This is a genomic window from Mycolicibacterium palauense (assembly GCF_002592005.1).
GTDB classification, from domain to species: domain Bacteria; phylum Actinomycetota; class Actinomycetes; order Mycobacteriales; family Mycobacteriaceae; genus Mycobacterium; species Mycobacterium palauense.
In genome coordinates this window covers 57,465-101,176 of sequence record NZ_NVQF01000011.1, presented here as the reverse complement: position 1 = coordinate 101,176, position 43,712 = coordinate 57,465, and the positions used below count along the sequence as shown (strand labels likewise).

Sequence of the window (43,712 nt, the reverse complement as noted above, 5' to 3'; positions counted from 1 at the left end):
CCAGCGCAGATGCCGTTCGGCCACCGACTGCCAAGCACCGAACTGCTCGGGCAGATCACGCCACGGAGATCCGGTGCGATAACGCCAGATAATGCCTTCCAACGTGCGCCGATGATCATTCCAGGGACGACCACGCCGCCGCCCCGAGGGCATCAACGGCTCGATCAACGACCACAAATCATCAGAAATCACATCAGCCCGGACCACCTGAACAGCATCAAGCACAACACCATTCACATTAAGCAGACACGCCCTAGTCCGTGCGACCGGCGTCGAGGAGGTGTACCACCGGCGTGCCCTGCTCGTCGGAGGCCGCCAGGTCCACTTCCACGTCGAAGCCCCAGTCGTGGTCGCCGGCCGGGTCGTCGAGGATCTGTCGTACCCGCCACACGGCGGGCTGGCGGTCGAAGATCAGCAGCCCGGGCCCCCGCGCGTCGGCGCCGGTGCCCACCTCGTCGTGCTCGGCGAAGTAGGCGTCCACCACGTCCGCCCAGCGCTGCGACGTCCATCCGGAGTCGGCGTCCAGCTCGCCGAGCTCGTCGCAGCGGCGCCGGGCGAACAGCTCCACCCGTCGGAACAGCGCGTTGCGGACCATCGCGGTGAAGGCCCGCTCGTTGGCGCTCACCGGCCGGGGCCCCACCGGCACCGCGACGGGTGCCTGCGGCGCCTGGTCGGCGCTGGTGAGCTCCTCCCACTCGTCGAGCAGACTGGAGTCGACCTGGCGGACCAGCTCGCCGAGCCATTCGACGATGTCGGTGACTTCCTCGGTGCGCGCCGCGGCCGGCACCCCGGACCGCAGCGCCTTGAACGCGTCGGAGAGGTAGCGCAGCACCGCCCCCTCGGAGCGGGTCAGCCCGTAGACGCTGACGAACTCCCGGAAGGTCATGGCCCGCTCCCAGATCTCGCGCACCACCGACTTGGGAGACAGCCGCCCGTCGGCGGCCCAGGGATTGGTCTGCAGGTACACCGCGAACGCGTGGTCGAGGAGATCCTCGAGGGGTTTGGGGTAGGTCACCTCGTCGAGCAGTTCGATGCGTTCGTCGTACTCGATGCCTTCGGCCTTCATCGCCGCCACGGCCTCGCCGCGCACCTTGTTCAGCTGCGCTGCCAGGATCTGGCGCGGGTCCTCCAGCGTCGCCTCGATCACCGACACCACGTCGAGGGCGTAGGTCGGCGAAGTCGGATCGAGCATGTCGACGGCGGCCAGGGCGAACGTCGACAGTGGTTGGTAGAGAGCGAAATTGGCCGGAAGATCGACGGTCAGCCGGTAGCGCCGGCCGTCGGGCCCGGGGTGGTCGAGGCGTTCCAGCACCCCGGCCTGCAGCAGCGAGCGGGCGATGCCGACGGCCTCCCGGATCAGGCGCAGCTGCCGTTTGCGCGGCTCGTGGTTGTCGGTGAGCAGGTGCCGCATGGCCAGGAACGGATCACCGGGGCGGTCGACGACGTCGAGGATCATCGCCGTCGACACCCGCATGTGGCTGGTCAGCGCCTCGGGGGCGGCCTGCACCAGCCGGTTCATCGTCGACTCGCTCCAGGGCACCATGCCCTCGGGTGCCTTGCGGCGCACCAGTTTGCGTCGCTTCTTCGGATCGTCGGCGACCTTGGCGAACTGTTTGAGGTTGGCGACCTCGTGCTCGGGAGCCTGCACGACGACCGTGCCCGCGGTGTCGTAGCCCGCGCGGCCCGCCCGTCCCGCGATCTGGTGGAATTCGCGCGCGCTGAGCAACCGGGTCCGGGTGCCGTCGTACTTGGACAGCGCCGAGAAGACCACGGTGCGGATCGGCACGTTGATGCCGACGCCGAGGGTGTCGGTGCCGCAGATGACCTTGAGCAGCCCGGCCTGGGCCAGCTGCTCGACGAGTCGCCGGTATTTGGGCAGCATCCCGGCGTGGTGTACGCCGATGCCGTGGCGGACCAGCCGCGACAGGGTGGTGCCGAACGCCGAGGAGAACCGGAACGCCCCGATGTGATCGGCGATGGCCTTCTTCTCGTCCTTGCTGCACACGTTGACGCTCATCAGCGCCTGCGCGCGCTCCAGCGCCGAGGCCTGGGTGAAGTGGACGACGTAGATGGGGGCCTGCCTGGTGTCGAGCAGGTCGCCGATCGTCTCGTGGATCGGTGTGGTCGCGTAGCTGTAGTACAGCGGGACGGGACGCTGGGCGCTGGCGACCAGCGCCGTCGCCCGGCCGGTGCGCCGGGTGAGGTCCGCGCGCAGGAACGAGACGTCGCCGAGGGTGGCCGACATCAGCAGGAACTGTGCCCTGGGCAGCTCCAGCAGCGGCACCTGCCAGGCCCAGCCGCGGTCGGGGTCGCCGTAGAAGTGGAATTCGTCCATGACGACCATGTCCGTGGCGGTGTGGGCCTCGCCGCCCTCGCGCAGCGCGATGTTGGCCAGGACCTCCGCGGTGCAGGTGATGATCGGCGCGTCGGCGTTGACGGCGGCGTCGCCGGTGAGCATGCCGACGTTGGCCGCGCCGAACACCTGGCACAGCGCGAAGAACTTCTCGCTGACCAGGGCCTTGATCGGGGCGGTGTAGTAGCTGCGCCGCCCGCCGGCCAGGGCCGCATACAGCGCGCCGGTGGCCACCAGCGACTTGCCGGAGCCGGTCGGGGTCGCCAGGATCACGTTGGCGCCGCTGACCAGTTCGATCAGCGCCTCCTCCTGCGCGGGGTACAGCGTGGTGCCGTTGCCCTCCGCCCACTCGGCGAAGGAGGCGAACAGCTCGTCGGGGTCCGCGCCCTTGGCGCGCAGGGGCGACAGGTCGCCCGGATCGGCCAGCAGGGGCGTCGGGCTACCGGTCGCGGGGGTGACGGTCATCGCCTCCAGCCTGCCTGATATCGGGCGTCGCCACCCCGGCAGGCCCACAGCGGGTGCTTCGGTGACGGAGAACCGCGGGTGCAGGCCCTCCCTCAGACCTGGTGCGGACATTCACGACTGTTCCTGCAGGGCGATCCGCAATTCGCGTCGCGACGTGACGCCGAGCTTGGCGAAGACCTTGCCAAGGTGCCACTCGACCGTTCGGTGACTCAGGAACAGGTGTTCGGCGATCTCTGTGTTGGTGAGGCCGTCGCGGGCGAGGCGGGCGATCCGGCTCTCCTGGGTCGTCAACGCGGCGACGGTCTCGGGGGGACGCGCGTAGATCGTCTCGCCGGTCGCCGCGAGTTCGCGGCGTGCCCTCAGCGCGAAACCCTCGGCACCCATCTCGGCGAACATGTCGTGGGCAATCCGGAGCTGGCGACGCGCCTCGGCACGGCGCTTCACGCGACGCAACCACTCGCCGTAGACGAGGTGAGTGCGTGCCAGGTACACCACGGCGGGACTGTTCTGCAGGTGTGTGATGGCTTCGCGGTACGCCGCGTCGGCGGCGGGTCCGTCGGCAACCAACGCCGATGAGCGCGCGGCGACGCCGAGTGCGGTGTCGGTGCCGCTGACGGTCGCGCGTTCGAGCAGGCGCTGCAGCGCCTCGGCGGCGACCGGGGCTTCCCTGCAACGGACGGCCGCTTCGACAAGCTCGACGAGAAGATACCCGCACATTCCCGGATCGTCGTATCGCGCACCGGATGCCGCGGCTTCCAATGCCTCCTGATACTGGCCGAGCCCGTTGTGCAGGACGGCCGCGGCGAACCGTGCCACCGAGATGTCATATCCCTCGCCGCGGCTGACCGCGCCCTCGATGGTCTCCTGCACGCCGCTACGGCACAGCTGTTCTTGTCCTCGGTAGGCGGCGAGGTAGGTCTTGATCGCCGCACGCAAGGGAGCCCCGGTCGCCGTGATGATGGCCGCGGACTCGTCGAGCAGTGCGTCCGCCTGCTCGAACTTGCCCGCCGAGACACAGATTCCGGCACTGGTCACCAGCGCGACGGGCAACATGGTCAGGGCACCCGCGGCGCGCAACTCCTCGACCTCGCGTGCGGTCAGGAAGTTGTAGGCGTCCTGGTCGAACAGGTCCAGGCAGATCCGCACGGTGAGATCGTGCCAGCGTGCATCCGCCACCCCGGACCGCAGCTCATTGAGGTAGGCGCCGATCGCGTCCCGCAGCAGCCGCGCCGCTGGAGCATACCCGCGGGTCAATCGGACGATCAGCCCATCGAGCAGAAGGTCGACCGCACGCGGCGGGTCGGGTGCGGGCGGGGCGCCACGGGCGGCCTCGGCAACCGACGGCGCGGAGTTGTGCTGCTCGTCGGACATCCGGCCCACCAGAATCGAGGCCAGCACGGCTCCGAGGTAGGTCTTTCGTGACTCCAACGGGTCCAGCGTTTCCAGCCGCTTCGCCGCCGCGAGCAGAAGTGGCGGTGCGTCAACACCGCGGCTGACGGCGAAAGCCATCTTCGCGCGGATGAGTTCGCAACGCGCCATGGACAACTCATCGTCAGTGCCGTCGTAGGCAGAGGAGACCAGACGAGCGGCGGCGTCCGTCATGCCGGCGTCCAGACTGGCCATGGCGGCGTCCAGCGCACGCCGGACGCGCTCGGTCGGATCCGGGGTCAGACTCGCTGCGTATTCCAGGAACGCCGCGGCGGCGGAGACACCGCCGCGGGCCCGGGCGCGCGCAGCCGAGCGTTCCAGCTCGTCGGCGATCTGCGCATCGGGAGCCTCGGCGGCATGGGCGCGGTGCCAGGATCGGTAGTCCTCGACCACCGACCCGGCAATGCTCGATGCGAGCGCAGCGTGCGCGCGGCGCCGATCACTCGGAGACGAGCTGCGATAGATGGCGGCGCGGATCAGCGGGTGGCGGAAACGGGGACCGGCCTCGGAGACGATCAGGCCGGCGGCCTCGGCGGGTTGTGCGGCCGCCCTGCCGATCCCGAGACGCTCAATGGCCGACCATATCCACTCCGGTCGACCGGCAGGGTCGGCGGCCACGACAAGCAGGAGCATCCGTGTCTCGGCGGGAAGTCCGAGCAGCTGTTGGACGAAGGTGCGCTCGATCTGAGTCTCCGTCGATGCGGCGGCGGCCAGTCCGTAGCCGCCCGCCAGCCCTTCCGGAGTCAGTGCCTTGTGCAACTCCAGCAGGGCGAGAGGGTTCCCGTTCGCCTCGGCGAGGACCGTTTCACGAACCCGCTCGTTGAGCCGTCCCGGCACCATCGTGGCCAGCAGAAGCCGGGCATCGTGATCGGCCAGCCCTTCGAGCGCCAGCTCGCGTTGACCCGCCAGCGCGTCGTCGGATTCGCGGTTCCGCGTGGCGAAGACCATCACCACGGGATCGGCCTGGAGCCGACGAGCAACCAGCGCCATCGCCTGCACCGAGGACGAGTCCACCCACTGGGCGTCGTCGATCACACACAGCACCGGCGACCCACCACCGGCTTCGGCCAACAACGTCAGCACAGCAAGCCCCACCAGCAGCCGGTCCGGCGCCGCACCGGAGCGGTGCCCCAACGCGACTCCGAGGGCGTGGGCCTGCGGATGCGGCAGCCGGCCGAGCAGATCCAGAAGCGGGGCACACAGCTGCTGCACGCCGGAGTAGACGAGTTCCATCTCCAGCTCGGCACCACTGACGTGCAGCACCCGGAAGTCCGACGCGCCATCGACCAGAGTCGCCAGCAGCGCCGTTTTGCCGATACCGGCCTCACCCCGCACGACGAGGACGCCGCTGCGGCCCCGCCGGGCGCCGTCGAGTAGCTCCGCGAGCACCTGCTGCTCGCCGTCCCGCCCGATCAGTGCCACGATTGGCATCGTCGCACGCGGCGACCGTTCGGGCTGCAAAAGCCGTGGCAGCGTGCTCAGTCCGGCATCGCCGCCACAATCTGTTCCTGGGTCAACGGCAGGGTCCGCACCCGAACGCCCAGGGCGTCGTAGAGGGCGTTGGCGATCGCGGCCACGGTCGGCCCCTGTGATGCTTCGCCCACGCCAAGGCTGGGATTGCCGTTGTGCGGCATCAGCTCCACGTTCACGTGCGGTACCTCGGAGAATCGCAGTATGGGGTAGCTCTCCCACGTGTCGCTGGTCACCGTCAGCCCGTCGAAGCGGACACGCTCCTTGCACGCCCAGCTGGTCGCCTGGATCGCGCCGCCCTCGATCTGGTTGGCCGCGCCGTCGGGATTGATCACCAGTCCGGCGTCCACGGCGATGTGAAGGCGTCGCACCCGGACCTCGGCAATCGCCTCCACCTCGGCCACCACCGCGCAGTAGGCGCTGCTGTTCTTGTAGCGCGCGTAGCCGATACCGCGTCCCACGGAGTCCGACGGCGCCCAGCGCGCCCAGCCGAAACTCTCTGCCGCCGACTCGATCACCGCCCGGGCGCGCGGGTCTCGGAGCTGGCCCAGCCGATACTCCAGCGGGTCCCGTCCCGCCGCCTCGGCCAGCTCGTCCATGAACGATTCGATCGCGAAGACATTGACGTAGGCACCCAGCGCCCGCATCGCCGAGGTGCGCAGGGGCATCCTCGCCAACTGGTGGCTGACCACCCGGTGCGCCGGGAAGGCGTAGCCGGGAACGGAGTTTCGCCCGCCGGTCCCCCCGGCTTCCAGGGGTGCCTCGGGGCCGGCGACGATCTCCTGGCCACCGTCGCGAAGGCTGTCCGCGAGCAGCGCGGTCCCGTCGGTGAATCCCGGCCGGGTGTTGTGGCTGCTGCCCCAGATTTCGTGGCGCCACGCAAGCACGTCCCCATCGGAGTCGATGTCGGCGGAGACGCGTACCACGGCCGCCGGACCGAGCGGCGCCCAGCTCAGTTCGTCGGCACGCGACCACACCACCTGGACCGGCCGGCCCGGCACCGCCCTGGCCATCATCACTGCATCCATAGCGGCGTCATCGGCGCCGTTGTGGCCGTAGCAGCCGGCCCCCTTCACGTGGCTGACGGCGATCCGGTCCTCGTCCATGGCGAGCACCCGTGCCAACTCCCGGCGTAACACGTAGACACCCTGGCTGTGGCTCCAGACCTGCAGGCTCGGTTCCCGGCCGTCGGTGTAGCGGGCGACCGCACACGAGGGACCCATCGCGGCGTGCGCGATGTAGGGGCGGTGGAAGACGGCCTCGTGAGATGCCGTAGCTGTCGCCGCGGCGCCCGGCACGTCCGGGGGGCCGGGCGCCCCGCCGTCGGCGAGCACAAAGGACTCGGTCGCGGCGGTAGTGAGGAAGGCCGCGAGTTTCTCCTCGTCCGGCAGCGTGGGATGCTCGTCCCACGTGCTGTGCGAGCGCAGCAGCTCGGCGGCGCGCACGGCGTTCTCCTCCCGCTCGGCGATCACGCCGAGGAAGTTCCCATCCCGCACCACGGCGACGACCCCGCTGATGTCTCCGAGCGAATCGGCGCCGGTCTCGGCAAGGACCGCACCGCGCGACGGTGGATGCACAACCCGGCCGTAGAGCATCCCGTCCGGGGCCATGTCGTGGACGAACCGCGTTGTGCCCTCGATGAGGTCCGGCAGATCGAGGCGCGGCACACTGATGCCCACCACCCGATAGCAGCCGGGGTCTTTGGGCGCCGCGGCCCCGGTGGCGTCACGCGCCAACAGCCCGTCGTCGGCGAGCTCCCAGTAACTGGTCGACCCCCCGCCGGGTGCGATGATCACGCCGTCGTCGACGCGGAGCTCACCGATGTCGACGTGAAGCCGGTCGGCGGCCAGACCCAGGTAGATCGTCTTGACCTCGGCGCCGGCCACCCGCAGCGCGGCACCGGATTCCTGCACCGACATGCTGGCCGCGGTCAATCCCTCGTCTGGGCTCACGCCGGTCTCGGCGCCGCACATGCGGATCCGGGCGACGGCCACGTCGAGCTCCTCGGCAACAACCTGGGCCAGCGCGGTCAACACTCCCTGCCCGAGTTCGACCTTGCCCGAACGCACCTCGACGACACCGGAGGGCAGGATGCGCAGCCACTGGCCCAGCCTCGGATTGGCCTGTAGCGAGCGGGGCAGCGCGCCGGGGCCGGTGGGCGTCATGAGGACGCCTGCTGCTCAGCGGCGCGGAGCTCCTCGGCGGCGGTCAATACGGCCCGCACGATCCGGTTGTGCGCGCCGCACCGACACAGATTGCGGTCCAGACCGGCGCGGACCTCGTCCTCGGTCGGCGCGTGGTTCTCGACCAGGAATCCGACCGCGCCGACGATCATCCCGGAGATGCAGTAGCCGCACTGGGCCGCCTGGGCGGCCACGAAGGCCTTCGCGACCGGGTGGGGTTGCCCGCCGGTGCCCAGCCCTTCGACCGTGGTGACCGCCCGACCCTCGAGCGCCCACAGCGGCACGCTGCACGAGTAGTCAGGACGCCCGTCGATGAGCACCAGGCACGCCCCGCACAGGCCCTGACCGCATCCGAAACGGGTGCCCTTGAGGCCGAGATCATTTCGCAGAACATAGAGTAGCGGTGTGTCGTCGTCGGCCTGCACCTCCCGGACAACACCGTTCACCGTGATTGTGGGCATGTGCTCCTCGTGCAGCTCTCGGGGGTGATCGGCGGGCTCACGGCCGTGCCGGCGCCGCGGCCACATCGGGCAGGCGGGCCCGCAACGTCGGAAACAGCGCCAACGCGGTGAGCGGCAGGGCCGCGAACTCCTGCTCGCTCAGGGCGGTCGAGCTCCCCAGATCCCTAAGGTACGCCTCGGTGATCTCCATCTGGGCCAGCGGATAGTCGGTGCCGAACAGGATGTGGTCGGCGGTGGTGAGTTCCAGCAACGGTGCCACCGAGTGCGCGGCGTTGGCGGTGTCGTAGTACAGCCCAGCGAGCTGGGAGACGATGTCCTCGGCGGTGACGGCCTGGGGATTCGGTACCCATGGACGTGGTCCCAGCGCCGCTACCCGCGGCCAGACCGCCGGTAGCGCACCGCCGCCGTGAGCGAGAACCATCCGCAGGTTGGGGTAGCGCTGGAATACCCGAGCAAACACAGCGTCCACCACGGTGCGGGGTGTGTCGAACACGAACTCCAGAACGGGTCCGGGCCGTCCGCATGCGGTCAGATCGAGCCCGGCGGGTGCGCTGGGGTGAACGAACACGGTGGCGCGACGACGGTCCAGTTCGGCGAACACCGGATCATAGAGCGGATCACCGAAATAGGTGCCCCGGCAGTTGGTGGTCATCACGAAGCCGTCGGCACCGAGCTCGTCGGCAACACGCGCGATCTCGTCGACCGCGCCGCCTGGGTCGCCCACGGGCACCGTAGCCAGGAACCCGAAGCGATCCGGGTGGGCGGAGGCCGCCGCCGCCCCGCGGTCGTTGATCTCACGCACCCGCTCGACGGGGGCGTCCACCGGCATGGACAGCAGCTGCAGGCGGATGCCGTGGGTGTCCATGAACGACAGCGCCGCTTCGGCGGCCCATGCGGGTGCCGGCGGCCCGGCGAAGTGGTTGGCCACCAACCAGGCGTTCTGGGTCTCGCGCTCAGCGGCGTCGAGGACGGGGAAATTGTGTGAGTGCACATCCACGAACCCGGTCATGAGGTGTCGACTCATCGCACTGCCCCTCCTTTCGTGGCACAGCTATGGGTTCGGCCTTGCGTGTGCACCGGTGGTGTCGTGTTGGACTCTGCCGAAACCGGCGGCCCCACGGACCCGTGGTACCCCCGTGACCCCGGGATCCCATCATGTGGGCAGCGCCGATCGTGCGGTCTCGACGACGCCCGCCGTGGTCCCTCGGTCACGGGGATCTCACGGGTCCGCAGACGCACCCGCGGTGCTGGACTGGTCTCATGCCCGACGACGATGCCCCAGACGCTGCGCTGGCGTTCGAGAGGCGATGGTCGATCCGCGTCCGCGTCAACGGTGCCGTTCATAGCGCCGAGGTGCAGGTACGGACCACCCTGCTGGACTGGTTGCGCGAGTCGATCGGGCTGACTGGCGCCAAGAAGGGCTGCAACGAGGGTGCCTGTGGGACGTGCACGGTTCTCGTCGACGGCCGGCACATGAACGGGTGCCTGACCCTGGCGGTGCAGTGCGATGGGCGCGAGGTGGTGACGGTGGAAGGGCTGGAGGGCGCCGACGGCACCCTGCACCCCGTCCAGCGGGCATTCGCGGAGTACGACGCCTTCCAGTGCGGCTACTGCACCCCTGGCCAGATCCTCTCGGCGGTCGCCTGCATCGCCGAGGGTCATGCCACCGACGAGGCCACCGTGCGCGAATGGATGAGCGGCAATATTTGCCGGTGCTCGTCGTATCCGCAGATCACCGCGGCCGTGCTGGCCGCCGCTCACGGGCAGCCACGGTGAGGGATTTCGGGTATGCCCGCGCCGGGGACATCGCGTCGGCGGCGACCGCGCTGGGCCGTGGCGACGCCGTCGCCATCGCCGGCGGAACGGAGTTGTTGAACTGGTTTCGGCTGGGCATCGCCGATGAGGGCCGCGTCGTCGACATCAACGACATCGACGAGTTGCGCGGGATCACCCGGCGTGACGACGAACTGCTCATCGGTGCGTTGGCGACGCTCAACGAGGTTGCCGAGCATCCCGCCTTGGGTGACGGTGCGGAGGCGCTGGCCTCGGCGTGCCGTCAGGCCGCATCCGCGCAGTTGCGCAACCGCGCCACCATGGGCGGCAACGTGCTGCAGCGCACCCGCTGCCCCTATTTCCGTGCGGAGGCGCCCCTACCCTGGGGCTGCAACAAACGCCTTCCGGGAAGCGGTTGCTCGTCGCTGACCGGCCAACATGAGCGCCAGGCGATCCTCGGCTGGACCAATGACTGTGTGGCGGTGCAGCCCTCGGACCCTGCGGTGGCGTTGGCCGCACTGGACGCGTGGATCGACGTCATCGGCACGGACGGGCCGCGCAGCATCCCGATGACCGAGTTTCACCTGACCCAGCAAGAGGCGGCGGCCACAGGTGAGCCACAACGCGAGAACCGCATGAACCCCGGCGAGCTGATCACCGGCTACCGCCTGCGGCTGCGTCCCGCCGAGGGGCAGGCGTATGTCAAGGTGCGTGAGCGGGCGTCCTACGAGTACGCGATCGTCGCGGCTGCCGCCACGGTGCGCAGCGACGCCGGCGTCATCGCCGAGGCCCGGGTAGCGCTGGGGTCGGTCGCTCAGAAACCGTGGCGCCTCGACGAGGCCGAGGCCGACCTCGTGGGTCTCCCCCTCGACCGGGACGCCCTGCTGCCGGTGTTCGACCGGGCCCTGGCCGTTGCCCGTCCCCTGCCGGGCAACGGCTTCAAAACGGTCCTGGCGGCACGGGCGGCGGCACGGGCCCTGCTGACCGCGGCGGGTGCACCGTGATGTTCACCCGCTACGAGGCCACCGCCAAGGTCACCGGTGCGGCTCGCTTCACCGGCGATCACCACCCCAAGGGCCTGCTGCACGCGGTGCTGGTGGGGGCGCCCGTGGCAGCCGGGCGGGTGACAGCGGTGGACGGTGTGGCCGCGCGCCTGCTGCCGGGCGTGGTCACCGTCCTGACCGCCGAGGACATGCCGGCTTTTCCCGAACTTTCCCCGCCGGCCGGTGTGACGCTGATGCCCTTCACCGACAACATGATCCGCTACGAGGGACAGCCTGTCGCGATCGTCATCGCCGATTCGGTGGAGGCGGCGGAGGCCGGCCGCGAGTTGGTGGCCGTCGACTGCGAGCGCACTGATCCGGTGCTGCTCGGTGCCGGTGCTCGCGAGCCGGCACCGGGTGAGTTCGGCGGCACCTTCGAGCAAGGCGACCTGGCCGAGGCATGGTCGCGGGCCGCGTTCCGCATCGAGCAAACCTACTGGCAGGCACCCCGCCACCACCACGCGATGGAGACGTCGGGCACCGTCGCGCAGTGGGATGGTGAGCTGCTGACGTTGTGGGACTCGGTGCAGGCCGGTGCCACGGTGCCGCCGGTGATCGCCCACGCACTGGGGATCGACGCCGGGCACATCCGCGTCATCGCCCGCCACATCGGCGGCGGATTCGGCTCCAAGAGCTACATCTGGCCACATGAGATCCTCGCCGCGGTCGCCGCCGGAGCCACCGACAGACCCGTCAAACTGCACCTACGCCGCGCCGACCAGTTCAGCAATGTCGGCTACCAGCCCTGGATGGAGCAGACCATCCGGCTGGCCGCCGACACCTCCGGCCGGCTCCTGGGCATCGAGCACACCGTGGTCAACAGCACCGGAATGGTCGACACCCATGTCGAGCCGGCCACCATCGCCGGCAGAAACCTCTACGCCGCGGGCGCCATCCGCACCCGGCAAGTCATCGAGCGGGTCAACCTCAACGCGCCGTCCCCCATGCGGGCACCGTTGGAGGGCCCCGGCATGTGGGCGTTGGAATGCGCGATGAACGAGCTTGCCGAAACCACCGGGATGGATCCACTGGACCTGCGGCTGGCCAACTTCGCCGAAGTCTGCCCCGAGGACGGCCGACCCTGGTCGAGCAACAAGCTCAGAGAAGCCTACGTGGAAGGAGCCCGCCGCTACCGGTGGCGCGAGCGCCACGAGCTGCCACGCACCGACGGGCCGTGGGTAATCGGGCACGGTATGGCGACCTGCACCATGGGCAGCTTCCGGTTTCCCAGCGCGGCGCGGGTCCGGCTCCGCGCCGACGCGACGGTGGTGGTGGAGACCAACGTGCACGACATCGGCACCGGCGTGCAGACGATCCTGTGCCAGATCGCCGCCGACGAGCTCGGCGTTCCGCAGGACAACGTCGACATCTACTGGGGCGACACCGATCTTCCGGTAGCCGGGCCGGCCTACGGGTCGTCGACCACGATGAGCGCCGGCAGCGCGGTGGCCGCCGCAGCCCGCGATGTCGCCAAGCAGCTCGCCGACCGCGCCATCCAGGGCGTGGCGGCCGATGCGCTGCGCAACGCTGGGATCGACGAGATCGTCGGCCGCGGCTGGTTCGAAACCCCGGCGGGTGTGATGAATCTGGACGGCGCGGACACGGGGGCTGCGATGCGCTCCTGGGGTGCCATCTTCGTCGAGGTCGGGGTGGACCCGGATTTCGGACTGTTGCGCCTGCGACGCGCGGTCGGGGCGTACTCGGCGGGGCGCATCCTGAATCCGGTAACGGCGCGCGCTCAGATGACCGGCGGAATCATCTGGGGTTGGGGCAAGGCCACGTTGGAGGAAAGCGACCAGGAGCGGGTGCACGGCCGCTGGCTGGCCAAGAACCTGTCGAACGTCGCGGTGCCGGTCAACGCCGACATCCCGGCAGCCCTGGACGTGTCGTTCATCGACGAGTTCGACGACGCGGCCAGCTTGATCGGCGCGCGCGGGATCGGCGAGCTCGGCGCGATCGGTGTCGATGCCGCGGTGGCCGCCGCCGTGTATGACGCGGTGGGTGTACGGGTGCGCGACCTACCCATTTTGCCGTGGAAGGTGCTGACATGACACCAAGGACGAGGACGTGGTTCGTCACCGGGGCGTCCCGGGGTATGGGGCGCGAACTGGTGGTGCAGCTTCTCGAGCGCGGCGACACCGTCGCGGGCACCCTGCGCCGGCCCGAGCAGCTCGACGACCTGGCGACGAGGTTCGGGGATCGGCTGTGGCTGCGGGCCCTCGACGTCACCGACACCGGCGCGGTCCGCCGGGTCGTCGGTGAAGCGTTCGCCGACCTGGAAAGCATCGACGTCATCGTGTCCAATGCCGGATACGGCGTGTCCGGTATCACCGAAGACCTCAGTGACGAGGACGTACTCGGGATGATCGCGACCAACCTGACCGGATCCATCCAACTGGCCCGCGCGGTGGTGCCGCATCTTCGCACCCAGGGCGGTGGCCGGTCGACCGGCCACCGCCGATCCCCGAGGAGATGCTCGGCAGTCCCGAACGCGTGGCCGCGGCGATCATTCGCGCCGCCGGTGCCGAGGAGCCACCGCGGCGCCTGGTGCTGGGTTCGGACGCGTGGACGATGATCACCGACGGGCTCTCGCGGCGCCTCATCGACGTCGCGGCGCAGCGCGAGAACGCCGCCTCCACCGATATTCCCGCCTACACACTTCGGATAGAGTCTTGGAGTGAGTCCGCCACGCCATCGTGATAGGCCAAGCATTCGTGACGTGGCCCGCGCGGCGGGAGTATCGACGACCACCGCCTCCGACGCCCTCAACGGGCGCGGGCGGTGCAGCCCCGAGACTCGCGAACGGGTGGTCCGCCTCGCCGAGAAGCTCGGGTACCGCGCGAATCCGTCGGCCCGCAGCATGCGATCCCAGTCGACCGGGATCGTGGCGGTGATGGCCCGTATCGAGCGCGAGGCGACGTGGTCGGCCGGCGATCTCGAGTTCCTCACCCGCATAACCCAGGAGATCAGCACTGTTGCTTGGGATTTGGGGTATTTTCCCACCCTGGTGCCCAGCACCGCCACACTCGAGTCGCTGGCCCGGCTGCCGCTGGAGGGAATGGTCGTCATCGACCCGATCGGTATCGATCCGGTGTGCGTGCTGCTCGATGACCGGGAGATCCCCTACGTCTGTGTCAGCCCGGACGACGACATGCGTGAGGTCGGACGCTGCAGCTGGGTGGACAACGACGCGCAGGCGTTGACCCGATCGCTACTGGATGCGCTGACCCGACGCGACGGGCGCACCGCTTTGATGGTCGCCACCGAGAGCCACCAGCGATATCTGACCGATCCGGTTGCCGCCTTCCGGCGGTGGGTGGACGAAACCGGCAACGAGGGGCGGGTCCTGCTGCTGCCGTCGGACAGTGACACCACCACGTGCTATGACCAGGTCCTGTCCGCCTGCACCGGCGGCACTGTGGATCTGCTCTACATCGCGGCCGAGATCTTGGCCGCGCCCACGCTGCACGCGGTACGGCAGGCCGGCCTGTCGGTCCCCGGCGACCTGCAGATCGTCGCGGCCTCGGACGGCCTGTACGCCCGCTCGGCCATGCCGGCGCTGACGTGTATCGACCTGATGCCCGAAGAGCTGGGCCGCGCGGCCACCGAGATGCTCGACGGCCTGCTCGCCGGCGCCGATCCAACCTCTCTGATCGTCGACGGTCAGATCCGTTGGCGCTCTTCGACCTCGGCGTCGATGAGCTCGACGATCCGGTAATTCCGCGAATCGATCAGCCCACGGTTTCCGATCCTTAGTTCCGGGATCGCGCTGACGGCCAGCAGTGCCAGCGCGGTCGGCGGGTTCTCCAACGTGCACCCCAACCCGCGTAGCGCGGACACGACCTCCTCGAGTTCGACGGCGGCCTCCTCGACCGTCTTCTCGGTGACCAGACCCGCGATGGGAAGCGGGATGGCGGCCAGCACCCGCCCCTGGTCGACGACGGCGATGCCGCCTCCCATGCCCTCCACTTCGTTCAGTGCGGCCAGGAGGTCGGCGTCGTTCGTCCCGACACCGAGCAGGTGATGGGTGTCGCGCGCGGTGGATTGCGCGAGGGCGCCGCGCCGGATACCCAGTCCTTCGACGAACCCCAGCGTGATGTCGCGGGGGCCCTCGTGGCGGGTGACCAGGACCAACTTGAGCAGGTCGGCGGCCACGTCGGGGCGTAGTTCGCCGTCGGCGGCTGCCACGTGACGAACCCGGTGTTCGGTGGGAACCACCCGGTCGACGAGCCCGATGACGTTGACCGGTAACGGCTCGTCGGCATCCGGGGCGGGGATGCGCAGATCCTCCACCGACAGCGCGGGCGTGAGCGTCACCGATTGGCGCGACCGGGTCGGGTAGACCGACGGCGCACCGCTGCTGGTGGGCCGGTGGTCCAGACCGTCGACAATGACGTGGCGGGGCCGGAACTCGTGGAGGTCGTCGACGACGACGATGTCCGCGCAGCGCCCCGGGGCGATCGACCCCAGGTCCTGGCGGCGGCCCAGATACTCCGCGGGTGTGACGGTGACGCACTGGATGGCGACGACCGGGTCCACACCGTGCTCGATCGCGACCCGCACGGAGTTGTCGAGGTGGCCGTGGGTACGCAGGAACGCCGGGTCCACGTCGTCGGTGACGAACATGATGTGCCGGCGGTCCACCGAACCGTCCTTGAGCAGCGGCGCCAATGCCGCCATGTCGTGCCAGGCGGACCCCTCTCGGAATTGCACCCACATGCCGGCCCGCAGTTTGGCCCGGGCGTCCTCGACGTTGACGCTCTCGTGGCAGGAGTCGATCCCGGTGGCGGCGTAGGCGGCCAGCCGGTGATCGTTCCAGCCGGACAGGCTCCAGTGTCCGGTGGCGATCAGCCCGCGCTCCAGCGCGGCGGCGATCATGGCAAGCATCCGCTCGTCGCCGTCGAGCACCCCGGCCATGTTCATCATCTCCCCCAGCGCGCCCACCGCGGGGTCGTCGAGCAGCGCCGCGACGTCGGCCGGGTCCAGGCGAGCAGCCGAGTCTTCCAGGCTGGGCATCGGGGGGACGCACGCCGGGACGGCCAGGATGGTCTTCAGCCGCTGCAGGCGTGCCTCCTCCAGCATCCAGCAGATACCCTCGGCGCCGAAGACATTGGCCATGTCGTGATTTTCGATCAACACCGTCGTCGTTCCCGCGGTCAGCGCGGCGTCGGCGAACGGCCCGATGGTGACCATCGCGGACTCGACGTGGACGTGGGTGTCGATCAGCCCGGGTACCAGATAGCTACCGGAGAAGTCGGTCACCTCGGTGTCCGGACCGATCGCGGGCGCCGCGTCACCGAGGTAGGCGATCCGCCCGGACGCGATCACGACATCGGCCGGATACACCTCGGCGGTGTGCACATTGACCACCTGCGCGCCCAGCAGCACCCGGTCGGCGAAAGCGCGGCCCATGCACACCGAGGTCAGCGTTGCCGCGCATTCCCACAGCGGCACCGCCTGCCCCAGGGGCCGGGCGCTCGGGGGCACGGGCTGTCTCACTGCAGTCATCGGTCTCCTTCGAGGCGGGGTTTCCAGCGGTCATGGAACTCGAACAGCGGAAGACGGCCGAGTGTCCTTATTTCGGTGGTGAATTCGGCGAGCGCATCGCCGGCGCCGCACCCTTCGAGCATCAGCGCGGCGGCTCCGACGATCTGCGCGCCGGCGGTACGCAGGATCTGCAGCGCGGCGCGCGCCGAGGCACCGGTGGAGATGACGTCATCGACGAACACCACCCGTTTCCCGGCCACGGCGGGCAGCCGTGCCCGATCCAGTCTCAGTTGCTGGCGTCCGTCGGTGGTGATGGACGTCAGCGTTTCGGTGATCGCATCCACCAGGTGCAGCTTCGGCGACTTGTGCAGCACGACGAAGTCGTCGAGGCCGAGCACCCGGCTGACCTCGATGGCGACCGGGATGCCGAGGGTGGCGGCGGTGACGATGCACTCCGGGCGCAGGTCGGCGATGGCCTCGGCGAGCTCGGCGCCCGCGGTCTGCAGGAATGCCACCCCGTGGTCGAAGGTGATCAGCAGCGCGATCGCGGTGCCCTCGTCGAGCGGGACGATCGGCAGCGCGACGCTTTGGGAGCCGACCTGGGCCTGGTAGGTGTTCACCCGGCGAGTTGCGTTTCGTGGGACACCGATTCCAGCCAGTCCGGAAGGTCGCGGAAATCCACAACGGTGAGCGGTATTTCGGCGTGCAGTTCCGGCGGAATCGTGCTGAAGGTGCCGGCGATGATCGCCACCGGTGGTCCGGGTGTCCATTTGGTCCAGGCCAGCTCGGTCAGGGTTCCACTGCTCAGGCCGACACAGATCATGGCGTCGGACAACAGGCCGATACGGTGGTGCTGTTCGAACCAGGAACAGTCCTCGACGATGCGGTGACACCGGGTCCGATGCGTGGCGATCGCCGGGATGCCCGCAGGTTCGCTGGGGCCGCTGGACGGGCAGATGCCGATCACGTGCGGACCGTCCGTACTGAGGTAGCCGTCGAGGGCGGCCAGCGCCACCCCCCGGTCCGGGACGACGACCATGGTGTGTCCCATGGTGGCCAGCAGCGCACCGGCGTCGTGCGCGGCCCGGTGGTAGCGGGCCGGGTCCAGGCCGGCCGCGGCGGACACTCTCGTGATGTTGGTGGGACCGATCATTCCGACAGTCAGCGGAGTCATATGCTTGCGGCCTCGGCCCGCACCGCCTTGCCGGCCCACAGGACGTAGATGGCCGAGGAGACGATCATCGAGGCGATGATGCTGATGTCGGCATCGGCGAGCAGCCCCGACGAGATCGGTCCGGTGAAGATCGGAGTCGAGATGGTCAGCACGGCGGTGACCGCGCCCGCGATCAGAGCGACGAAGGCCGGGGTGTGGAAGCCGTTGTCGCGCCAGTAGATGCCGTCGCGTCCGGCGAAGAACCCGTCGGTGTCGTAGCGGCCGCGGCGCAGCCAGTAGTCGGCGATCTGGATGGCACCCCACGGCCCCAGCCACACCATGACGAACAGCAGCATGGTGGTGACGAAGCTGTAGAAGTCCGAGCTGAACAGCGCGACCACCACCACGACGCCGCAGATGATCAGGTCGAGCATGACGGCCTGGACGCGGCTCAGCGGGGCGCCCAGTGCCTGCAGGGTGACCCCCGACGAGTACAGGTCCAGGCTGTTGATGGCCAGGAGCTGCAGGATGCCGAAGATCAGGTAGGGGACGAAGAACCAGCTCGAGAAGGTCTGGGGCAGACCCGAAATGGGGTCGGCGGAGTCGGCGGAGATGGTGGAGACGGCGGCTCCCAGGATCATCAGGATGGTCATCGGGATGGCCGCTCCCACCAGCATCGCCCTCATGTGTGAACCGTGGGTGGTGTTGGTCGGCAGGTAGCGCGAGTAGTCGGACGCGTTGGCCATCCACGACACGCCCGAGACCGACATCGCGACCGCGAGCCCGGTGACGAACAGCGGCAGGTCGGCGTCCGGCACCGAACCCGGCTGAATCTTGCCCAGGGTCAGTACGGCGAGGATGCTGAAGAAGACGATGGCCGGGATGACCAACAGCCGCATGGCTTTCTGAATGGCGCCGTGACCCAGGCGCGGCAGCACCCCCTGGATGATGATCACCGAGATCACCACGGCGACGGTCACCACCATGGACTTGCTCATGCCCCACGAGTCAAGGAGAGCGAGCACGGCGACCACCACCATGTAGAGGCCGCTGGTCTCGAACACCAGCTGTGAGAGCCAGTTGAAGAACGAGGCGATGCGGCCGCCCCGGTAGCCGAAGGGCGCTCGGCTGGTGACGAACGCGGTGGTGCCCGAGGCGTTGCCGGCGAACGAGGTCATGGCCGCGATGCACCAGGTGAAGTTGGCGATGATGATCGCGACGATCGACTGCCACAGCGACAGACCGGTCAGGCCGACCAGCGCGCCGAAGACGACCGTCTGCACGTTGCACAGTCCGCCCGTCCAGATGTAGGCCAGATCGCGTGGCCGCATCCGTCGGGCGTCCTCGGGGATGATCGCGATGCCGTGGTCGGCGTCGAATCGCGCCCGCCGCTGTTTGACCGTCTGTGCGCTCGTGGTCGCTTCCATGCCACACCTCCTCTGCCGGAACGTTTCGGCACACGTTAGGCATGGTTTGTTTCGCCGCAGTCGCCGGTGTGTAACGCGTGCCGTAACGTTCCGGCATCCCCTGCGCGGGCGCGCCCGCTGCGGCACAATCGCCGGGCATGGGCACCGTCGCGGTCACCACCGTCACCGGCCGGGTGGGCTCGGACGAGCTCGGGGTGGTGCTGCCGCACGAGCACCTCTACTTCGACTTTCGTGCCGGCACCCAACCCGATCCCGCACATCCGGAGATGCTCGACGCCACCGTGGGTCCCGAACTGGCCTGGTATCTGCGTGAGCGGCCCTACGGCTGCCGTGACCATCTTGTCGTCGACGACGACGAACTGCTCGCCGAGGAGGTCTCGGGTTTTCGGGACATCGGTGGGCGGACGGTCGTCGATCTGACATTGCCGACCATCGGCCGCAACCCCGAGGGTCTTCGGGAGCTGTCGCGACGCTCGGGTGTGCAGATCATCATGGGCAGCGGCAACTACATGGAGGAATTCCACCCGGCCTCCGACCTGGACCTGAGCGTCGACGCGATGGCGTCGGCGCTGATCTCCGAACATACCGACGGGATCGATCCCGCCGCACCGCGACCCGGCGTGATCGGCGAGATCGGGGTCTCACCCGACTTCACCGACTGGGAACGACGCTCACTGCGCGCCGCCTGCGTCGCGCAGCGGGAGGTCGGCGTGCCGCTGTTCATCCACATTCCGAGTTGGGAGCGCCTGGGTGTCGAGGTGCTGCGGGTCGTCCTCGACGAACAGGGCGTCGCACCGGGCGCTGTGGTGCTGTGCCACATGGATGCCTCGGGCACGGACCGCGACTACCAGCGGCGCCTGGCCGAACGCGGCGTCTGGCTCGAGTTCGACATGATCGGCATGCCGTTCTGGCTCACCGGGGAAGGCCGGTGCCCCAATCCCGACCTGACCGTCGAGTCGCTGGCCGCACTGACCGCGAGCGGGCACGGTCACCAATTGCTGCTCAGCCACGACACCTTCCTGAAGACCATGTTCCGGCGCTACGGCGGTAACGGGTTGCTGTTCGTCACCACATTGTTCGCCGAACGGTTGGTGGAAAGGGGAATCGAGCCCGCGGCCGTCGCTGCGATGTCGACCTCGAATCCGAGGCGACTGTTCGAGGAGGCCGGGGCGTAGCCCTCGTCGCGGAGACTCGGCACCGGGTCCCCCGGGGGAACGTGGAGCGCCATGTATGCGCCACAGACCGGCTCAGGTGTTCTCGAAAGTGGCGCTGGTCGTCACGCAACCGCGCATCAGAAAAGTTGAACGGTGCGCTTGCCGGTGAGGTCCTCGATGCCGCGGCGGGCACTCGTGTGGATATGGTCCGGTACCGGCAGATCGGAGAAGGCGAGGTCGCACCACTCCATCATCTGTTCGAGCATCAGCTTCTGGTCGAGCAACGTATCCCCTTCCTCGCCGCCGGACGGGCCACCGCTGAGGGCAACCCCGGTCGTGATCTCATCACCGGAGGCACTCCGGCGATGGGTCCAGCGGCCTGCCCGGGCACCAGCGGGATCCATGCCGAACCCGCGAAACTCAAACCGGATGTCCGGCAACAGCATGGTGGGTTCTGATATCTGGACGTATCGGAAAGGATCGACGATCTGCCGCAGGTCTTCTGTAAGGGTAGAGAGCGCAATCCCCTGGTGGCCGATGAGCTGACGGAGTACCGCTATCACGGCGTCCACCATCTCGGGGTCTCCTGCCCAGGCGGCACGCACGTTTTCATACTGGTCGATCGAGCGACGAGTGACGTCGGCATGGCGGGCCAGTGACTCCGCCCACGGTCGTAGGCCTGTCGTCTCGTCCCAGTGACTCCACATGCGATCGATCGACGAGGGATCATCCATGTCACAGCGCCACCGGGGATCCTCCGGCGTGGCGTCGACAGCGACCATCAGCCGTGATAGCCGGCTCGTCGGACATCCCGCAGCCCCGTCCATTTCGAGATTGCCGAAGAGCGCCCACGTCGTGATGGAAGGGATCCGCCGGACCACAGAGACGGAGTCCTCGTCGGCCGAGAGCTGCCGGGCCAACGTGTAGCAGGTCTGCCACGCCCGCGCCTGGGGCGCAGTGCTGTTCATCAGGAGATTCGCGAACCGGGAAAACTCCAACTCCCCCTGGGCGACCAAGATCGCAGCGAGCTGAGCCGACAATGCCGACGCCTCATGGACGTAGGGCGGCCGCAAATGGCTCAGCACCGCGGGAACGTCGAACCCCTCGGTGAGTTGACTGATCCGCAGGTATGCCCTGACGGCGGCATCGGTGTGGGCCTCGAACTGGTCCTGGGTGAGCCTGTGACCAATTGAAGTGACTCCTGCTGCCAAGTTGGTCAAGAGATCTGATTTACTCCGCGAAGGCAACTGCACCGCGCCCACCTGACGTCCGAACAGCTGGGACCAGTCGCCCTCATGTGACCGCCGCTCGGCCTCGGGCAATATCGCCCAGCGGGTGAGCGGCAGCGGTAGCACGTCGCCCGGCAGGTCCCGAGCAGCCGACAGCGCCTGACTTCCGTTGATGAGAGCTTGCAGGCGCATGCGAAACACCGTCGTGCTGTAGGGACTGAGCAGGAAGTCCAGGTAGTGCCGATACTCGTGATCGAAGACCGACAGCAGCGCAATCTCGTGCAGGCCCGTTTCGGCGGCCTTCGGCGATCTCAGTCCGCCGGGGCCGGTCATCGCTGCCCGAACAACGTTGTAGTCGTCGGGACAGTCGAAAAGAAAGGTCAGTCCCAGGAATCGCGGGTTGAATCGGCCGTACTCGGGCAGGAGAACCTCATCCAAGGAGGCTCGATCGTTCATGGCAGCTGAGTCAGCGGCGCGAGAAGATCCTGCAGTTCTTCGGCCGTGACGTCAGGGGAGATCTCGACCACCACAGTCGCGAGAGCCGATTTCAGCCGCAACGTTTGTTTCTTTTTGGATCTGCGGACGACCCGTTTGACGACCTCGATGATTTCGAACACGCCTTTGACGATCACAATGATGGCAGCCGCCTCGGCGAGGCCAAACCTCTGTTCAGTGAGGTCGGTCGCGGGCTCAGTGGGCGTCACCGCGGCGCCGGGATCGGCCTCAAACTCGACCGTCACGCTGGAGACGAATTCGGGATCACTCTCGATCAACACACGCATGGCCAGCCCCCTACAGTCCACCGGTGATACACCGGCGGATGGTACTCGCCTCCCTGTCACCGGGCGAGTGTGCGCGGGTACCAGGTTGCTCGCACAGTCGCCTGCACGCGCCCCGGTGTCCTCACCCGCACCGAACTCGCGGTAGCGGGCCACGCACGTGGTGGCGCACGCTAGTGAAGTACCGATTTCAGCGGCGACGTGCGAGATGGCGCGAGCCCGACAACGCTGCACGAGTCGGCGAGGGCCCTATCCGAATGGCACGCATCAGTACGCGGTTCCCATCGCAGCGTGCACTTCGTCGAGGGTTTGGTTTGCCGCCACGTTGGCTCGCCGGTTCCCGTCCCGCAGAACGCTGCGCACGAGATCGGGGTCGCGCGCGAAGTCGGTGCGACGTCGACGATGTGGGGTGAGGAACTCGTTGACCGCGTCGGTAGTGAGCTTCTTCAGCGCCCCGGACCCGGCGTCGCCAATGTCGTTGGCAAGCTCTTGTTCAGCGCGGCCGGAGCACAGCGCAGCCGTGGTCAACAGCGCGGACACGCCGGGACGGTTGACGGGATCGAACGTGATGCGTCGCTGGGAGTCGGTCGGGGCGCGGCGAATCAGGTCCGCTGTTTCGTCGGCGGTCATCGACAATGCGATCGCGTTGCCGTAACTCTTGGACATCTTCCGCCCGTCGAGACCGGGAACTTCCGGGGCCGAGGTGAGCAGTGCCTGCGGTTCGGGGAACACCGCGCCGTAGCGTTCGTTGAAGCGTCGCGCGATCACCCGGGTCAGCTCGACATGCGGCAGGTTGTCTTTCCCCACGGGGACCAGGTTCCCCTTGCAGAACAAGATGTCGGCGGCCTGGTGGACCGGATAGGTCAGCAGCAGTCCGCTGAGGGCGCGGCCGGATGCGGCATGCTCCGCTTTGACCGTGGGATTGCGGTGGAGCTCGGCCTCGGTCACCAAGCTCAGGAACGGCAGCAGGAGCTGGTTCAGTGCCGGGACCGACGAGTGCGTGAAGATGGTGGCACGGTCGGGGTCGATCCCGGCAGCCAGATAGTCCAGCACGGCGGTATAGACGTTCTCACGGACCCGACCGATCGCATCGCGGTCGGTGATCACCTGGTAGTCGGCGAGGATCACGAACGTGTCGACACCCAGACCATGCAGCCGCACCCGCTCGGAGATGGTTCCGAAATAGTGACCGAGATGCAAAGGGCCCGTGGGGCGTTCGCCGGTGACAATGCGGTACCGGTCGGGGTGCTCGGCAACGACGGCACGCAGCGTGTCGCTGCGCTGGATGGTGGCAGAGAAGGTATTCAACGTACAGCTCCTGGATGGTCAAGGGGGCTGTACAAACCTCGATCAAGTCAGATGACTAGCGGGCTGCGTACAGCCCGCGGACATGGCTAGACGGGCTGCTGGAGCAGCCACCACCACGCATGTCGAATGTCGATCACCAGGCAACGATAGCAACCACGGCGCGAGCGCCTGCCTGCCGGCGAACGATCGGAACGCCACTATCCTCAGCAGCCACCACATCGACCCCGCCACAAACCACCGGCGCCACCAAAACAAAAACCCCGACCGATGGCCGGGGAATCTGTAACCCATGTCGCGACTCAGCTGTCACCAATAACGCGACTCGTATGGTGGAGCTAAGGGGATTCGAACCCCTGACCCCCACACTGCCAGTGTGGTGCGCTACCAACTGCGCCATAGCCCCGTGAAGTTGTGCTGTTCGAAGTTACACCACCGACATGCCTGCCTCAAAACCGCTGGTTGAGGGGCCTACCCGGCGGCCTCGGGGCCCACCGGCGGCGGCTGGGTGTCCTCATCGTCGGATCGAGGCGCCCGGCGGGGCCGGGTTTCCGGGGCGATCAGCCAGCCCACGGCCCCGACCACCAGGATCGCGCCGCTGATGGCGAACGCCCAGGAGAACGAGAGCCGCTGGGCGATGAGGCCCACCAGCAGCGATCCCATGATCGACCCCAGGTCGGCCATCATCTGGAAGGTGGCCACCGCGGTACCTCCGCGGGCCTTGCTGCCGATGATGTCGGCCACGGCGGCCTGCTGCGGCGAGGTGAAGATGCCGGTGGCGAACCCGGCGATCAACGCCGTGGCCAGAAACAGCGGCAGCCCGTCGGTCAGGCCCACCACGGCGGTGGCCACCCCGGCGACGAACAGCCCGGTGATCAGCAGCAGCCGCCGTCCCACCCGGTCGGAGAGCTGGCCAGCAGGGATGACCGCGGCGACGTTGCCCACGGCGAAGGTGGCCAACGCCAGGCCCGCCACACCGGGACTGCGGTGCAGCATCTCGACGATGAACAGCGGCACCAGCGCGATGCGCAGTCCGAACGCCGACCAGCCGGTGGCGAAGTTGGACAGCAGTGCCGCCCGGTAGGCGCGGTTGCGCCACGCCTGGCCCAGGGTCATGGTGGTCTCGGTGTCGGGCTCGGGCGCGGCCAGCGCGGAGTGGCGCAGGCTGATGAACACCACGGTGGCCGCCACCAGCAGCGCCGCCCCGTAGATGAGGAACGGCGCGGCCAACCCCAGCCCGGCGGTGACGCTGCCCAGCACCGGCCCGCCGACCGACCCGACCAGGAACGCCGAGGAGAACATGCCGGCGACCCGGCCGCGGGCATCCGGCGGGCTGATCCGGATCATCAGGCCCAGCGCGGAGATGAAGAACATGGTCGACCCGATGCCGCCCAGGGCCCGGAACAGCAGCAGCTGCCAGTAGGCGTGGGCGAAGGCGCAGGCCCCAGTGGACAGCGCGACGATCAGCAGGCCGCTGACGTAGATGCGCCGCTCCCCCAGCCGCTGGATCATCCGCCCGGCGGCCGGGGCGAACAGCAGCCGCATGAGGGCGAACGCGGTGACCACGAACGTCGCCGCGGTGATGCTGACGCCGAAGTTGCGGGCGTACTGCGGCAGCACCGGCGAGACCACGCCGTAGCCCAGGGCGATGACCGCGTTGGAGAAGACCAGTACCCAGACTTCGCCGGGGAGCTTGGGCCGCTCGGTGTGCGCCGAACAGTCGCCCTCGGTCACGGAACTCACGAGATGACTGTATTGACCACCTCGCGGGCCGCTTCCTGGACCTCCGCGAGATGCTCGGGCCCCTTGAAGGACTCGGCGTAGATCTTGTACACGTCCTCGGTGCCCGACGGACGGGCGGCGAACCAGGCGTTCTCGGTGGTCACCTTCAGCCCGCCCAGGGCGGCGCCGTTGCCGGGGGCGGTGGTCAGCTTGGCGGTGATGGGCTCCCCGGCCAGGTCGGTGGCACTGACCTGCTCCGCGGACAGCTTGGCCAGCCGGGCCTTCTGTTCCCGGTCGGCCGGGGCGTCGATGCGCGCGTAGGTGGGCGCACCGTAGGTCTGGGCCAGCTCGGCATACCGCTGCGACGGGGTCTTGCCGGTGACGGCCAGGATCTCCGAGGCCAGCAGCGCCAGGATGATGCCGTCCTTGTCGGTGGTCCACACCGAGCCGTCGCGGCGCAGGAACGACGCCCCGGCCGATTCCTCGCCACCGAAACCGATGGTGCCCGAGATCAGCCCGTCGACGAACCACTTGAATCCCACGGGCACCTCGACGAGCTTGCGCTCCAGGCCCGCGACCACCCGGTCGATGATCGAGCTGCTCACCGCGGTCTTGCCGACGGCCACCGCGGCCGGCCATTCGGGCCGGTGGGTGTAGAGGTAGTCGATCGCGACGGCCAGGTAGTGGTTGGGGTTCATCAGCCCGCCGTCGGGTGTGACGATGCCGTGCCGGTCGGAGTCGGCGTCGTTGCCGGTGGCGATCTGGTAGTCGCCGATCTTGCCGATCAGGGAGGCCATGGCGTTGGGCGAGCTGCAGTCCATCCGGATCTTGCCGTCGGTGTCCAGGGTCATGAACCGCCAGGTCGCATCGACCAGCGGGTTGACCACCGTGAGTTCCAGGTTGTGCCGCTCGGCGATGGCCGCCCAGTAGTCGACGCTGGCCCCGCCCAGCGGGTCAGCGCCGATCCGGATGCCCTCGGCGGAGATCGCGTGCACGTCCACCACGTTGGGCAGGTCGGAGACGTAGGCGTCGAGGTAGTCGTGCTTGCGGGCGCTCTGCAGCGCGCGGGCCAGCGGCACGCGTTTGACCTCGGTCAGGCCGTTGCGCAGGATCTCGTTGGCACGCTTGGCGATTGCACCGGTGGCGTCGGTGTCGGCGGGCCCGCCGTTGGGCGGGTTGTATTTGAAGCCGCCGTCGCGGGGCGGGTTGTGCGACGGAGTGACGACGATCCCGTCGGCCAGCCCGCTGTCGCGGCCACGGTTGTGGGTCAGGATCGCGTGACTGACCGCGGGGGTCGGGGTGTAGCGGTCGGCCGAGTCGATCAGCGCCGTAACGTCGTTGGCGGCCAGCACCTCCAGCGCCGAGGTCCAGGCCGGCTCCGAGAGGCCGTGGGTGTCGCGGCCGAGGAACAGCGGCCCGGTGGTCCCCTGCGCGGTGCGGTATTCGACGATCGCCTGGGTGGTGGCCAGGATGTGGGCCTCGTTGAACGCCCCGTCCAGGCTGGAGCCGCGGTGACCCGAGGTTCCGAACACCACCTGCTGGTCGACGTCGTCGGGGTCGGGCGTGATCGAGTAGTAGGCGGTCACGAGGTGGGGCAGATCGATCAGGTCTTCGGGTTGTGCCGGTTGCCCGGCCCGCGGGTTGGCTGCCATGTCCCCAATTCTGCCCAGCTTTGCCCCGGTGTGTCTGCCGGACCGGGCGACGCCGGGGTGAACAGCCGGGCCCGGGCATGTCGGTCGGACGCGTCGGAGCCCCACACTCGGCATACTGTCGGGGTGCTGGGTCACGACAACCGCGAGCTGGCCGCCGTGTTCGTCGGCGGTGCGCTGGGAACGCTGGCCCGGGTCGGGCTGGCCACGGTGGCGGCGACACCCCACGGCCACTGGCCATGGCCGACGTTCATCGCCAATGTCGTGGGGGCCTTTCTCCTCGGGTACTTCACCACCCGGCTGCTGGAGCGTCTGCCGCTGTCGAGCTACCGCCGGCCCCTGCTGGGGACCGGGCTGTGCGGCGGGTTGACGACGTTCTCCACGATGCAGGTGGAGATCCTGGGGATGCTCGAACACCACAACTACGGTCTGGTGGCCGGGTACCTGGCCGCCAGCGTCGCGGCCGGGTTGGTCGCGGTACACCTCGCCACGGGGCTGGTGCGCCGCGCGGAGGTGCGCCGATGAACCGCGCGGGGGCGCGCCGATGAATGTGGCGCTGTGGGCGGGTGTCGCCGTGATCGGCGGGCTGGGATCGGTGGCGCGGTTCATGGTCGACCGGGCCGTCGGCCGGCGCAACAGCCGCCCGTTCCCCTTCGGCACGCTGGCGGTCAACCTCAGCGGTGCGGTCCTGCTGGGCTTCGTCAGCGGGCTGGCCCTGAGCCCGCACGTGGCCCTGCTGGCCGGCTCCTCACTGGTCGGCGCCTACACGACGTTCTCCACCTGGATGCTGGAGACCCACCGGCTCGCCGAGGAACGCCAGCTGTGGCCGGCGCTGGTCAACGTCGCCGTCAGTCTGCTGTTCGGCGTGGCCGCGGCGTTCCTGGGACAGCAGATCGCGGGGTGGCTGTGACCACCGACGACTCCGCCAAGGACTTCCTCAAGCTCACGACATACTTCGCCGAGCGGGCCCGCACCGACGGGCGCTTCCTCGCCGAGACCATGCTGGACCGGTTCGACGAGGCGTCGGTGGCGGTCAGCGTGATGCTGCGCGGTATCGCCAGCTTCGGTCCCCGCAACATCATTCGCACCGACGCCACCCTGACCATGTCGGAGGACCCGCCGGTGGCCGTCGCGGCCGTCGACACCGCCGCGAAGATCTCCACCCTGGTCGACGACGTCGTGGCCATGACGGGGCGCGGCCTGATCACCCTGGAGCGGGCCCGACTGGTCGGCGCCGAGGACACGGGCCTGCCGGTGCCCGACGGCGGACACCCGGTGAAACTGACCCTGTACGTGGGCCGCCAGCAACGGGTGGCGGGCAGGCCGGCGCACGTCGCGGTGTGCGGCCTGCTGCGCCGGCACGGCTTCGACAGCGCGGTGTCGCTGCTCGGAGTCGACGGCACCTTCCACGGCCAGCGGGAGCGGGCGCGGTTCTTCAGCCGCAACGTCAACGTGCCGGTGATGGTCATCGCGGTCGGTGAGGCGGAGCGGGCCGAGGCCGCGGCGGCCGAGCTCACCGCGATGCTGCCCACCCCGTTGCTGACGGTCGAACGCGTGCAGGTCTGCAAGCGCGACGGGGAACTGGTGGCGCGCCCGTATGCCCTGCCGCCCGCCGACGCCCGCGGTGCGCCGCTGTGGCAGAAGCTCATGGTGTACACCGGCGAGGCCAGCCTGTACGAGGGCGAGCCGATTCACCGGGCGCTGGTGCGGCGCCTGCGCGAGGGCGGGGTGGCCAGCGGCGCCACCGTCCTGCGCAGCGTGTGGGGTTTCCGTGGCGCGCAGCAGCCCCGCGGCGACAGCATGTTCCGACTCACCCGGCAGGTCCCGGTCACCAGCATCGTCGTCGACAGCCCCGAGCGCATCGCCCACACCTTCGACATCATCGACGACCTGACCACCAACGAGGGGCTGGTGACCTGCGAGATGGTTCCGGCGCTGGTGGCCGTCGACGGAGAGCAGCGCGGCGGCGGCACCACGTTGGCGCAGCACCGCTACTGACACGCCGGGCGACAGCGGCGTAAGCCTAGCCTAGGCTTACTTGCAGGTGTACCGTCCCTGCGCATGGAGCCCTCCCACCCCACCGACATCGGCGCTGCCCTCCAGGAGATCCTGCGCGACGACCTCAACATCGACGTCACCCGTGTGACCCGCGACTCGCGGCTCATCGACGACGTCGGGCTGGATTCCGTCGCGTTCGCCGTCGGCATGGTGGCCATCGAGGACCGTCTCGGTATCGCCCTGTCCGAAGAAGACCTGCTCTCCTGCGACACCGTCGGCGATCTGGAGGCCGCCGTGCTGGCCAAGGCGCCGGCCGCGCAGTGAGCGTGCTCGCCGACGCCATGACGCGGGCGATGACGACGTCGGAGCGCGATCTCGTCGTCCTCGACCGCGACAGCGGCACCTGGGCCCGCCATCCCTGGCCCGAGGTACACGCCCGCGCCGAACGGATCGCCACACGGGTGCTCGACGGCCCCGGCGGGGCGGTCGGACTCGTCGGCGAACCGACCGTGGAGTTCGTCGCCGCCATCCAGGGCGCCTGGCTGGCGCGCCGGGCCGTGTCGATCCTGCCCGGGCCGGTGCGCGGCGCCGACGAACACCGGTGGGCGGCGGCCACCCTGGACCGGTTCGCCGGGATCGGGGTGGGCGCGGTGTTCTCCACCGAGACCCATCTGAATCCGTTGCGCGACAGTGGTTCACCGTTGACGGTGCACGACCTTGCCGACGCCGGCCGGCCGGGTCGCTGCGCCGCACCGGAGGCCTCCCACCGCGACGGCGACGCCGAGGGTTCGGTGGCGGTGCTGCAGGGCACCGCCGGCTCCACCGGGGTACCCAAGACCGCCGCGCTGAGTCCCTCGGCCGTGCTGGCCAACGTCACGGGACTGCTGAGGCATATCGCGGTAGACCCGTCGGTCGACACCGGCTGCACGTGGCTTCCGCTCTACCACGACATGGGCCTGTCGTTTCTGCTCAGCAGCGCGCTCGGCGGCGCGGAACTGTGGCTGGCGCCCACCGCCGCGTTCGCCGCCTCACCGTTTCGTTGGCTGACCTGGCTCTCGGAGAGCGGCGCGACGCTGACCGCCGCGCCCAACTTCGCCTTCAACGTGCTGGGCAGGTACGCGCGCCGGGTCCGCGACGTCGACCTGGGTCGGCTGCGCTTCGCGATCAACGGCGGCGAACCGATCGACGTGGAGGGCTTCGAGCGGTTCCTCACCGAGATGCGGCGTTTCGGCCTGGACCGCGGCGCCGCCGCGCCGGCCTACGGGCTCGCAGAGGCCAACTGCGCGGTCACCGCGCCCAAACCGGGTGTGGGCCTGCACTACGACGAGATCCGCCGTTCCGAGGGACGGTCGGCGCGGCACGCCGTGCTGGGCGAGCCGATCCCCGGCATGGAGTTGCGCATCGTGCCGGGCGAGACCGGCACCGACGACGCGGGCGACCGCGAGATCGGCGAGGTCGAGATCCGCGGCACCTCGATGATGTCGGGCTATCTGAGTGCGCCACCGCTGCCCGCCGGCGAGTGGTTCAGGACCGGCGACCTGGGCTATCTGACCGACGGCGGACTCGTGGTGTGCGGCCGGGCCAAGGAGATCATCACCATCGCCGGGCGAAACGTCTTTCCCGCCGAGGTGGAGCGCGTCGCCGAGAAGGTGCGCGGTGTACGCGAAGGGGCGGTCGTGGCCGTCGGCGTGGGCGCCGGGGCCACCGCCGCGATGCGCCCGGGCCTGGCGATCACCGCGGAATTCCGCGGCCCCGACGAGGACGCGGCGCGCGGCGAGGTGGTGCAACGGGTGGCGTCGGAGTGCGGGGTGGTACCCACCGACGTCGTGTTCGTCGCACCGGGATCCCTGCCGCGCACGTCCTCGGGCAAGCTACGCCGACTGGAGGTCAAGACGACGATGGAGGCCGCACGGTGACCACACCGCTTTCCCTCGATGACTACCGGGTTCTGCTGGACGAGGTGTTCGACGACAGAGTGCGCGCCTGGACCGCCGAAGCCGAGGCGGCCGAACGCTTTCCGCGAGAGTTGATCGAGTATCTCGGGTCCGCCGGGGTGTTCGGCGGCAAGTGGGGCGACGAGCAGCACCCCGACGTCGGAAAGCTCGTCGCGCTGGCCTACAAGCTGGGGCACCTCGGCTCGGCCGGTATCGGCGTGGGCGTGAGCCTGCACGACTCCGCGGTGGCCATCCTGCGCCGGTTCGGCCGCTCGCAGTACCTCACGGAGATCTGCGCGGGCGCCATCCGCGGCCAGACCGTGCTGTGCATCGGCGCCTCCGAGGAGTCGGGGGGATCCGACCTGCAGATCTGCGAGACCGAGGTCCACACGGAAGGTGACGGCTACCGGATCCGGGGTATCAAGAAGTTCGTCTCGCTGTCCCCCATCGCCGACCACATCATGATCGTGGCCCGCAGCGTGGACCACGACCCGGCGAGCCGCCACGGCAACGTCATGGTGATCGCGGTACCGACCGCGCAGGTCGAGGTGCAACGGCCCTACCGCAAGGTCGGCGCCGGGCCACTGGACACCGCCGCGGTGCACATCGACACCTGGGTGCCCGCCGATGCGATGGTCGCCCGGCCCGGCACCGGCCTGGCCGCCGTCTCGTGGGGCCTCGCCCACGAGCGGATGTCGATCGCCGGGCAGGTCGCGTCCTCGTGCCAACGGGTGATCGCGGTGACTCACGCCCGGATGGTCTCCCGGCGCCAGTTCGGCGCGACGCTCTTCGAGCACCAGGCGCTGCGGCTGCGGATGGCCGATCTGCAGGCCCGCGTGGATCTGCTGCGCCACGGCCTGACCGGGATCGCCGCCGGGGGCCGGCTGGATCTGCGGGCGGCGGCCGCGGTGAAGGTGACCGCGGCCCGGCTCGGCGAGGAGGTGCTCTCGGAGTGCATGCACATCTTCGGCGGCTCGGGCTACCTCGTCGACGAGACGCCGCTGGGCCGGTGGTGGCGCGACATGAAGCTGGCCCGGGTCGGCGGCGGGACCGACGAGGTGCTCTGGGAGCTCGTCGCCGCGGCCATGAGGCCCGACCTCGACGGCTACAACGAACTCTCGGCTGAACTCTCGGCCGAACTCTCAGCTGAGCTCTCGGCCGAGCCTGAATTCGTCGCCACCGGGCGCGACTAGCTCGGGCGGTGCAGCGCGTACAGGGCCATCCGGCGGTTGGCCATGTCGTGCTCGCCGAGGAACTCGCAGCCGGCGAACTCGCACAACCGGCGCGCGGCACTGTTGCGGTGATCCGGGTCGAACATGATCCGGCGGCAACGCGGTTCGAGTTCGAACAGGCTCCTGGTCAGCCGGGGTAGCACCAGCGGCCCGAAGCCGCGGTTGACCACCCGCAGGTCCGCGATGGCGGCGTGCAATCCCAGGTCGTGGGCGTCGGCGTCATAGCGCGGTGCGATGGAGTCCCGCGCCGCCCGGTAGACCTCGAGGTAGCCGTGGTCGACGCCGCGCAGGCTGGCGATCAGCGGCCGCGAGTAGGCCCCCGCCAGCTGGGCGCTCAGGTAGCGGTGCCACCGGGGTGCGGGCCAGGCGTACTCCCATGCCTCGGCCAGGTGCGGGCGGTTCATCCACTCCGAGATCATCTCGGCGTCCCGATCGGGGTCGACCACGCGGATGGCGTACGGCTCGGCGAGCGCCGGCACCGGCGGGGCCGGCAATGCGGCCACGGCGTCGGGGACGGGGTCGAGCTCTCTCGGCAGGATCGGCAGCGTGGGCTCAGTTCCAGTCATCGCGCCCGAAGCCTACCCGAAAGTGAGGGTAGGTTTACCTATCCCCTGTCCGGCAAACTCGCTTGACGGGATCAAAGTTTGCTGAAATGTCCATTCTCGGATCACATCATCGGATGTCTACGGCAGCAGATCGTTGCCATCTCCACACAGTGACAAAGGTCCCTAAGCGCGATGCCAAGGTCTATGCACGTCAACGAGCCAAACTCACCCACAAGGATCACACCGGCGATAGGTCACATTTTCGCCACAGTCGCTGGACAGCGTCCGTAACCTCGATTACGTTGACACCGTCAATATTCACCATAATGTTCATCAAGGGGACGAAACAGTGAAGACCAAGGTCCGCGCCGGAATGTTCGTGCTCGGCCTTGTGCTGGCCGTTGCCGGTGTCGCCGTTGCGGTCGCCGAACGGTTCTTCGAACCGACCGGCGCGCCGCTGCTCAGCCTTTTCGGCAGCTCAAGCCCGGCACTGACGGCTCTGCTGGTCGCCGCGCTCGGTCTGGCCTTCGCCATCGGCGCGGTCGAGAATCACTGATCGGCGAGCACCGTCAGCAGGACCGCGGAGTCCTCGATCGCCGCGAGACTGTGCCGCTGCGCCGGGATGACCAGTAGGTCCCCGGCCCGGCCGTCACAGCTGTCCTCCCCGGCGGTCAATCGGACGTGACCGGCCAGCACCTGCAGGGTGGCCTCCGCCGGGCTCTCGTGGTCCCCCAGCGCCTGACCCGCCGCCAGCGCGATCAGCGTCTGCCGCAGCAGATGCTCGTGCCCCCCGTAGACGGTGTGCGCCGCGCGACCGCTGTGGGCGGCCCTCGCCGCCGCGAGCCGATCCTCGACCAGGGTGTTCAGCGACAGAACGTTCATCTTCTCTCCTCCGGAATCCGGGCTGATGAAGTGGCTAACCGGCCAGCAACGCCACTCCGGTGACCACCAGTGCTCCGACCTTGATGACCTCGAACACCACATAGCCGTAGTGCGCCTTCGACCGCGGCCCCTGCGCACCCGCCAGAACCGCGTCGGACCGCCGCGCCAACGCCGGGCGCACGGCGAGCAGTTGCAGCGCCAGTGCGGCGACGGCCACGGCGAAGGCGGCCACGGCGCCGCCTGGGGCCGGGCCGATCATCAAGGCGATCAACACCACCGCCGCCAGCAGCGCTTCGCACGCATTGAGCGCGCGAAACACTAGCCGGCCGATCCCCAGCCCCAGCTGCAGCGTGACACCGGGAGCGCGGAACTTCAGCGGCGCCTCGAGGAACGAGATCGCCAGCACCATGCCCAGCCACACGAAGACCGCCGCGGCGGCCACCGCCGACGATACGTCCATGCACCCTCCCGGTTCCTCGATGCGCCTGCCCCGGTTCCACCCGCCCGGCCCGACCACGAAGGGATCGGGTAGACGGCTGGAGCCATCTGGAGCCATCCGGCCGGTCACCTGTCTTCGAGGCTAGAGCCGCGGCCCCGTCCCCGGCCAGCCCCCGCCCGTCCCTGTCACGACGAGCGATCCAGGACCGAGACGGCCTCCTGCAGGGGCACCGAGGAGGTAGCCAGCCCGCCGAGGAATGGGTGGGACAACTGCAGGATGAGAAACAGGTTGGCGGCCACCAGCACTCCGACCACGGCGACCATCGGATAGTGCAGGGACGGCCGCTCGACGCCGTAGACGATCGCGGTGCCCAGAACCATCGCGCTGGTCAGAAAGATCACCACCCACAGCGGCCACGGCGGGCCGTTGTCCTCACGCGCCTGCAGGATCCGCTCGGTGCGCGCCTGACTAATCTTGTCCAGGTTGCCGAAGGACGTGGCCAGCAGCGCCTTCTGCGCCTCGGTACCCACCCGCACCTGCCCGTAGGCGGAGTACACGCCGTCCAGCGCGGCATCGACCTCGCGTCGACGCCCCCCTTCGACGTCCGACCATTCGGCGATGGCGGCCCGTTCGTAGTCCAACAGGCTCTGACGTATCCGCTGCTCGTCATCGACGGCGAAGACCGTGGCGTCGCGGGCCAACTGCACCGCCGCTGCCCCCTCGGCCAGCGCCTTGACGCTGGCCGCATTCACCTGCCCCCACATCGCCGACACCAGGAACCCGATGAAGAACGCGTAGACGAGGCTGATCACGCCGTAGGTGAACTTGGTGGCGTCGTTATGGTCGTCGTGCCGCAGCGCCGGGTAGCGCCGCCGGACATACATTTGGATGAGGACCGCCCCGCCGGCGACGAGCACGATCAGGCCGAGCAGCAGCAGCGGAGGGGGAACCCGGCTGACGAGCCACGCGCTCACGGTGCCCGCTCCCGGACAGACCCGCCTCGCCTACCGCCGCCCGGGCCCTCCCGGTCCGGGCCCCAGGGGCCCGGGGCCCACGGGTCCAGGACCCACCGGACCGGGTCCAACGGGGCCGACCACTCCCCCGACACCGATGGGACCGGCCGGCCCGAGAATCGGGTTCGGCGGGTTGAGGTAGACGTTCACGTCGTAGTAGAGGCACTGCGCGGTGTAGACGTCCCAGTACATGCCGGCCGGGCAGGGCTCCTCGGCCCGGCCCACCGCGGGCGCGACGATCTGCGCCACCACCGAGAACACCACCGAGAACACCAGCGAAAACACCAGGGACAACACCCCTGTGACAACCACTGCGAGCATCGCCGAGCTCCGCCGAACCCCCACCATCATCGCGCTCTCCTGTTGTCGGATCCGCCTCGGCAGTCACGCCATGAACTCCACGGGTGTGGGGACAGCTTGCCACGCGCCGGGCCGCCCCGACGGGATTCGACCATCACGGCGCAACCCCGGTGACCGGGGAGGAGCCCTGACGTACGCTGCGTCCCGTGACCTCCCTCGAGGAAGCCCTCGCACTGGGCCGCGACGAGAACGGTCTGGCAGTGGTCGCGACCCTGCGCGCCGACCAGACGATCCAGTCGTCGCTGATCAACGCCGGGCCGCTGACCCACCCGGCCACCGGTCAGGCCGTGCTGGCGTTCGTCACCTACGGCAAGGTCAAACTCGCCAATCTGCGGGTGCGCCCCCAGATCGCGGTGACGTTCCGGCGGGGATGGCGGTGGGCCACCGTCGAGGGCCGCGCCGAGATCGCCGGTCCCGACGACCCGCAGCCCTGGCTGACCTCCGATGCGGAGTTGACCCGGCTGCTCCGAGCGGCATTCACCGCCGCCGGCGGCAGTCACGACGACTGGGACGAGTACGACCGGGTCATGCGGGAGGAACGCCGCGCCGTCGTGCTCATCACCCCCACCCGGGTCTACGGCAACGCCTGACAGGTGTTGGCCCGACAGATGACGGCCTAGCAGGTGATGGAGGAAGGCACACCGCATGGGTGACCGCATCGAAGCCTCGGCGCTGGCGCTCGGCCACGCGGAAGCGGTGCAGCGCAGGCTTGCCCGCTGCGTCGCGGCGCTGCGGCGCATGCTCGATGCGGGCTGGTTCGCCGAGCACACCGACACCATGGGATTGGAGGTCGAACTCGACCTCGTCGACCCGCTGGGACGCCCGCGGTTGGTCAACGATGCCGTGCTGAGCCGGCTGGGCCGGCTCGACATGCAGCAGGAGCTCGGCCGGTTCAACGTGGAGCTGAACGTGGCCCCGCGGCCGATGACGGGCCCGGTGCTGCGCGACACCGAGCGCGATGTGCGCGACGCGATCGACACCGCTCGGGGACGCATCGAGGGTCTGGGCGTGCGGATCGTCGCGGTCGGAACGCTGCCCACGGCGAGCGCCGAACACCTGACGGTCGAGCGCATCTCGGACAATCCGCGCTACGCGTTGATGAACCGCCGCATGCGGTCGGCCCGTCACCGGCCTTTCGCCATCCGCATCGACGACGGCGCCGAGACCGTCGAGTTCGCCACCGACTCGGTGGCGCCCGAGGCCGCCGCGACCAGCCTGCAGCTGCACCTGCGGGTGTCCGCCGACCGGTTCGCCGACTACTACAACGCCGCGCAGATGATCGCCGGCGCCCAGGTGGCCGTGGCCGCCAATTCGCCGTTCCTGCTGGGCCGTCGGGCCTGGCGGGAAACCCGCATCACGCTGCTGGAGCAGCTGCTGGACACGCGCCGGCCCCGGGAGGTGCGCGCCAGCGCGCCGAGCCGGGTGCGGCTCGGCGACAGCTGGATCGACGGCCCCCTGGAACTCTTCGACGACCTGGTCGCGCACTACCCGCCGTTGTTCCCCACCCTGGAGGACGAGGATCCCGACGCGGCCGTCGACGCCGGCCGGGCCCCGGCCCTGCACGAGCTGCGGCTGCACAACGGGACGGTGTGGCGCTGGAACCGTCCCGTCTACGACGTCCAGGCCGGCCGCCCCCAGCTGCGCATCGAGAACCGGGTGCTGCCCAGCGGACCGACCGCCGTCGACATGGCCGCCAACGCCGCGTTCTACTACGGACTGGTCCGGTCGGTCGCCGACAGCGGGCGCGCGCCGTGGGCGGGCACGCCGTTCGCGATCGCCGAACGCGACCTGCACCGGGGGGCGCGCGACGGGCTGACCGCCACGCTGCACTGGGACGGTGCGGATCATCCCGCCCAGCGGCTGGCCCGGGAGGTGCTGTTGCCGGCCGCGGCGGACGGGCTCGACGCCTGGGGTGTGGAGGCCGCCGACCGTGACCGCTACCTCGGCGTGATCGAGGGTCGCGTGCGCCGTGGTCGCACCGGCGCCGACTGGCAAACGGCGATGGTCGAGCACCTGGAGGTGGGCGGGCTGACGCGCGTCGCGGCGTTGCACGAGATGACCCGCCGCTACGCCGAGTACGCGCACTCCGGGGCGCCGGTCCACGAGTGGCCGCTGCCGTGAGCAGGCGCTGATCGGGCCCGGGCGCCGGGTTTTGGCGTTCACCCGTCGAAGGGACTGCTCTGCTCTACCCTGTCGCCATGCGCCGCCTCTCGAGCGTCGATGCCGCCTTCTGGTTCGCCGAGACCCATGCCTGGCACATGCACGGTGCCGGACTGACCATCTGCGACCCCACCTCGGCCCCGCAGTTCAGCTTTCAGGCACTCAAAGATATTATTGCGCAACGCCTTCCGGAGATGCCGGTGCTGCGTTGCCGGGTTGCCGGCGCCCCGCTGGGGCTGGACCGGCCGTGGTACGTCGAGGACGAGACGATCGACCTCGACTTTCACATCCGCAGAGTGGCCGTGCCGGAGCCGGGCGGACGCCCGGAGTTGGAGGAACTGGTCGGGCGTCTGCTCTCCTATCAGCTGGACCGGAACCGGCCGCTGTGGGAGACGTGGTTCATCGAGGGCCTCGAAGGCGACCGGGTGGCGCTGCTGACCAAGATGCACCACGCCCTCGTCGACGGGGTCTCCGGCGCCAACCTCAGCGAGATCATGCTCGACGTCACCGAGCAGCCGCGCCCACCGGCGGTGATCGACGCCGCCTCCTCGAAGCGCAGCAAGCTCCCCCCGTTCGAGCTGCGCGCGCTCGGCGGGGTCTTCAACCTGGCCATCCGCACGCCCTACCGGCTCGCCCGGATGGCCCAGCAGACACTCACCCAGCAGTTCGCCGTCCGGGGCCTGCCCGACAAACCGCCCAGGTTCTTCGACGCCCCCCGGACCCGGTTCAACGCCGAGATCTCCACACAGCGACGCATCAGCGCCCACACCGTCGAACTCGAGCGGGTCAAGGCGGTCAAGTCCGCGTTCGGTGTGAAGACCAACGACGTGGTGCTCGCGCTGGTGTCCAGTGCGATGCGCAGCTACCTGCAGAAACGCGACGAACTGCCCGACCGGCCGCTGGTGGCCCAGGTGCCCATTTCCACGCACAGCGACGACCGGGAGATCGGCAATCAGATCAGCTCGATGACCGTCGGGCTGGCCACCGAGATCGAGGATCCCGCCGAGCGGATGGCGACCATCTTCCGCAACACCCAGGGCGCCAAGGAGATGGCCAAGGCACTGACCGCGCATCAGATCATGGGCATGACGGAGACGACGCCTCCGGGCCTGCTGGCCCTGGCCGCCCGGGCCTACACGGCCAGCCACATCGGCGGCCACGTCGCCCCCATCAACCTGGTGGTGTCGAATGTGCCCGGCCCCGACTTCCCCATGTACGTGGCCGGCGCGGTCGTGGAGCACATGATGCCGCTGGGACCGGTCATGCTCGACGTGGCACTGAACATCACCTGCGTCAGCTACAACGGGTCGCTGGAGTTCGGCTTCGTGACCACTCCCGAGGTCGCCGACGACATCGACGAACTGGCCGCCGCGATCGAGCCGGCGCTCACCGAACTGGAACACGCCGCCGGACTCGCGTCGGCGACCTGACGGGCGGGCCTGCCCGTCAGGACTCCAGCCAGGCCCAGGCCTGCTCGACGTCGGGGAAGTAGCGGGCCTGCTGGGCGTAGAACGGCTCCGCGATCTTGGCCAGCCACTTCTCCCACTGGTGATGGCCGACCAGCGCCATCCGATCGATCGACTTGTGGTACTCGCGCCCGAATCGGAGGTCGGAACCCCACGCCTCGACCTTCTCCCAGTGGAAATCGGTCAGGTCGAGCAGAACCCGCGCCGAGCCCGCGGTGTCGACGGCCGAACGCACCTCGGGATCCAGGACCTCGTAGTCGTCGCGGGTGACGTCCCCGCTGACCCGGAATCCCAGTACGTTGTCATGGCTGCGCGACATCTTCTCGATCACATCGACCTCCAGTTCGGCTCGACTTCGGCGCACCGAGGACCGGCCGCCTCCTTCCCGACTATCCGAGCGTCAAGGACGGAGGTCGCCCGGCATAGGGCCCCACGGGCAGGGGACAAGGTCCTCAGTTTCACGATCCGGCCGCGTCGGTCGTGACGGGCGACCTACGGTGAACCCGGAGAGCACCATGACGGATTTCATGCGCAACAGCGACGCGTTCACCTGGTCGATGGAGACCGATCCACGGCTGCGTTCGACGGTCGTGACACTGATCGTGCTGGAACGCACCCCGGACTGGGCCTCGATGCGGGCCCGCTGGGACCACCTCAGCCGCACCCTGCCGATGTTCCGCAAGCGGGTCGTCGGGTCGCTTCCGCCGGCACCGCCCCGGTGGGAGTTCGACCCGGACTTCGACCTCGACTTCCACATGCGCCGGGTCGCCGCACCGGACGGGGGCAGCCGCGAAGGTGTGCTGGAGATGGCCCGCGTCGCGGCGATGGCCGATTTCGATAGGGCCCGGCCGTTGTGGGAGACCACCCTCATCGACGGGTTGGAGGACGGCGGAGCCGCGGTGCTCTGCAGGTTCCACCATGCCCTCACCGACGGCGTCGGCGGGGTGCAGATCGCGATGACACTGTTCGATCTGACCGAGACACCGCGCGCGCTGGACCAGGAGACCGCCGCGCCGTGGGCCGAGCATCCGCAGCTGCTCGGCGCCTATCGCGATGCCGTGCGCTATGACGTCGGCCTGATCGGCAGCGCCGCCTCCGGGGTGCTCAAGGCAGCGCCGAAGCTGCTGTACAACACCATTCGGCGCCCCCGGGAGACCACCGCGGCGGCAACCCAGCTGGCGGCGTCGGTGTATCGCACGGTGCGTCCGGTGAACCAGACCGGCTCACCGCTGATGAAGAAGCGCTCGCGCGTGCGCCGGCTCGGCGTTCTGGAGGTCCCGCTGCCCGCGCTGCGCGAGGCCGCCCACCGCAGCGGCGGTGCGCTCAACGACGCCTTCGTGGCCGGGGTGGCGGGCGGCCTGCGCCGCTACCACGACAAGCACGGCCACAGCGTCGGGGACCTGCACCTGACCATGCCGATCAGCCTGCGCCACGAGGACGACGAGATGGGCGGCAACCGGATCACCCTGATGCGCTTCGACGTCCCCGTCGGCGAGGCCGACCCCGCGCACCGCATCCGGGCCATCCGCGAACGCACCGAGCGGGTGCGCCACGAGAGGTCCCTGCCGTACACGCAGGTGATCGCCGGGGCGCTGAACCTGATGCCGCGCTGGTACATCGGGTCGATCCTGCGCCACGTGGACTTCCTGGCCAGCGACGTCCCCGGCATCCCGGTACCGGTTTTCCTGGGCGGGGCCAAGGTGCGCGCCCAGTACGCGTTCGGCCCGACGATCGGGGCCGCGGTCAACGTCACGCTGCTGACCTATGTCGACACCTGCGAGCTCGGCATCGACGTCGACACGGGCGCGATCCCGGACTACGACGAGTTCTACGACTGCCTGACCGCCGGGTTCGGCGAGGTGCTGGCGCTGGCCGACGAGTGACGCGAGTGGTCACGTGTGACGAAGCCTGACAGAGATGAAGCCTGACAGAAAGGTGCAGGCCAGGGCCGGTGGTCCTGGCCTGCACCGTCTTTGGTGGGGCCGTCGGGGCGCAGCGCCGACCCGCAGGGCTCGACGCTTCTCCGCTTAGCTGAGCTACACAATTACGCCAATCCGGGCCGGCGGATGCCGGGCCCGGGCCAGAATCATCGGATGCGTTTCGGAAACTTCATGGCCCCCTTCCACCCCGTCGGACAGAACCCGACACTCGCCATCGAGCGTGACCTGGACCTGATCGTGGCGATGGACCGCCTCGGCTTCCACGAGGCGTGGATCGGCGAGCACCATTCGGCCGGCTTCGAGATCATCGCGTCGCCCGAGGTGGTCATCGGCGTCGCCGCCGAACGCACCAGGCACATCAAGCTCGGGACCGGCGTCAGCTCGCTGCCCTATCACCACCCGCTGATGCTCGCCGACCGGATGGTGCTGCTGGACCATCTCACCCGCGGACGGGCGATGCTCGGCTGCGGACCAGGCCAGCTCACCTCGGATGCCCACATGCTCGGCATTCCCGCCGACGAACAACGCCCGCGCATGGAGCAGTGCCTGGACGCCGTCATGCGTCTGCTGCGCGGCGAGACCGTCACCATGCACACCGACGGGTTCACGCTGCAGGATGCGCGCCTGCAGCTGAAGCCCTACAGCGACCCGTGTTTCGACGTCGCGGTGGCGGCCTCCTTCTCGCCCACCGGACCGCGCGGCGCCGGACGGCACGGCATCGGCATGCTCTCGATCGCGGCCACCGCCAGGCAGGGCATGGACCTGCTGGCCCAGCACTGGGCCACCTGGGAGGAGGTCGCGCGCGAACACGGGCACGTCGCCGACCGATCGAAGTGGCGCCTCGTCGGACCGATGCACCTCGCCGATACCCGCGAGCAGGCCGAGCGCGACGTCGAGTACGGCATCGCCGAGTTCTCGCGTTACTTCAGCCACGTCCTGCCCGCGGGCCCGGTGCAGGGCGACACCCCGGCCGAGATCATCGCCAACAACCGCGAATCCGGCTTCGCGGTCATCGGCACTCCCGAGGACGCGGTGGCCAAGATCTCCGAACTCGTCGAGGCCAGCGACGGCGGGTTCGGCGCCTTCCTGCTCTTCGACCACGACTGGGCGCCCCCGGCGGCCAAGCTGCATAGCTACGAGTTGTTCGCCCAGTACGTGATGCCGCACTTCACCGGTCAACTCGCCGGACCGGGCGCCTCGCACGACTGGGTGACCGCCAGCGGAACGGAGTTCGTCGACCGGGCCGCGCACGCCATCGGCAAGGCGATCGAGGACCACGCCGCCGAACAGGCATCCAAGAACGCCACCCGATGATCGCGTCGCGGCACACCCAGCACGGCGACGCGCGGCTGCACTACCTCGACTCCGGCGGCGACGACCACCGGGCGCCGATCGTGTTCGTGCCCGGCATGACCGACCTCGCCTCCGACTACACCGAGGTGCTGGCCAGCTTCGGCCGCCGCACCGCGGTCGTCGAGCTGCGCGGCCACGGCGGCAGCGGCGCACCGGCCGACGGATACGACTTCCCCACTCTCAGCGGCGATGTCGGCGCGGTCGTCGACGCGGTGACCGACGGTCCGGTGCACCTGGTGACCTTCTCCCGCGGCACCTCCTACGCGCTGGGGTGGGCGCTCGGGCATCCCGAACGGGTGCGGTCCGTGGCGATCGGCGACTACCCGCCGGAGGAGAAGACGCTGGCCGACGGCCAGGCGGAGGACCTGCTCGCGGGCCGCTGGCGCGGGTCCTCCGTCGGCGACCGACTCGACCGCGACGCGGCGATGAAGACGTTCGCCGCGGCACGGGACCGCTCGATGTGGGAGCCGCTGTCGCGGCTGGCGGTTCCGCTGCTGGTGGTCCGCAGCGGGGCGGGCGTCATCGGCGACGACGACTGGGCGCGGTGCCGCCGGGACTTCCCCGCCGCGGAGCTGGTCGAGTTCGGCGACTCCCCGCACGACATCTTCCGCCCCGACCGGCACCGCTATCCGAGGCTGGTCAAGGAACTCGTGGAGCGCGCCGAGCTCAGGCACCGCCCATAACACGGTGCAGTACTGAGACATTAACGCTCATTGAGCCGACGCCGTCCCCACTGGGTCCCCCGGCGCCGGTCTGACCGGCGCCCCGGCGCACAGGCCGATCTGGGCCGGTCGGAGACCAGCCACGTCAGCCCTTGACGCAGTCCATGATCACCAGGAACGGGTTGTCGAGTAGGTAGTCCCAGTAGTCGCCTTCGCTGGCCGCTTCCGGGACGGGCTGCAGATCCGGAATGTGCACGGCGAAGGCGTGAAAACCGGCCTCGCGGAAAGCCGAGGCGTAGGCCTCGATCGGCAGGTAGTAGTTCCGGACCTCCAGCGAGGAACCGGCGAGGTTGAGCGTGATGTCGATCGGTGCACCGTCCAGGGCCTGGTCGGCCAGTTCCACCTCGAATCCGTACTTGCGGTAGTCGGGCCGGAAGCCGTACACACCCGGGTTGGTGTTCACGGTGACGAATCGGCCGCCGGGCCGCACCCGGCACGCCAAACCGCGGCACATCTGCGCGAGCTCCGCGCGGTCTTGGGCATATACCAGTAGCCAAGCGGAGACGACGATGTCGTAATCCTGCTGCGCGACGATCGAACGGGCATCGGCCACGGTGTATTCGATACCCAACGGATCGCGCAACTCC

The 43,712-nt window shown here is 69.2% G+C and carries 41 protein-coding genes and 1 tRNA gene (1 of these 42 only partly in view); 19 read left to right on the top strand and 23 right to left on the bottom strand.

Going from position 1 to position 43,712, the window contains the following annotated elements; translation table 11 throughout:
• The 6 genes from CSR00_RS07045 to CSR00_RS07020 all read right to left on the bottom strand — a co-directional run.
• Positions 1-207: transposase (locus tag CSR00_RS07045; RefSeq protein WP_245905878.1), on the bottom strand; the 207-nt coding region annotated here is incomplete at its 3' end.
• A gap of 46 nt (positions 208-253) precedes the next feature.
• The gene (locus CSR00_RS07040) at positions 254-2,818 is read right to left on the bottom strand and encodes a DEAD/DEAH box helicase (RefSeq protein ID WP_099021673.1); all 2,565 of its coding nucleotides are present in this window, start codon (positions 2,816-2,818) and stop codon (positions 254-256) included.
• A 111-nt stretch (positions 2,819-2,929) separates the two neighbouring features.
• On the bottom strand, positions 2,930-5,677 hold the full coding sequence (locus CSR00_RS07035; protein WP_099021672.1) for an AAA family ATPase: 2,748 nt from the start codon (positions 5,675-5,677) through the stop codon (positions 2,930-2,932).
• Between the two features lie 47 nt (positions 5,678-5,724).
• Positions 5,725-7,881, bottom strand: a complete 2,157-nt coding sequence (locus CSR00_RS07030) for a xanthine dehydrogenase family protein molybdopterin-binding subunit (protein WP_099021671.1) — start codon at positions 7,879-7,881, stop codon at positions 5,725-5,727.
• Positions 7,878-8,360, bottom strand: a complete 483-nt coding sequence (locus tag CSR00_RS07025; protein WP_099021683.1) for a (2Fe-2S)-binding protein — start codon at positions 8,358-8,360, stop codon at positions 7,878-7,880. Before CSR00_RS07025 ends, CSR00_RS07030 begins: the two co-directional genes overlap by 4 nt.
• A 37-nt stretch (positions 8,361-8,397) precedes the next feature.
• A complete protein-coding gene (locus CSR00_RS07020; RefSeq protein ID WP_099021670.1) occupies positions 8,398-9,384 on the bottom strand; it encodes an amidohydrolase family protein in 987 nt (328 codons plus the stop codon).
• A 236-nt stretch (positions 9,385-9,620) separates the two neighbouring features.
• Between CSR00_RS07020 and CSR00_RS07015 the strand changes: the two genes are divergently transcribed.
• The 5 genes from CSR00_RS07015 to CSR00_RS06995 all read left to right on the top strand — a co-directional run bounded on the left by CSR00_RS07015 (position 9,621) and on the right by CSR00_RS06995 (position 14,894).
• Positions 9,621-10,136 carry a (2Fe-2S)-binding protein gene (locus tag CSR00_RS07015; RefSeq protein WP_099021669.1) on the top strand — a complete coding sequence of 172 codons (516 nt, stop codon included), beginning with the start codon at positions 9,621-9,623 and terminating at the stop codon, positions 10,134-10,136.
• Positions 10,133-11,137: an FAD binding domain-containing protein gene (locus CSR00_RS07010; RefSeq protein WP_099021668.1), complete on the top strand. Its 1,005-nt coding sequence runs from the start codon at positions 10,133-10,135 to the stop codon at positions 11,135-11,137. The genes CSR00_RS07015 and CSR00_RS07010 overlap by 4 nt, the downstream gene beginning before the upstream one ends.
• Positions 11,137-13,227 carry a xanthine dehydrogenase family protein molybdopterin-binding subunit gene (locus CSR00_RS07005; RefSeq protein ID WP_099021667.1) on the top strand — a complete coding sequence of 697 codons (2,091 nt, stop codon included), beginning with the start codon at positions 11,137-11,139 and terminating at the stop codon, positions 13,225-13,227. The genes CSR00_RS07010 and CSR00_RS07005 overlap by 1 nt, the downstream gene beginning before the upstream one ends.
• A complete protein-coding gene (locus CSR00_RS07000) occupies positions 13,224-13,751 on the top strand; it encodes an SDR family NAD(P)-dependent oxidoreductase (protein ID WP_218014435.1) in 528 nt (175 codons plus the stop codon). Before CSR00_RS07005 ends, CSR00_RS07000 begins: the two co-directional genes overlap by 4 nt.
• A gap of 144 nt (positions 13,752-13,895) precedes the next feature.
• Positions 13,896-14,894: a LacI family DNA-binding transcriptional regulator gene (locus tag CSR00_RS06995; RefSeq protein WP_176561935.1), complete on the top strand. Its 999-nt coding sequence runs from the start codon at positions 13,896-13,898 to the stop codon at positions 14,892-14,894.
• On the opposite strand, the gene CSR00_RS06990 is transcribed toward CSR00_RS06995, so the two are convergent.
• The 4 genes from CSR00_RS06990 to CSR00_RS06980 are packed head-to-tail and all read right to left on the bottom strand — an operon-like array spanning position 14,840 to position 19,243.
• Complete coding sequence (locus tag CSR00_RS06990) at positions 14,840-16,684, bottom strand: adenine deaminase (protein ID WP_099021665.1); 1,845 nt, start codon at positions 16,682-16,684, stop codon at positions 14,840-14,842. The two genes, CSR00_RS06995 and CSR00_RS06990, sit on opposite strands and share 55 nt — an antisense overlap.
• Positions 16,681-17,283, bottom strand: coding sequence for a phosphoribosyltransferase family protein (locus CSR00_RS06985; RefSeq protein WP_218014434.1), 603 nt, complete (start codon positions 17,281-17,283; stop codon positions 16,681-16,683). Before CSR00_RS06985 ends, CSR00_RS06990 begins: the two co-directional genes overlap by 4 nt.
• Positions 17,280-17,789: an SLOG cluster 4 domain-containing protein gene (locus CSR00_RS30990; RefSeq protein ID WP_218014433.1), complete on the bottom strand. Its 510-nt coding sequence runs from the start codon at positions 17,787-17,789 to the stop codon at positions 17,280-17,282. The genes CSR00_RS06985 and CSR00_RS30990 overlap by 4 nt, the downstream gene beginning before the upstream one ends.
• A 44-nt stretch (positions 17,790-17,833) precedes the next feature.
• Positions 17,834-19,243 carry a purine-cytosine permease family protein gene (locus CSR00_RS06980; protein ID WP_099021663.1) on the bottom strand — a complete coding sequence of 470 codons (1,410 nt, stop codon included), beginning with the start codon at positions 19,241-19,243 and terminating at the stop codon, positions 17,834-17,836.
• A 137-nt stretch (positions 19,244-19,380) separates the two neighbouring features.
• Here CSR00_RS06980 and CSR00_RS06975 point away from each other — a divergent pair, with 137 nt between their 5' ends.
• Positions 19,381-20,418 (top strand): phosphotriesterase family protein, encoded by a 1,038-nt coding sequence (locus CSR00_RS06975; RefSeq protein WP_099021662.1) that lies wholly within the window; start codon positions 19,381-19,383, stop codon positions 20,416-20,418.
• A 116-nt stretch (positions 20,419-20,534) separates the two neighbouring features.
• On the opposite strand, the gene CSR00_RS06970 is transcribed toward CSR00_RS06975, so the two are convergent.
• From CSR00_RS06970 to pgm, 6 genes are all read right to left on the bottom strand, one after another.
• Complete coding sequence (locus CSR00_RS06970) at positions 20,535-22,082, bottom strand: hypothetical protein (protein ID WP_099021661.1); 1,548 nt, start codon at positions 22,080-22,082, stop codon at positions 20,535-20,537.
• Positions 22,079-22,408, bottom strand: a complete 330-nt coding sequence (locus tag CSR00_RS06965) for a hypothetical protein (protein WP_141564304.1) — start codon at positions 22,406-22,408, stop codon at positions 22,079-22,081. The genes CSR00_RS06970 and CSR00_RS06965 overlap by 4 nt, the downstream gene beginning before the upstream one ends.
• Before the next feature lie 264 nt (positions 22,409-22,672).
• Positions 22,673-23,713: a tryptophan--tRNA ligase gene (gene trpS / locus CSR00_RS06960; RefSeq protein WP_099021659.1), complete on the bottom strand. Its 1,041-nt coding sequence runs from the start codon at positions 23,711-23,713 to the stop codon at positions 22,673-22,675.
• A 327-nt stretch (positions 23,714-24,040) separates the two neighbouring features.
• Positions 24,041-24,116 (bottom strand) — tRNA-Ala (locus tag CSR00_RS06955).
• Between the two features lie 65 nt (positions 24,117-24,181).
• Positions 24,182-25,453, bottom strand: a complete 1,272-nt coding sequence (locus CSR00_RS06950; RefSeq protein ID WP_099021658.1) for an MFS transporter — start codon at positions 25,451-25,453, stop codon at positions 24,182-24,184.
• Positions 25,450-27,084, bottom strand: a complete 1,635-nt coding sequence (gene pgm / locus CSR00_RS06945) for a phosphoglucomutase (alpha-D-glucose-1,6-bisphosphate-dependent) (RefSeq protein WP_099021657.1) — start codon at positions 27,082-27,084, stop codon at positions 25,450-25,452. The genes CSR00_RS06950 and pgm overlap by 4 nt, the downstream gene beginning before the upstream one ends.
• Positions 27,085-27,207: 123 nt before the next feature.
• On the opposite strand from pgm, the gene crcB (CSR00_RS06940) reads away from it, so the two are divergent.
• From crcB (CSR00_RS06940) to mbtN, 6 genes are all read left to right on the top strand, one after another.
• Positions 27,208-27,606, top strand: coding sequence for a fluoride efflux transporter CrcB (crcB, locus tag CSR00_RS06940; protein ID WP_099021656.1), 399 nt, complete (start codon positions 27,208-27,210; stop codon positions 27,604-27,606).
• A gap of 19 nt (positions 27,607-27,625) precedes the next feature.
• Positions 27,626-27,991, top strand: coding sequence for a fluoride efflux transporter CrcB (gene crcB, locus CSR00_RS06935; protein WP_099021655.1), 366 nt, complete (start codon positions 27,626-27,628; stop codon positions 27,989-27,991).
• Complete coding sequence (locus tag CSR00_RS06930; protein ID WP_245905877.1) at positions 27,988-29,079, top strand: DUF190 domain-containing protein; 1,092 nt, start codon at positions 27,988-27,990, stop codon at positions 29,077-29,079. Before crcB (CSR00_RS06935) ends, CSR00_RS06930 begins: the two co-directional genes overlap by 4 nt.
• A 63-nt stretch (positions 29,080-29,142) precedes the next feature.
• On the top strand, positions 29,143-29,403 hold the full coding sequence (locus CSR00_RS06925; RefSeq protein WP_099021654.1) for an acyl carrier protein: 261 nt from the start codon (positions 29,143-29,145) through the stop codon (positions 29,401-29,403).
• The gene (gene mbtM, locus CSR00_RS06920; protein ID WP_099021653.1) at positions 29,400-30,995 is read left to right on the top strand and encodes a long-chain-fatty acid--ACP ligase MbtM; all 1,596 of its coding nucleotides are present in this window, start codon (positions 29,400-29,402) and stop codon (positions 30,993-30,995) included. Before CSR00_RS06925 ends, mbtM begins: the two co-directional genes overlap by 4 nt.
• Positions 30,992-32,206: a mycobactin biosynthesis acyl-ACP dehydrogenase MbtN gene (gene mbtN, locus CSR00_RS06915; RefSeq protein WP_099021652.1), complete on the top strand. Its 1,215-nt coding sequence runs from the start codon at positions 30,992-30,994 to the stop codon at positions 32,204-32,206. The genes mbtM and mbtN overlap by 4 nt, the downstream gene beginning before the upstream one ends.
• On the opposite strand, the gene CSR00_RS06910 is transcribed toward mbtN, so the two are convergent.
• Entirely contained in the window at positions 32,203-32,811 is a 609-nt protein-coding gene (locus CSR00_RS06910) for a GNAT family N-acetyltransferase (protein ID WP_099021651.1), read from the bottom strand. The genes mbtN and CSR00_RS06910 overlap by 4 nt on opposite strands.
• A gap of 328 nt (positions 32,812-33,139) precedes the next feature.
• Between CSR00_RS06910 and CSR00_RS06905 the strand changes: the two genes are divergently transcribed.
• Positions 33,140-33,346 (top strand): hypothetical protein, encoded by a 207-nt coding sequence (locus CSR00_RS06905; RefSeq protein ID WP_099021650.1) that lies wholly within the window; start codon positions 33,140-33,142, stop codon positions 33,344-33,346.
• Here the strand turns inward: CSR00_RS06905 and CSR00_RS06900 are convergent.
• The 4 genes from CSR00_RS06900 to CSR00_RS30590 form a co-directional block, all read right to left on the bottom strand.
• Positions 33,340-33,672: a cupin domain-containing protein gene (locus CSR00_RS06900; protein WP_099021649.1), complete on the bottom strand. Its 333-nt coding sequence runs from the start codon at positions 33,670-33,672 to the stop codon at positions 33,340-33,342. The two genes, CSR00_RS06905 and CSR00_RS06900, sit on opposite strands and share 7 nt — an antisense overlap.
• A gap of 34 nt (positions 33,673-33,706) precedes the next feature.
• The gene (locus tag CSR00_RS06895; RefSeq protein WP_099021648.1) at positions 33,707-34,132 is read right to left on the bottom strand and encodes a hypothetical protein; all 426 of its coding nucleotides are present in this window, start codon (positions 34,130-34,132) and stop codon (positions 33,707-33,709) included.
• Positions 34,133-34,296: 164 nt separating this feature from the next.
• Positions 34,297-35,085 (bottom strand): bestrophin-like domain, encoded by a 789-nt coding sequence (locus tag CSR00_RS06890; RefSeq protein WP_245905876.1) that lies wholly within the window; start codon positions 35,083-35,085, stop codon positions 34,297-34,299.
• 30 nt (positions 35,086-35,115) lie between these two features.
• Positions 35,116-35,445, bottom strand: coding sequence for a hypothetical protein (locus CSR00_RS30590; RefSeq protein WP_245905875.1), 330 nt, complete (start codon positions 35,443-35,445; stop codon positions 35,116-35,118).
• Between the two features lie 185 nt (positions 35,446-35,630).
• On the opposite strand from CSR00_RS30590, the gene CSR00_RS06880 reads away from it, so the two are divergent.
• The 3 genes from CSR00_RS06880 to CSR00_RS06870 all read left to right on the top strand — a co-directional run bounded on the left by CSR00_RS06880 (position 35,631) and on the right by CSR00_RS06870 (position 39,074).
• Entirely contained in the window at positions 35,631-36,074 is a 444-nt protein-coding gene (locus tag CSR00_RS06880) for a TIGR03618 family F420-dependent PPOX class oxidoreductase (RefSeq protein WP_099021646.1), read from the top strand.
• 55 nt (positions 36,075-36,129) lie between these two features.
• Positions 36,130-37,605 carry a glutamate-cysteine ligase family protein gene (locus CSR00_RS06875; protein ID WP_099021645.1) on the top strand — a complete coding sequence of 492 codons (1,476 nt, stop codon included), beginning with the start codon at positions 36,130-36,132 and terminating at the stop codon, positions 37,603-37,605.
• A 77-nt stretch (positions 37,606-37,682) separates the two neighbouring features.
• Positions 37,683-39,074 carry a WS/DGAT/MGAT family O-acyltransferase gene (locus tag CSR00_RS06870; RefSeq protein WP_099021644.1) on the top strand — a complete coding sequence of 464 codons (1,392 nt, stop codon included), beginning with the start codon at positions 37,683-37,685 and terminating at the stop codon, positions 39,072-39,074.
• Between the two features lie 16 nt (positions 39,075-39,090).
• Here the strand turns inward: CSR00_RS06870 and CSR00_RS06865 are convergent, their stop codons facing one another.
• Positions 39,091-39,474 carry a SpoIIAA family protein gene (locus CSR00_RS06865; protein ID WP_141564302.1) on the bottom strand — a complete coding sequence of 128 codons (384 nt, stop codon included), beginning with the start codon at positions 39,472-39,474 and terminating at the stop codon, positions 39,091-39,093.
• Between the two features lie 151 nt (positions 39,475-39,625).
• Between CSR00_RS06865 and CSR00_RS06860 the strand changes: the two genes are divergently transcribed.
• The 3 genes from CSR00_RS06860 (at position 39,626) to CSR00_RS06850 (ending at position 43,086) form a co-directional block, all read left to right on the top strand.
• On the top strand, positions 39,626-40,993 hold the full coding sequence (locus CSR00_RS06860) for a wax ester/triacylglycerol synthase domain-containing protein (RefSeq protein ID WP_099021642.1): 1,368 nt from the start codon (positions 39,626-39,628) through the stop codon (positions 40,991-40,993).
• A gap of 210 nt (positions 40,994-41,203) precedes the next feature.
• Positions 41,204-42,364: an LLM class flavin-dependent oxidoreductase gene (locus tag CSR00_RS06855; RefSeq protein WP_099021641.1), complete on the top strand. Its 1,161-nt coding sequence runs from the start codon at positions 41,204-41,206 to the stop codon at positions 42,362-42,364.
• A complete protein-coding gene (locus CSR00_RS06850; RefSeq protein WP_099021640.1) occupies positions 42,361-43,086 on the top strand; it encodes an alpha/beta fold hydrolase in 726 nt (241 codons plus the stop codon). The genes CSR00_RS06855 and CSR00_RS06850 overlap by 4 nt, the downstream gene beginning before the upstream one ends.
• 124 nt (positions 43,087-43,210) lie before the next feature.
• On the opposite strand, the gene CSR00_RS06845 is transcribed toward CSR00_RS06850, so the two are convergent.
• Positions 43,211-43,712: the 3' portion of a class I SAM-dependent methyltransferase gene (locus CSR00_RS06845; protein WP_099021639.1), read on the bottom strand. It continues 242 nt past the right edge of the window; 502 of the gene's 744 nt are visible here — the last part of the coding sequence; the start codon falls outside the window, past its right edge — the gene reads right to left on this strand; the stop codon is at positions 43,211-43,213.

Bases quoted from the DNA above. Each gene is read 5' to 3' on its own strand.
- CSR00_RS07040 (WP_099021673.1), bottom strand. From the start codon at position 2,818: ATGACCGTCACCCCCGCGACCGGTAGCCCGACGCCCCTGCTGGCCGAT.
- CSR00_RS07035 (WP_099021672.1), bottom strand. From the start codon at position 5,677: ATGCCAATCGTGGCACTGATCGGGCGGGACGGCGAGCAGCAGGTGCTC.
- CSR00_RS07030 (WP_099021671.1), bottom strand. From the start codon at position 7,881: ATGACGCCCACCGGCCCCGGCGCGCTGCCCCGCTCGCTACAGGCCAAT.
- CSR00_RS07025 (WP_099021683.1), bottom strand. From the start codon at position 8,360: ATGCCCACAATCACGGTGAACGGTGTTGTCCGGGAGGTGCAGGCCGAC.
- CSR00_RS07020 (WP_099021670.1), bottom strand. From the start codon at position 9,384: ATGAGTCGACACCTCATGACCGGGTTCGTGGATGTGCACTCACACAAT.
- CSR00_RS07015 (WP_099021669.1), top strand. From the start codon at position 9,621: ATGCCCGACGACGATGCCCCAGACGCTGCGCTGGCGTTCGAGAGGCGA.
- CSR00_RS07005 (WP_099021667.1), top strand. From the start codon at position 11,137: ATGTTCACCCGCTACGAGGCCACCGCCAAGGTCACCGGTGCGGCTCGC.
- CSR00_RS07000 (WP_218014435.1), top strand. From the start codon at position 13,224: ATGACACCAAGGACGAGGACGTGGTTCGTCACCGGGGCGTCCCGGGGT.
- CSR00_RS06990 (WP_099021665.1), bottom strand. From the start codon at position 16,684: ATGACTGCAGTGAGACAGCCCGTGCCCCCGAGCGCCCGGCCCCTGGGG.
- CSR00_RS06980 (WP_099021663.1), bottom strand. From the start codon at position 19,243: ATGGAAGCGACCACGAGCGCACAGACGGTCAAACAGCGGCGGGCGCGA.
- CSR00_RS06975 (WP_099021662.1), top strand. From the start codon at position 19,381: ATGGGCACCGTCGCGGTCACCACCGTCACCGGCCGGGTGGGCTCGGAC.
- CSR00_RS06970 (WP_099021661.1), bottom strand. From the start codon at position 22,082: ATGAACGATCGAGCCTCCTTGGATGAGGTTCTCCTGCCCGAGTACGGC.
- CSR00_RS06965 (WP_141564304.1), bottom strand. From the start codon at position 22,408: ATGCGTGTGTTGATCGAGAGTGATCCCGAATTCGTCTCCAGCGTGACG.
- pgm (WP_099021657.1), bottom strand. From the start codon at position 27,084: ATGGCAGCCAACCCGCGGGCCGGGCAACCGGCACAACCCGAAGACCTG.
- crcB (WP_099021655.1), top strand. From the start codon at position 27,626: ATGAATGTGGCGCTGTGGGCGGGTGTCGCCGTGATCGGCGGGCTGGGA.
- CSR00_RS06925 (WP_099021654.1), top strand. From the start codon at position 29,143: ATGGAGCCCTCCCACCCCACCGACATCGGCGCTGCCCTCCAGGAGATC.
- CSR00_RS06910 (WP_099021651.1), bottom strand. From the start codon at position 32,811: ATGACTGGAACTGAGCCCACGCTGCCGATCCTGCCGAGAGAGCTCGAC.
- CSR00_RS06900 (WP_099021649.1), bottom strand. From the start codon at position 33,672: ATGAACGTTCTGTCGCTGAACACCCTGGTCGAGGATCGGCTCGCGGCG.
- CSR00_RS06895 (WP_099021648.1), bottom strand. From the start codon at position 34,132: ATGGACGTATCGTCGGCGGTGGCCGCCGCGGCGGTCTTCGTGTGGCTG.
- CSR00_RS30590 (WP_245905875.1), bottom strand. From the start codon at position 35,445: ATGCTCGCAGTGGTTGTCACAGGGGTGTTGTCCCTGGTGTTTTCGCTG.
- CSR00_RS06875 (WP_099021645.1), top strand. From the start codon at position 36,130: ATGGGTGACCGCATCGAAGCCTCGGCGCTGGCGCTCGGCCACGCGGAA.
- CSR00_RS06870 (WP_099021644.1), top strand. From the start codon at position 37,683: ATGCGCCGCCTCTCGAGCGTCGATGCCGCCTTCTGGTTCGCCGAGACC.
- CSR00_RS06860 (WP_099021642.1), top strand. From the start codon at position 39,626: ATGACGGATTTCATGCGCAACAGCGACGCGTTCACCTGGTCGATGGAG.
- CSR00_RS06855 (WP_099021641.1), top strand. From the start codon at position 41,204: ATGCGTTTCGGAAACTTCATGGCCCCCTTCCACCCCGTCGGACAGAAC.
- CSR00_RS06850 (WP_099021640.1), top strand. From the start codon at position 42,361: ATGATCGCGTCGCGGCACACCCAGCACGGCGACGCGCGGCTGCACTAC.